Here is a 57,296-nt window from a genome sequence, read left to right on the forward strand (position 1 = left end):
TATGGCCCTGCGATGACAGCCCGTTGCTGCCGTGCAAGGCCGACCCGTTCGTGACGGGGCGTTGAGGCATCGCGCACATAGAAGTCGGCAATGCGCGGAATGAACTGCTGCGGATTGGCACCGACAAGATTGGTCAGCAACACGACCGCCACGCCGCGCTCGGGATAGACCACGAAGGCCGAGCGCGCACCGCCGATACCGGCCACCTGAAGGTCGGGCGATGCGCGCAGTACCGCCCAGCCACCCGCCCACGGGCCGGCGCGGCCATCAGCGAGGCGCTCTGCGCTCCACATCCGCCGCAGTGCCGTCTCCGGCAGCAAACGGCCTTCGGTCAGTGCGACGAGCCAGCGCGCGGTGTCGTCGGCGGTGGTGAGGATGCCGCCACCGGCCCAGAGCGAAGGCGGTATGTCGTAGAACCAGTGCGACAGGCGGGACGGTGCATCCACAGCATCGGTGGCACGCGGGGCCAGGCTGTACATCGTCGCCACATCCGGAATCAGGTCATAGCTGTCGCCGAAGGTGGTGCGCGCCATGCGTGCACTGCTGAACTGGCCGGTGGCCAGGAAGCGCTCGTAGGGTATGCCGGATAGCTGCGCGATGATCCTGGCCAGCAGCACGTAGTTGGTCTGGTTGTAGGCAAAACGCTGCCCGGGGGCCGCTTCGACAGGGCGCGCGGTGACTGCCGCCCATGCCTGTGCCTCGGAACCACCGCCAAGCAGTCCGTTCGCATCAAGGATGTCCGGAAGGCCTGAGGTATGCGCGAGCAACTGGCGCACGCGTACGTCTTTCCACGCAGGTGGAAGATCATCCAGGTAACGCGAGGCCGGCGCGTCCAGATCCAGTCGTCCCTCCTGCGCCAGCTGCGCAGCCGCCACGCCGGTGAATGCCTTGGTGGCCGAGTTGAGCGGGAAGCGGGTGTCGCGCGAGGCACGCACACCGTTCTCGACATTGGCCAGACCGTAGGCCTCGGACAGCACGATCTGCCCGTCCTTGACCACCGCGACCTGCAATCCGGGGATGCGCTGCTCCAGCATGATCTGGCGGATCAGGCGGCGGGTCTGGTCGTTGGCGTGGTCCTGGCTGGCAGCAACGGCGGCGAAGGGCAGTGCACTGATGAGCATGAGCAGGGCACGGAGCATTGGGCGGGACATGTGGAATTCCAGCGGGGCGTTGCAGATCGGATGCAGCGGGCGGGTCAAAGGTTTAGGCGCTCGGTGGTGCCTACCGTTCGTCGGCCCATGACTTCCGGGGGGTTGACTACAGTTGTCGTCACGCAGACAGTGGCGACACGTGTAGTCAAGGGAGTGGTGTCATGCGTGGCAAGACGATCGGGGACCAGGAGCTGGCCCTGCTGCAGTACATCGATGAACATGCGCCGGCCACCGTCGGCGAGGTCGCCAGTGGCTACGGGGAGGCCCGTGGGCTGGCCCGCTCCACCGTGCTGACGATGATGGAGCGACTGCGGGCGAAGGGGTATCTTCAGCGCCAGCAGCAGGACGGTGTCTACCGCTACCAGGCCACGCGTGGCCCGCAGAGCGTGCTGCAGGGCGCGGTGGCGCAGTTCGTCGACAACACCCTGCAGGGCTCGGTGTCGCCGTTCGTGGCCTACCTGTCGCAGCGCCAGGAGGTCAGCGACAACGAGCTGGCCGAACTGGAAGCGCTGGTTGCCCAACTCCAATCGCGCCGCCACGAGGGCTGAGCCATGGACACCACGATGCTGATCCCGATGTTGGAACGGCTGGGCTGGACCAGCCTGCAGACCGTACTGCTGGTGGCCCTGGTGTATGGCGTATGCCGCGCGCTGCCGTCGCTGTCGGCGGCAACCCGCTGCCGCCTGTGGTGGCTGGTCTCGCTGCAGGCTGTGCTCGGCCTGTTCTGGAGCCAGCCGTTGCAGCTGGCCTGGTTGCCGGCGCCGCAGGCGGTGGCGATGAGCGCGACCGATGTGGCCGCCGACATGGTCTACCCGCTGGCCCCGGAGGCCTCGGCACAGCTGTTGGCCGCAATGCCGATGCCCGCCGCGGACGTGCCGGCGGTGGCATGGTGGGCCGTCGCACTGGCCACGCTGTGGATGTCCGGCGTGCTGCTGATGGCCCTGCGTACCTTCGGTGAGTGGCGTCGCTGCCGCGCGCTGCTGGCAGCGGCCTATCCCTGCAAGGACGAGGCGCTGGTGCAGGCCCTGCAGCTGGCCTCCGATGCGCACGGCGTGCGTCCTGCGCCGCGGTTGTGGATGAGCACGCAGGTGGACGCACCGCAGCTGGTCGGGCCGTTCCGCCCGGTGCTGCTGCTGCCGGCGGGCGACAACGCCCTGCAGGGCGACGCGCTGGACCTGGCCCTGACCCACGAACTGCAGCACCTGCAGCGGCGTGACCTGCAATGGGGCCTGCTGCCTGCACTGGCCCAGCACCTGTTCTTCTTCCACCCGCTGCTGCGCCTGTCGGTGCGTGAATATGCACAGGCGCGCGAGGAAGCGGTGGATGCAGCGGTGGTTGGCCAGCACGGTGCCAGCCGCCAGGCCTATGGCCGTCTGCTGCTGCAGCTGGGCGTGGCACCGCAGCCGCATCTGGGCGTGGCCAGTGCCGCACCGGATACCACCAGCCTCAAGCGCCGCCTGCTCTCGCTGCAGTCGCGCCGGTCCTGCCCGCGCATCCTGGCGATGGCGTTGACTGCGGTGGTGCTGGTGGTGGGCGTGGCGCCGATGCGGCTGGTCGCAGCGCCGGTGCCGCCGGCACCGCCCGCGCCTCCTGCGGCGCCGAAGGTCGTGCCGCCGCCGCCGCCGAAGGCTCCGAAAGCGCCGCCCGCACCGCCTTCGTCCGCGCGCGTTCCGGCCGTGCCGGTGGCGCCCGCGCCGCCCGCCGAGCCGGCTGATGTCGAGGCGTTGTCAGGTCCGGACGATGCGGATGTGGCGGTCGACGTGGATGCGGATGTCGATGTCGATACCGGCATGCACAGTGAACACACGACCTCCCGCACCACTTCCATCACCACCTACGGCCGCCTGGACCTGGGCAAATCGCCGCCGGAGGCCTTCGTGCTGGTAGATGGCGATTCGACCTTCGCCAACGGCGGCATGGACGACGTGACGGTGGCCCGCAGACAGCTCGGCAAGGGCCCGGCGCTGTGGTTCCGCAAGGGCGACAAGCGCTACGTGGTGCGAGACCCGATGATGATCCAGAGCCTGCAGCGTGCCTACAGCGGCGCGGCGGATCTGGGCCGCCAGCAGAGCGAACTGGGCCGCCAACAGAGTGCGCTGGGTCGCCAGCAGGGCGAACTCGGCAGGCAGATGGGCGAGATGGGCCGCCTGCAGGGCGAGGAGGCGCGCCGCATGGCACTGGCCGCTGCCGAGGCTGCGCGCAGCGCGATGGCCGCGCATGACATCAACCGCGAAGCGGCGGCAGAAGCGGCGAAGGCGGCGCGGGGCGCGACCAACGATGCGGCCATTGCACGTGAGGCTGCACGTGAGGCTGCTGCAGAGGCACGTCGTGCGATGCAGGAAGTGGACAACGAAACCGCGCGGGCCACCCACACCCGCGGCATGCAGCGCCTGGCCAGCCAGCAGTCTGAACTGGCCAGCCGCCAGGCGGCGCTAGGCAGCCGGCAGGCTGCGTTGGGTGAGCGTCAGGCACGCGTGCATGAGCAGGCGTCGCGGCAGGCGCAGCAGGTGATCGCACGCGCACTGGCCAGCGGCAAGGCCGAGCGACTCTGACTGGTAGTGCCGGCCGCTGGCCGGCAATGTGGGGTGCCGGCCAGTGGCCGGCACCCACTGGGTTGATCAACCGCAGCTGGCGCGCTCGATCCGGTTCTGACCGTCCACCTGCACCGTCACGCGGTCCTGGCGGAAGTCCATGGTTACCTCCATGCCCGGCTTGACCACGCGCGCGTTGCGGGCACCGCTATCGGCGACCAGTTTCTTGATGGTGGCCTCGTCGGCGGTCTTGCCGGTGAAGGCTTCCAGCGCTTCCGGCCTGCATTCGTGGGCGGCATCGGCCACCGGTGCCGGTGCGGCATCGTGGGTGGTGCTGCTGCCGGCGTGGCTGCAGGCGGCCAGCGGCAGGATGGCGAGCAGGGCAAGCGGATTGAGGCGCATCGTCGGACTCCAGGCGTGGATGGTGGCGGCAGTGTCACCGCTGCCACCGTCAGGGCATGTCAACGCGGCCCTTGGCCATTACTGCCCGACCAGCGCCAGTGTTTCGCGCTCGCGCTGCTCCTCGCGCACCAGTCGCTGCAGCAGCAGGGCCAGGGTGACCACGTCCTGATGGTTGTGGTCGGCCACCCGACGCAGGTTCACCGCATCGCCGCCGCGCAGGAAACGCAGCCATGCGCCCGGGGCTTCGGAGCCAGGCAGGTCATCCTCGCGCACCACGCGCAGCAGCTGGCGCTCAATGGTGGACAGCTTGCAGTTCTCCCACGTGCCGCGATAGCGGCGGCGGGTCGGGTAGAGCAGGTCGACGTGATCCAGCGCGCTGATCGGGCAACGCTGGCGGGCCAGCCGGTAGCGCGTCTTCAGCAGCGGCGCATCGTAGCTGCGCCCGTTGTAGCTGCAGAACACGGTGGACGGCTGCAGCCAGCGGGCGAAGGTGGCCAGCATCGCGTCCTCGGCGGCCATCGTCGACATCAGCAACTGGCGGATGCGCAGGCCTTCGCCACGCTGCGGGCACACGTGCCAGTCGGCGGCGCCGATCATGAAGGCGCGGGTGCCAGTGCCGCCGGCCAGGCCGGTGGTCTCGGTATCGAAGAACAGCAGGTCGCGCGCGGCGACGTGCTCGTGCTCGCGCCTGGCGAAAGCCAGGGAAAGCGGTTCTGCGGGAATCGGTTGCGGCTGCAGCGACTCGATCAGGAACAGTCCCGGCGCGATTTCCTCGCCGGGGAGCTGGCGATCCTGGGCACTGGCGCGTGCCGGTGCGGCTCCACCACGCGAGCGCAGGCCGAGCAGGCGGTGCAGGCTGCCCACTTCCGGTCGACGCAACGGTGCGGCGGCCGTCACAGGCGCGGCAGCGCCGGTCGGCTTGTGGCGGATTTCCTGTTCGACCCAGGCGAACACCGAGCGCTCTGCCGGTGGCTGCTGTGCATCGTTGGCGGCTACCGGGGCCGGCGCCGGGGGGGGCGGCTCGGGTGCCACCGGCGTGACTGCTTTCGGGTCGCCGGCCTGCTTCCGCAGCAGGCGCAGCTTTTCCAGGCTCAGGCTCACGGTGCCAGCAGCTCCATCGGCTCGCGCGTGGTCACCACCACGTCGCGCACGTGCTGGCAGGCTTCCGCGTCGAACAGGTCGAGCACGCGCAGCGCCAGCGCGCGCGGCGAGGTTTCATCTTCCTCCTGTGCAGCCAGCACCGGGCCGACACAGGCCGGGCAACCGGCCTTGCAGTCGCAACGCTGCACCAGTTCGCGCGCGCGCTGCACCAGCTCGGCCTGGCGCTGCCACAGCGGCTCGCTCAGGCCAACGCCGCCAGGAAAGTTGTCGTACAGATAAACGGTCGGCACGAACTCCTGCAGCAGCTCCACCGCGCCAGGGTCGCCTTCGCTGCCGCGCAGCTGGCCACGGCCGCTCTGGTCGGCGATCGCGAACCAGGCACCATCGCCGTTGCCGACTGACTTCTGCAGATCGCGCGCATCGGCCATCACCGCCACGGTGGCGACGATGTGCAGGGCATACGCGGCGCCAAGGAAGCCATCCAGCGCATCCTGCTTGCTGGCGAACGCGCGCAGCAGCAGCGCCTGCGGCAGCTGCCACCACACCGCAGTGGTGTGCAGTTCCTGGTCGGGCAGGTTCACCGGCCCATAGCCGATGTTCTCGTGGGTGTAATAGCGGATCTTCTTGTAGCCGGCCACGCGACGCACCACGTGCACTTCGCCATGGTGCGAATCGCCACGGCCGGCCACGCCACCGTCGAAACGGTCCAGCACCTTGAGCTTGGTGAAGTCGATGCTGTCGGTGTAGTAATCCACATGCGTGCGGGTGACATAGGCCTTGCGGCCGTCCCAGTCCAGCGTCTCCACCTGGTAGGGCGTGGACTGCACCATGTGGATGGCGCCTTCGTACAGGGTGAGTGCGGCGGCGGAATAATCGACCTCGGCGATGATCTGCTGGCGGCCGTCGCTGCGGTCGACCACCACGAAGTTGCCGTCGGCCACCGCGCGCAGGCTCACCGCGTTGGCCGGATAGCTGTCGGCGATCCATTCCCAGCGCTCGCCTTCGCGGTGGATGACTTCGGTTTCGGCCAGCGCTTCCAGGAACACTTCCGGATCGATCGGGCCGAAGCCATCGCCAACCCGGAACGGCAGTTCGAAGGCTGCGCAGCGGATGTGGTCGAACAGGATCAGCGGCTGGTCAGGTGCAATGCGTGCATGTTCGGGCGAGGCCTCGGCGAAGAAGTCCGGATGCCGCACCACGTACTGGTCCAGCGGCTGCGAGCTGGCCACCATCACCCCCAGCGCCGGCTGCTGGCGGCGACCGGCGCGGCCGAAGCGCTGCCAGGTGGCGGCCACGCTGCCGGGATAGCCGTTGAGAATGACCACGTCCAGGCTGCCGATATCCACGCCCAGTTCCAGCGCCGACGTGCTGACGATGCCGTCGATGTTGCCGGCGCGCATCGCACGCTCGGTCTCGCGGCGCTCGGTGGGCAGGTAGCCGCCACGGTAGGCGCGGATGCGCGGCGGCTTGCGCGGGTCGTGGTCGAAGATGTCCTTCAGGTACTTGGTCAGCACTTCGACCATCAACCGGGTCTGCGCGAACACCAAGGTCTTCAGCCCGGACTTGATCGCGATGCGCGCGATGCGGTTGCTCTGCGAGCGTGCCGAGGCGCGCAGGCCCAGGTCCGGATTGATCACCGGCGGGTTCCACAGCAGTACCTGTTTCGGTCCGCTGGGCGCACCGGATTCGGTGATCGCGGTGACCGGTGCCTCGATCAACGCCTCGGCATGCGCCTGCGGATTGCCGATGGTGGCCGAGCACAGGATGAACTGCGGTTGCACGCCGTAGAACGCGCAGATGCGCTTGAGCCGGCGCAGCACGTTGGTGACGTGGCTGCCGAACACGCCGCGGTAGGTGTGTACTTCGTCGATGACGATGTAGCGCAGGTTCTCGAAGAACTGCGCCCACTTGGTGTGATGCGGCAGGATCGCCTGGTGCAGCATGTCCGGGTTGGACACCACGATGTCGCCATGCAGGCGGATCGCCTGGCGCGCATCACCCGGGGTATCGCCATCGAAGGTGAAGGCCTTGACGCCCAGATCGCCGGCACGGTTGAGTTCCAGCAGCTCGGCCACCTGGTCCTGTGCCAGCGCCTTGGTCGGGAACAGGTACAGCGCCTTGGCCTTGTCCTGCATCGCCGCGCTGACCACGGGCAGGGTGTAGCACAGCGACTTGCCGCTGGCGGTGGGGGTGACGATGGCCACGTGCTCACCACGCTGGCTGGCCTCCCAGGCCTCGGCCTGGTGGCTGTAGAGCTGCTCGATGCCGCGTGCCTTCAGGGCCGCGGCCAGGGCCGACGGTACCGCATCGGGAATGGGGGCATAGCGGCCCTCGCGGCCGGGAATGGCAAAGCTGCCGGTGATGCGGTCCTGGTAGCGGCGCTGCAGGCGCGCGCTGAGCAGGGCGCCGTCACGGGCGGGCAGGCCATCGCGGGTGGCGAGCTTCTGCTCGGCATCGGCGGTGCGCTTGGCGAGTTCGTAAGCCATGGAAAGTGGAGCCGGGACGGATTGCGAGGGGTCACATGGCACCACATCCACGTCTCAGGATGTGAGACATCGCACACGGAGGGCGTGAACCGTTCAGTGCTCGCGTCCCGTGGCGCCGCCGCATCTCCCCTGGCTGAACAGCTGCCAGTGCAGCAACGAAATCTGAAGCCGGCATCCGTATCCTTGGGCGCAGGACGCAACCAACAGGGCGGATGGCTGTGGCACGACGTGGAACGCAGGGAGCACTCCTGGCCGGCATGCTGCTGGCCGGCATCGCGCAGGCGCAGCAGGCCGCGCCGGTATCGGTGCCCGATCCTGCACCCGTTCCCCCTGCTAATGCCCCGGCAGCAGCCACCGCGCCGATCTCCACCGCCCTGCCGCAGGACAACGTCACCACCCTCGGCGAGGTGCGTGCACTCAAGCCCGACGACGAGCCGCTGGACCTGTACCGCTTCAAGAACCCGGTGAAGTTCGGCGACAACCGCTTCAGCCGCGACTGGAGCGAGCCACCGTCACCGGAGCAGGTCAGCATGGGCGGCGGCTACATCATGATGGGCGTGGTCAAGGGCGTGCTGGCGGCGGGCCGGGGCCTGAACAAGCTCACCGGTGGCCCCGACCAGATCCAGTCCGCCATCGCCCGGCCACCGCCTGAGCTCAGTGCCGAACAGCGGCAGCGTGCGCTGCGGTTCTCCCAGCAGCAGGATGCCGGTGATGCACCGCCGGTGAAGTAGGCCGGTATATCCTGCCGGTTCCTCAACCGATAGCGCTGCCATGTTCCTGCGTTCGTTCTGCCTGCTGGCTGCATTGCTGCCAGCGTCCGCCTTTGCTGCCGGCATCGCCGGTGATGGCGCGTGCCGCAATGGCGCGTTCCCCTCCGAACAGAGCCGGTTCGCGCTGGCGCGGGTGGTCGACGCACCGCGCCTGTATCTGCTCGGCGACATGGACGGGTGCCCTGCCAAGGGCGAACCGGCCTGCCGCCAGCGCAGCTATGTGGTCAACGGCGATACGGTGGTGACCGGTCGCGACCTTGGCCGCTACCGCTGTGCGTTCTTCCCGAACAAGGTGGGTGGCAGCGCCGGCTGGGTGGACCGCAGCAAGCTGCAGCCGTTGCCGGTGGCCGTGCCAACGCTGCAGGACTGGGTGGGCCACTGGAAAGACGGCGACAACGGCCTGCGCATCACCGTGCAGGGTGGACAACTGCATGTGGATGGCGACGCCTACTGGCCTTCTGCCAACCCCACGCCGGAACAGCGCCCGTATGGCCCGAACATGGGCCAGGTGGAAGCGCGCGCGACGCCGCGTGGTGCTGATGTCGAGTTCGTCGAGGACACGTGCCGGGTGCGCGTGCACTCGCTGGGCGAGGTGCTGATCGTGGCCGACAACAGCGAATGCGGTGGCATGAACGTGCGCTTCAACGGCGTGTACCGGCGCGCGGGGAAACGCTGAAGGACGCATGACGGAGGGGGTCAGAGCCCTGTCGTGGGCGAAAGGGATCCGACCCAGGGTCAGCGCCGCCGCTCCAGCCACCACAGCAGCGAAGCGCACACCGTGAACGCCAGCCACCAGGGCCAGCGCGAGCCCGGCACGGGCTGCATCATCGCCGTGTTCGTCGGCCCGCTGACGGCCAACGCCCGCGTGGTTGCATCGATCATCGCCTGCTGGTGCAGTGCAGGTGCGGCCTTCGGGTCGAACACATAGCGCCAGACCGTGGTGTCGCCGTGCTGCAGGCGCTGCCAACCCGCCTCGCGCGGCCACCAGCCGGCGCAGCGCAGGGTCGACGTTGCGCCGTCAACGATCAGGGGCACGCTGTCTCCGCGCGCGTTGAAGACCTGCAGTGGCGCCTGCACGCCGCACAGCGCCTGCCGTTCGCCCGCCCAGCCGAGCGTCTGCGGCGACCACAGCGCATCACCGCTGCCCTGCGCGCGCGCCAGCGTGGCGACTACGCTGCTCCAGAGTTCACCGTGGCGATCATCGCGTCCGGCCAGCACCCAGCGCCAGCTGTCGGTGATCGGCAGCAGGCCGATGCGACCCTTGCCGGCAGCGCGCCAGCCGCCGACGGCCTTGCCCGACCCATCCCGCAGCAGGGCGTTGCTGCCTGGCGCCTGCAGTGCGAGTGCTTCCAGCGCGGGCAGGGGCGCATTGTGCGAGCTGCGGTCAGCGTCCTCGCCGTAGCCGGTCGGCAGCGTTCCGGCGGCGAGCGGGCCGCGTCGTGCGGCGAGGACCGCGCTGTCGCCATCGCCGGGAAGTTCGAGGGCGTGGCTGCTGCCATCGCCCTGCACTGGCAGGCCCAGATCGCGGAGGCGCTGGCGCGCGCCGGCTGCAGGTGCGCCTGCACTGCGCAACAGAACGCCAAGGCCGTCACGCAACGCCTGCCGCACGGCAGCCAGCTGGCCGGCACTCAATGCGGTCAGGCTGCGCTCGTCCAGCAGCAACAGATCGCTGCGCGCGAGTGACGCTGCATCCAGCGCGACCGCGCCATCCCCCACGCTGACACCTGCCCCGGTATCGGCCTGTACCTGCACGCGGATGCCGGTATCGGCGGCCCAGCGGCGCAGGTACTTCAGCTCCGGGCCCGGCGCACTGGCACGCACCAGCATGCGCAGCGGTGCCGCCGGCAGGGTCTGCTGCGGTACCGGCGCGCTGTCCACCACATGACCGCCGGCATCGAGCAGGCGCAGCTGGAACACGCTGCGGCCCTCGGCGCGGGCGATGCCGCTGAGCTGCACGTGACCGTCCTCGGCAACGTCCACGCGATCGACCACGCTGTCGGCGGGGTCAAGCAGTTCCGCCTTGGCCTTGGCGACGCCGCGCGCCTGTGCATGCACGTCGAAGCGTGCGCCGGGCGCGGTGTCGGCGGGTGGCTGCAGCGCGATCCACCCGCGCGTCGGAGCTACCGGCTGCCAGCGCACGTCGCGTGGCAGTACCGCGTCGCGGTCACGCGCGACCAGGCCGGCACCGACCAGCGTCAGCGTGGAAGCCGGATGCTGGCGCAGCGCCGTGGCCAGGTCCGGCACGCGCTGGCCCCCAGGCACATCGGCAGCCTCAGGCAACAGCAGCCGCGGGCCTGCGCTGGCCGGCAGCGCGCCGGCCTTGTCGGCATCGATTCCCAGCACGACCAGGCCGACCGCGGGTTGCTGGCCGGTGGGCGGGACCAGGCAGAAGTACAGCAGCGTGGCAGCGATCAGCTGCAGCGCAATCACGATCCACTGGCGGCCACGACGCGCGGCATTGCCACGCAGCTGGCGCACGCTGGCGATGACCACGATCAGGGCGAGTGCCAGCGCAATCCACAGGTTCACAGCGGAGGCGTTCATGGCTGTGCCTCCAGCGCATCAAGGTACCGCTGCCCCATCGCATCGGCGGCGTTGCGCCGCATTGCCTGCGGCAGGGGTCGCTGCAGCGCGCGCCATACCTGTGCGCGCAGGCGCTGGCGGCAGTCGCGGCAGCCGGGTTCGATGCGCAGCTGCTCGATGGCGGCAGCCAGATCGAGTGCGTCGGGCAGGTAGGCGGCATTGCGCTGCTGCCAGCTGGCGAGTGCGTCGAGGTCGGGCACGCTGGTGTCATCGCCGAGGCGCTGCCACGCTTCGACGATGGCCGGATCGGGCGGGGTGCGGGCGGCCAACGGCAGTTCACGGCTGGCCAGCCCAGCGCGATCGCCACCCAGCCGGCGGCCTTCATCGATCGGCGGCAGCTCCGGCCCCACCCGTGCCAGGTAGATGCGCTCGGCCTGCTGCACCTGCTTGATGAACCCCAGTGCCTTGTAGGCGAACGGCAGTGCCTGCTCCGGACGGCCCTGGCGCAGCTCGCCTTCGGCCGACCACATCTGGTCCAGCGCGGCCTTCAGCGTGGCGCGGGTCTGTGGGTCGAGCAGGGTCGCGGCCTCGGCATGGTCGTGGGTGTGGCCGTACTCCGACAGCACATCGGTGGCGCTGCCGAACACCGGTGGCGCATCGGCATTGGACGCCTTGCCGCCGTGGTCGTGGCCATGCGCGTCGTGCGCACCGGCCTCGGCGCCATCGTCGTGATCGTGTTCGTCGTCGTGGCTGTCTGCGGTCGGCGCATCGCTGGTGGGCAGGTCGCTGGTCGGCGGTGGCTTCGGTGCACCTTCGCTTTCTTCGCCCAGGAACTGGCCATAGCGCAGGCGCAGGATGCGCTGGTCGACACCGATCGCATCGCTGCGTTTCACGAAGTCCTCGGCGGCGAGGCTGCGTCGCTGCCGGATCAGCGCTTCGGCATCGATGATGATCTGCCGCTGGCTGCGGAAATAGGCCGGCAGGGTCTTCTTGATGCGGCCTTCCAGTTCGGCACCGAGTGCAACCTCGGCGCTGGGCAGGCGCAGGATCACGCTGCTGCTGCGCCCGGTCTGCGGTGTTGGCGCGTGGTTGTCGCGCACTTCCAGCTGGGCGATGACATCGTTGCCCGGTTGCGCGCCCAGCGCAGCCAGATCAAGCGTGTGGGCGAAACGCCGCGCGGTGGCTTCGCCGCTGCCGGCAAGCGTCACGCTGCGTTTCACGAAGGTGATGTTCTCACCGCTGCCCTGGGTGGTGGTGATCGACAGCGTTGCCTGCGCGGCTACGCCATAGTCGTCGGTGGCCTCGAAGCGCAACGACCACTGGCGTTGCCCGGGCGTGCCCAGCACCAGGCTGGCGGCCGGCTCCAGCACGCGTACGCCGGGCGCGCGGTCGGCGACCACGTCCAGACGATGCAGGTCGGTTCCGGCCAACGCCGGCTCGCTCACCACGCGGTACAGCACCGGCGTGCGCGCCACATCCTGTGCCTGCCACTGGCCATCGTGTTCGTTCAGCGGCAACCGGCGACCATCGTGGAACTGCAGCCATGCCTTGTCCGGTGCGCGATCGAAGCGCAACGACCACGACAGCCGGCTGTCGGCGGCGACCTTGGCATCCAGTGCGTTCTGGGTGAGCGTGGCTTGGCCGGTATAGGCCGGCGCGTCGATGCGCATGCGGGTGGACTGCAGGTGCAGTGGGCCCGCGGCAGCCGTGCTGCCAGGCGCCGACGCACGGGCCGGCGCGGAGCCGGGGCTGGAACGTGGCCAGCCGAATGCCAGCGCAACGATGGCCAGGCCTGCGATCCAGCACAGCGCCAATGCTCCACGCGGCCAGCGCGGACGCAGTTCCGGCATCGCGCGTTCCAGCGTGGCCAGCACATGCGCGCGCTGGCGCTGCTGCAGCGGATTGAGGGTAAGCGCATCGGCAAACAGCAGGTCGGCACTGTCCTCACTGGTGCCGCTGCCATCGAGCTGGCGCTGCAACCACTGCGGGTCCAGCTGGCGGGAGCGTGCCGTGGCGAGCGCTGCGCAGGCAAGCAGGCCGATGGTGCCGATCACGCAGGCGATATCGAAGCCCGCCAGGCGCAGCGCCAGCACCGTTGCGGCCAGCGCCCACGGCAGGCCCAGCAGCAGGGTGACGAGCGCACGGCGGCGGCGCGCGTGCTGCCAGGCGAGCTGCAGGGTGTTCATGCGGGCCCCCTGCGTCGATGACTGCTGGCCATCCAGCGTTCCAGCGCGAACAGCAGCACGATGGCCAGCAGCAACCACGGGGTGAGCTTGCGCAGCGGCGGCGTTGCCGCAGGCAGTGCTGCCTGGCGGGGGGCCTGGTCCCGGGCATCGCCAAGGCGTGGCAGTGGAGGCGGCTGCAGAGCCAGCAGCAGCGCGCGTGGCAACTGCGGATCGCGCAGCGCAGCGTTGCCTGAGGCATCCCAGTCGCCGGGCAGAGACAGCAGGACACCGTGGCCGATGCGTTGCTGCCACAGCAGCGGGGAGCCCTCGGTGTTGCGCAGCAGGATGCTGGCCTCGGCGGCAGGCTTGCCGGCAGTCACTACACGTCCGCCGTCCTGCAGCCACGCCTGCCAGTTCGCCGGCAGTGCGCCAGTGCGGCTCCACACGCCGATCTCGCCGCGTTCGGGCAGCGCATCCGCCACCAGAGGCGCGAGCGGCGCCTGCCTGCCCCACGCGCGCTGCAGTGCATTCAACCAGTGCTGGACGACGGCCGATGCATCGCTGTGCACGCGCAGGCGCGGCAACGTTGCGGCACTCGGTTGCTCACTCACCGGTATCGGCTGCGGGCGCCACTGCACCTCGCGCGACAGCTGCAGGCGTGCGCCGTCCAGGCCGGGCAGGGGATCGGGAACGTGCACGGTCAATGCGGTGCCCGCAGGCAGCTGTGCGTCCAGTTCGCGCAGCAGGCTGGGCAGGGAAGCCGTGGACGCGGGTGGCACTTCATCAATGGCCGGGAAGCCGGGCGCCAGCCAATGCCAGTTGCCCGCTTCGGCGGTGCCGCGTAGTGCGGTCGCGTCCAGCCCTGGGGCTACGACCGTCCACGCAGTGGGGGCTGGCGCAGGCCCGGTCAATGCAGGTCGTGCCAGCAGCAAGGCCAACGCGGCCAGCAACAGCAGGCGCACCAGCAGCAACGGCCAGTCATCGAAGCGGATGCGCTGGCGCGGCCGGATCTGTGCACGCAGCCAGCGCAGCGCGGCGAAATCCAGCGGTGTGTACGGATGGCGGCGGGCGAGGTGGATCAGCAGCGGCAGCAACCCTGCAGCGAGCGCGGCCAGGCCCAACGGGAACAGCAGGGTCATGCGCCGCCCCTGCGGCCAAACAGTGCCTGCAGTGGTTGGTCCAGCGGCTGGTCGAGCCAGCCAGTGGCACTGGCGATGCCGCTGGCCTGCAGGCGCGACTGCAATGCGTTGCGTGCGTCAGCGAAGCGTTGCAGGTAGTCGGTGCGGATCGCCGCGCCATCGCCCAGCAGTTCCTCGCCGGTCTCCGGATCGCGGAAGCGATGGCCTGCGCCGAACGGGAAGTCACGCTCGTCGGCGGTGAGGATCTGCAGCAGTGCCACTTCGCGGCGTGCGCTGGCCAGTTGTTCCAGCAGCACAATGCCGGCCTCGTCAAAACCGTCGCCGATCGCCAGCAGCAGGTCGCCCGGGCGCACGCGCTCCCACAGCGGGCGCAGGCGATCGGCCACAGGCCAGCCGCCACGCGCCTGCAGCGCATGCAGTTGCAGGTGCACGCGATCACGCTGGCGTGCGCCGTTCGCTGCGGGCACCAACTGCAGTCCATCGCCATTGATCGCCAGCAGGCCGAAACGGTCGCCCTGCTGCAGGGCCAGTTCCACCACGCAGGCGGCCACACCGCGCATGTGGTCCAGGCGGGTGCGCTGCGGTGCCGCGCGATCGGCCTGGCCGGCCGAGGCGGTGGCATCAAGCAGCAGCCAGACCGTGATCGGGCTTTCGCGTTCGGATTCGCGCACGAAGAAGCGGTCCGAGCGTGCATACAGCTTCCAGTCGATCTGGCGCAGCTCATCGCCTGGTTCGTAGGCACGGTACTGGGCGAATTCGAGGCCGGCACCGCGGCTGCGGCTGGCGTGCTGGCCGATGCCACTGGCGCCGCTGGGCAGGCGTGGCCGCACGCGGAGCGTGCGCAGGCGCGCACGCAGTTCCGGTGGCAAGGTCAGCGGGGTACCGGCGTTCACGCGTGGCTCAACCCGGGAACGGCACAGCCTGCAGCAGGGCGGCGACCACGTCGTCGGCACGCTTCTGCTCGGCCTCGGCGGCGAACGACAGCAGCAGGCGATGGCGCATCACCGGCGCGGCCAGCGCCTGCACATCCTCGCGGGTGGCGGCAAAGCGGCCCTGCAGCAATGCGCGCGCTTTTGCCGCCAGCACCAGCGACTGCCCGGCGCGCGGACCCGCGCCCCACTTCACCCACTGGTTGATCGCGGCGGGTGCGCCTTCGCCTGGGCGGCTGGCGCGCACCAGGCGGGTGATCCAGGCCAGCACATCCGGGCTGACATGCACCTGGCGTACGGCGGCCTGCAGCGCGATCACCGCCTCTGCATCCATCACCTTCGGCACCGCGTCGTTGGCGCCGCCGGTGGTCTGTTCCAGGATCTGCCGCTCCTCGTCCTCGCTGGGGTAATCCACCAGCACGTGCAGCAGGAAGCGGTCCAGCTGCGCTTCCGGCAGCGGGTAAGTACCCGCCTGCTCGATCGGGTTCTGTGTGGCCAGCACGAAGAACGGCGCCGGCAGTGCGTAGGTGGTGCCGGCGTAGCTGACCGTGCGTTCCTGCATCGCTTCCAGCAGTGCGGCCTGGGTCTTGGGCGGGGTGCGGTTGAGTTCGTCTGCCAACAGCAGGTGGGTGAAGATCGGGCCCTGCTGGAAACGGAAATGGCGATGGCCGGTGCCGTGGTCTTCCTCCAGCAGTTCGGTGCCGAGGATGTCGCTGGGCATCAGGTCGGGGGTGAACTGCACGCGCCGGAACTGCAGTTCCAGCGCCTGCCCGAGCGAGCGCACCAGCAGGGTCTTGCCGAGCCCGGGCGCGCCTTCCAGCAGGCAGTGGCCGCCGGCCAGCAGGCCGATCAGCAGCTGCTCGACCACGGCGTGCTGGCCCACCACGGCGCGTGCAAGCGCGGCGCGCAGCGCATCCAGGCGTGGCAACAGGGAATCGAGGTCGGGGGAAGTCATGGGCGTGCAGGTCCTATCAATTGTTCAACGCGTACATCACGATGTTGACGCCGAAGCGGGTGTTGTCTTCGGCCAGGAAACGCTTGTTGCGCCAGTCGTAGTCCCACTCGCAGCCGTAGTCCTTGTTGCTGTAGAGCAGCCCCAGGCGGCCATCGACCTCGATGCCCTTCAGGTAGTCGTGCACCAGGTCGTCGCCCCAGCCATTGAGTTCGAAGCTGGTGGCCGGCGGGCCATCGGGGAAACGGAAGAAGCTGCGGTACAGCGGGTGGCTGTTGGGCAGCTTCTGCAGTGCCCTGGGACCAAACAGGCGGCCCATCTGTGCCTCGAACGAGGTGGCGAACAGCCCATCGATATCGTGGTTGCAGTCGTCGACGAAGACGAAGCCGCCATTGCGCACATAGCGCACGAAGTTCTGCCGCTCGGCGGCATTGAACTCCACCAGCGTGTGGCCGGCCAGGTAGCAGAACGGCGCTTCCAGCATGCGCGGGTCGGCCAGTGCCACCACGTGCTCCTGCGGGTCCACGCGCAGCGAGGTGTAGTCGATCAGCGAGGTGATCAGGTTGGACGGCATGCGCGCGTCCACGTCCCAGTCACCGGAGTCGTACTGCAGGCGGGTGAACCAGAAGTCGTAGCGCGAACTGCGCGGGCCTGCCTGTGCCCAGGCCGGCAGCGCCGCCGCCGAAGCGGCAGCGGCCAACCAGCGCAGGCAGGCCCGGCGATCCATCAGACGGCGTCGGACAGCGAGGTGAAGGTGAAATCGCGCAGCTTCATCGGCGGGATCATCATCACGTAGCTGGACTCATCACCGGCCACACGCACCGGCTTGCCCAGCTCTTCGATGTTGTTGAGCATGATCACCGGCGACTCGTTGAAGCGGAAGTTCTTCACCGGGTGCTTGATCTGGCCGTTCTCGATGTAGAAGGTGCCGTCGCGGGTGAGGCCGGTCAGCAGCACCGTCTGCGGATCGACCATGCGGATGTACCAGGTACGCGTGACCAGGATGCCCTTCTGGGTGCCACGCACCAGCTCGGCGGTGCTTTTGTCGCCACCGCTCATCAGCAGGTTGCCCGGCGAGGCCTTGGCGGTCTTGCCCTGCTTCTGCGCCCAGAAGCGCGAGTAGTCCAGGTTGGCGATCTTGCCGTTCTCGATGATGGCCATGCGCTCGCGCGGCAGGCCTTCGTTGTCCCACGGCAGCACCGGCGCGTCCGGATGCCACGGATCGGCGATCATGGTCACGCGCGGGTCGTAGACCTGCTCGCCCAGCTTGTTGCCACCACCCTTCTTCGACAGGAAGCTGCGGCCTTCATCGGCCGAGCGCGCACTGAAGAAGTTCATCATGAAGCTGATCAGGCCTGCCGCTGCGGCCGGCTCCAGGATCACCGTGTACTTGCCCGGTTCCAGCGCCTTGGCTTCGGCCGACTCGGTGGCCTTGCGCATGGCGATGCGGATGTCCTGGTCGGCCTTGAAGTCGGCCGCATCCTTCAGGTTGCGGCCGACCCAGCCCGAGCCGCGGCCATCTTCAGTGCGCACGGTGCAGGTGTAATCGAAGTTGGTGGTGCGCTGGTAGGCGAAGTTGCCGTTGCTGTTGGCGGTGGCCTGGAAGCCCTGGCCGTCCTCGAGGAAGCCGGCGGCGATCAGGCCGTGACCACGGCACGGGGCGATCGAATCGGCGGCGACCTTGGCACGGAACGCCGGATCGATGGCAGCAGTGGATTCGCTGAAGGTGGGGCTGGCGCGGTAGCTCTGCTTGCCGATGGCCGGCATGAACTCCGGGTTCTCCGGGGCCAGGCGGGCCAGGTCTTCGGCACGGCGCACCACGCGTTCCAGCGCGGCATCGTCGAACTCGTTGATCGAGGCGGTGCCGACGCGCTTGCCGAAGGCGACGGTGACTGCCAGTTCGGTGTTGTCGACGATGCCACTGGTGGAGACATTGTTCAGCGCGAAGCGGATGTTGCCGCTGATCGCGCCGGCCAGCACGGCGGTGCACTCGTCGGCCTTGGACAGGGCGATGACCTTGTCGAGGATGGCCTTGGCCTGGGCTTCGGTGAAGATACTCATGGTGTAAGGGCTCCTGACCGGTCAGCCGAGGCTGCGTGCGGTGTTGATGACGTTGATGCCGTTGAAGCGCGCGGTGGACGAGCCGTGCGAGACTGCCGAGACCTGTCCCGGCTGGCCCTTGCCGTCGAAGAACGAACCGCCCAGGCGGTAGTCGCGTTCGTCGGCCACGGCGGTGCAGGCGTTCCAGAACTCCGGCGTGCGGATCTGGTAAGCCACGTCTTCCAGCATGCGGGTGATCTGGCCGTTCTTGATCTCGTAGAACAGCTGGCCGCCGAACTGCGCGTTGTAGCGCTGCTGGTCGATCGAGAACGAGCCATCACCGATGATGTAGATGCCGTTCTCCACGTCCTTGATCAGGTCCGGCACGCTCAGCGGCGTCTTGCCCGGTGCCATCGACACGTTGGCCATGCGCTGGAACTGCACGCTGGACCACGAGTCGGCATAGCAGCAGCCGTCGGACTCGGTCTTGCCGAGGATGTGGGCCTGGTCGCGGATGGTCTGGTAGTCCACCAGCTTGCCGTTGCTGATCAGGTCCCAGCGCTTGCACTTCACGCCTTCATCGTCGTATGCCACCGCGCCGAGGCTGCCGGGCTGGGTCTTGTCGGCGAAGATGTTGACCAGCTCGCTGCCGTACTGGAAATGCTGTTCGCGCTTGTCCAGGGTGGCGAAGCTGGTGCCGGCGTAGTTGGCTTCGTAGCCGAGCACGCGGTCCAGTTCCAGCGGGTGGCCGATCGACTCGTGGATGGTCAGCCAGGTATGCGACGGATCGAGCACCAGATCGTACTTGCCCGGCTTCACCGACGGGGCCTTCAGCTTTTCCTGCGCCTGCCGGGCGGCGGCGATGGCGTCTTCCTTCATGTCGTAGGAAGAACTGTAGTTGACCACGCCATTCGGGCTGACCACCTTGCCGGCGGCGGCGCCGTCCAGGTACTCGTAGCCCAGGCCCATCGGCGAGGACAGGCCCGAACGGGTGCGGAACTTGCCGCTGCTCTTGTCGATGGCGGTGACCGTCATCGGCGCCCAGATGCGGTGCACGTCCTGGTCGATATAGGAACCATCGGTGGAAGCAAAGTACTTCTGCTCGTTGACCAGGAACAGCATCGAGTTGACGAAGCTGGCACCAGCGCCCATTGCGGCAGCGTTGACGTCCAGCAGCAGGCCGACCTTGTCCTTGATCGGCACCTCCATCGCATTCTTGCGGATCGGCGTGCGCCAGCTCACTTCACCCACGCCCGGCGCCTTGGCCAGCTGCACCGGTGCGGTCTGCACGCCGGCATTGGCCTTGGCGATGGCCGCCGCCTGCTGCGCGGCCCTGGCCACGTCGGCGGTACCCAGTGCGTTGGTGGCGGCGAAGCCCCAGGCGCCGTTGACGATCACGCGGATGCCCACGCCGGTGGACTCGGTGTTCACCACGTTCTGCACCTTGTCCTCGCGGGTGATCACGAACTGCCGCAGGTAGCGGCCGATGCGCACGTCGCAGTAGGTGGCACCGGCGCTGCGCGCCGCCTGCAGCGCCGCGTCGGCCAGGCGCTTCTTCAATGCCGGGTCGAGGCTGGACTGCAGCTGCTCGGCGGCGATCACCTTGCCGAAGAAGGAGGGCACGATCAGCCCGCCCGCGGTAAGCCCGGTCAGGGCCAGGAAGTCACGTCTTTGCAAGGCTGCTCTCCATGTCGAAGGATGGGTGGCTCAAGCGCCGAGACTGCGCGCGGTGTTGATGATGTTGATGCCGTTGAAGCGGGTGGTGGACGAACCGTGCGAGACCGCCGAGACCTGGCCGGGCTGGCCCTTGCCGTCGAAGAACGAACCGCCCAGGCGGAAATCGCGTTCATCGCAGATGGCCGTGCAGGCATTCCAGAATTCCGGCGTGCGGATCTGGTAGGCCGCATCCTCGACCATGCCGGCGATCTTTCCGTCCTTGATCTGGTAGTACAGCTGGCCACCGAACTGCGCGTTGTAGCGCTGCTGGTCGATCGAGTACGACCCCCGGCCGTGGATGTAGATACCGTTCTCCACGTCCTTGATCATGTCCTCGACGCTGAGCGGCTGCTTGCCCGGCGCCAGCGAGACATTGGCCATGCGCTGGAACTGCACGCTGGACCAGGAATCGGCGTAGCTGCAGCCATGCGATGCATCGCGGCCGAGGATATGGGCTTCATCGCGGGTGGCCTGGTAATCGACCAGGATGCCGTCGCGCACCAGGTCCCAGCGCTGGGTCTTGACGCCCTCGTCGTCGTAGCCGACCGCACCGAGGCTGCCCGGCTGGGTCTTGTCGGCGAAGAAGGTGACGATGTCGCTGCCCCAGCGGAAACCCGCATCGCGCTTGTCCAGCGTGGCGAAGCTGGTGCCGGCGTAGTTGGCTTCGTAGCCGAGCACGCGGTCCAGCTCCAGCGGGTGGCCGACGTTCTCGTGGATGGTCAGGAACAGGTTGGACGGGTCCAGCACCAGGTCGTACTTGCCGGGCTTCACCGACGGCGCCTTCAGTTTCTCGCGCGCGTGGCGGGCGGCCGCAATGGCGTCCTCGACCGGGTCGTAGGAATCGCGGTAAGCGGTGATGCCACCGGGCAGGTGCACCTTGCCGCGCGCATCGCCATCGAGGAACTCATAGCCCATGCCCATCGGCGAGGACAGGCCGGCGCGGGTGCGGAACCTGCCGCTGGCCTTGTCGATGGCGGTGGCGGTGAACGGCAGCCAGATGCGATGGATGTCCTGGTCGATGAACGAGCCATCGCTGGAGGCGAAGTACTTCTGTTCGTTGACCAGGAACAGGGTGGAATTGATGTAGTCGGCGCCCGCATCCAGCGCGGCGGCATTGAGGGCCAGCAGCAGTTCGACCTTGTCCTGGATCGGCACCGCCATCGCGTTCCTGCGGACGGGGGTCTGCCAGCGCACCTCCCCGACCGGCGGCGTCGGCGCCAGCTGCACCGGCCGGGTCTGGATGCTGGCGTTGGCGCGGGCGATCGCGGCCGCCTGCTCGACCGCAGCGCGTACGGCGGCCTCGGTCTGCTGGTGGGTGGCAGCGAAGCCCCAGGCCCCGTTGACGATCACCCGCACGCCCACGCCGGACGATTCGCGGTTGGTCACGTTGCCGACCTGATGCTCGCGGGTGATGACCGACTGGTTGAGGTAGCGGCCGATGCGCACATCGCAGTAGCTGGCCTTGGCCGTGCGTGCGGTGGCCAGCGCCACGTCCGCCAGGCGCCTGCGCTGGAGGGTGTCGACCGGGGCGAGCAGTTGCTCGGCGGCGATGGCACGGGAATGCGGCAGCAGCAGGCCCGCCAGGCCCAGACCGGAAAAAGCCAGGAACTCACGTCGTTGCACAGCGTTTCTCTCTCTCGCTTGCGTGCGGCCGGCAACGGGCCGAGCCGATCACGTCAACCACTCGACTTTCGCCAGCGCGGGGCATCCGGGCAAGTGACTGCAGTCATGGTTGGGGGTGTTTCGGCAGGGCTTGCAGCCCTGCACCTGCTCAGAGCCGGAGCAACAGCCACAGCAACAGCGGGCTTGCTGAGGGATGGCGGCGCGGTGTGGGTGGGCAGGACACGCCGTTAACCCCCCTCCGGGGTCCGGCCCAGCCGCTGGCGGCTGTGCGTTCGGGCGCTTGCGAAGCAGTGCTTCGCAAGCAAAGCGCCCTCACCCATGGGGGCTCGATGGCGCCATCCATGGCGCCAACGGTCCTGCCCACCCACACCGCCCCGCCTCTGACAGATTCCGTGCGCTGCTGGTAGGTGTCGACCTTGGTCGACACATCTGTCAGATATCGAATGAAATTCGGGGTCAGATCCGTTTTCCTGCGGAAAACGGATCTGACCCCAAGATGTTTCCGACAGATCGCGGCCAACTGTCGAAGGCGGGGTGGGTCCGGTGGCAGGGGCGTGAGCGCCATGGATGGCGCGACCGAGCCTCCATGGACGGATTTACGGCGTCGCCTGCCACTCCACCCCGCCATCCCTCAGGAAGCCCGCTGTTGCTGTTGCTTTGGCTGTTGCCGTTGCTGTGGCTTGAAGCAGGTGCAGGGCGCAGCCCTGCTCGGAACACCCCCCTCGTGCACAATGGGGCCGACCCCGCCCGGACACCGTCCTGATGTCGAGCAAGCCGCATTCAGAAGCCTGCGAGCGCAACCGCGAACCGATCGCCGCCGCACTCGACCCGTGGATGGGCGACCGCCATCGGGTGCTGGAAATCGGCAGCGGCACCGGCCAGCACGCGGCCTTCTTCGCCGAGCGTTGGCCCTGGCTGCGCTGGCAGCCCAGCGACCATCCGGACCATCTGCCCGGCATCGAGGCCTGGCGCGCGGAAGCGGCGCTGCTGAACCTGCTGCCGGCGGTGGCGCTGCAGGTGGAACTGCCACCGGCGCCTGGGCTCAGCCTGCCACAGAGCAGCACGTTCGACGCCGCGTTCAGCGCCAACACGCTGCACATCATGAGTTGGGCGCACGTGCAGGCGTTGTTCGCCGCGCTGCCATCGGTGCTGCGTCGCGGCGCGCTGCTGGCCGCGTACGGCCCGTTCAACTACGGCGGCCGCTACAGCAGCGACAGCAACGCGCAGTTCGATGCCTGGCTGAAGGCGCGCGACCCGCGCAGCGGCATCCGCGATAGCGAAGCGGTGCAGGCGCTGGCCGCCGACCACGGATTCACCCGCCTGGGGGATGTAGCGATGCCGGCCAACAACCGCCTGCTGCTGTGGCGGTTGGGGTAAACCATCGGTAGTGCCGGCCGCTGGCCGGCAACCGATTGCCGGGATGAATGCTGGCCAGCGGCCGGCACTCCCTTCAGGCCACCTGCACGATATGCAGCGCCTTCGGATTGCGCCACTGCGCCAGCAGGGCCGCTTCGCGCGCCTTGGCCTGCTCGAAATGCGCTTCCTTGACGTGGCCGAAGCCGCGGATGTGCTCGGGGATGCTGGCAATCTCCACCGCCAGGGCCAGGCGGTCGTCATCCAGGCCGTCCAGCAGTACCTGCACGGTGGCCTCGTAATCGCCGATCAGCTTGCGCTCCATGCGGCGTTCCGCGGTGCGCCCGAATACGTCGAAGCGGCCGCCACGCAGGAACTTCAGCCTGGCCAGCAGGCCGAAGGCCTTGAACATCCACGGGCCGTATTCCTTCTTCAGCAACCGGCCCTGCTCATCCTTCCTGGCGAACAGCGGCGGCGCCAGGTGGAAGCGCAGCTGGTAATCGCCCTCGAACTGCTGCTGCAGGCGGCGCTGGAAGTCGCCGCTGGTGTACAGGCGGGCCACTTCGTACTCGTCCTTGTAGGCCATCAGCTTGAACAGGTAGCGGGCCACGGTCTCGGTCAGCGCCGTGGAGCCGCCGATGCGCTCGGCTTCGGCGGTGCGCACGCGCTCGACCAGGCGGCGGTAGCGGTTGGCGTAGGCAGTGTCCTGGTACTCGACCAGGAACGCGGCGCGGCGCTCGATCATTTCATCCAGCGAGCGCGACAGGCGGGCGTCATCCAGCGGCAGGAACGCCACGTCGCCACCGTGCGAGGGCAGGCCGCGCAGTTCGCGTTCGTCGCCGGTGTTGCGCGGTGCCGCAGTGGCACCCCATTCATTGCCCTCCCACTCGCCTGGCGGCAGCGGATGCAGCGGGCCCGGGGTGGATTCGGCATCGGTGTGGCGGTTGCGCACCAGGCCGGCGGCCTGCTGCACGGCCTGCGGATCGACCACGGCCAGGCGGCCCCACGCAAAGGCCTGCTGGTTCATCGCCACGGCGGCGCCATTGAGCTCGATGGCGCGCATCAGTGAGTCGAACGACAGCGGCACCAGGCCCTGCTGCCAGGCGTAGCCGAGGATGAACAGGTTGGCGGCGATGGCATCGCCCAGCAGCGCGGTGGCCAGCTGGGTGGCATCGAGCAGCAGTGGTTCCTGGCCGCCCAGTGCCACGCGCACGCCGGCGATGATGTCGGCGGCGGGGAACTGCATGTCCGGGCGGGTGGTGAACGTGCCCGGCATCGCTTCGTAGGTGTTCAGCACCACCTGCGAACGGCCGGCGCGCACCTTCGACAGCGCCCAGTAATCGTTGACCACCACCATGTCGCAGCCCAGCACCAGGTCGGCTTCACCGGCGGCGATACGCACGGCGTGGATGTCTTCAGGGCGACGGGCAATGCGGATATGCGTGGTCACCGCGCCGCCCTTCTGCGCCAGGCCGGTCTGGTCGAGCACGGTCGCACCCTTGCCTTCCAGGTGGCCTGCCATGCCCAGCAGCGCGCCAATGGTCACCACGCCGGTACCGCCGACGCCGGTGATCAGGATGTTCCAGGGCTGTTCCAGGCTGTCGCGAAGGGTCGGTGCCGGCAGGTTGTCCAGCAGCGTGGACGCATCGCGCTTGCTGCCCTTGCGCGGCTGGCCACCGTGCACGGTGACGAAGCTCGGGCAGAAGCCGTTCACGCAGGAATAGTCCTTGTTGCAGTTGGACTGGTCGATCTCGCGCTTGCGCCCGAACTCGGTTTCCTTCGGCAGCACCGACACGCAGAAGCTCTTCTTGCCGCAGTCGCCGCAGCCTTCGCAGACCAGCGAATTGATCAGCACCCGCTTCTGCGGGTCTTCCAGCTTGCCGCGCTTGCGGCGGCGGCGCTTCTCGGTGGCGCAGGTCTGTTCGTAGATCAGGATCGAAACACCCTTCACTTCGCGCAGGCGCTTCTGCACTTCGTCCAGCTCGCTGCGGTCATGGAATTCGACGTCGCTGGGGAAGTGCTCGCGCTGGCCGGTCCACTTGCCGATGTTGTCCGACAGCACCACGATGGTGTGGATGCCTTCGGCGCGCATCTGCTTTGCGATGTCCGGCACGCTCAGCGGACCGTCCACCGGCTGGCCGCCGGTCATCGCCACCGCATCGTTGTAGAGGATCTTGTAGGTGATGTTGACGCCGGCAGCGACCGCCTGGCGGATCGCCAGCGAACCGCTGTGGAAGTAGGTGCCGTCGCCGAGGTTCTGGAACACGTGCGGGGTATCGGTGAACGGCGCCTGCCCGGCCCAGGTCACGCCTTCGCCGCCCATGTGGGTGAAGGTATCGGTGCTGCGGTCCATCCAGGTCACCATGTAATGGCAACCGATGCCGGCCAGCGCACGCGAGCCTTCCGGCACGTTGGTGGACGTGTTGTGCGGGCAGCCGGAGCAGTAGTGCGGCACGCGCGGAAAACTGGCGCGCGGCAACGCAAGTTCGGCTTCCTTCTCCTGCATCCACTGCAGGCGCTGCTCGATCGATGCGTTGTTGAAGAACTTCTGGATGCGGCGACCGATCACGCCGGCGATGGTGGCCGGGGTCAGTTCACCGGTGGACGGCAGGATCCACTCACCGCTCTCGTCGTACTTGCCGACGATGGACGGGCGCTGGCCCCAGCTGGCCGGCCAGTTGAAGAACTGTTCCTTCATCTGGCGCTCGATGAAGGCACGCTTCTCCTCCACCACGATGATGTCTTCCAGGCCCTGCGCGAAGCGCGCGATGCCCTGCGGCTCCAGCGGCCAGGTCATGCCGACCTTGTACACGCGGATGCCGATGTCGGCGCAGGCGGCTTCGTCCAGGCCCAGGTATTCCAGCGCCTGCAGCACGTCCAGGTAGCTCTTGCCGGTGGTGACGATGCCCAGCCGCGCGCGCGGCGCATCCATCACCACCTTGTCGATGCCATTGGCGCGGGCGAACGCCTGTGCAGCCTTCACCGCATAGCGGTGCAGGCGCATTTCCTGGTCCAGCGGCGGGTCCGGCCAGCGGATGTTGAGGCCGCCCGTAGGCATTTCGAAGTCTTCCGGCAGCACGATGCGGCGCGCCATCGGATCGACCTCGACCGAGGCCGACGATTCCACCGTCTCGGCGATCGTCTTGAAGCCGACCCAGCGGCCGGTGTAGCGGCTCATCGCCCAGCCCAGCAGGCCCATGTCCAGGATGTCCTGCACGCCGGCCGGGTTCAGCACCGGCATCATGGCGCTGACGAACTCGTCCTCGCTGCCATGCGGCAGGGTTGAACTGCGGCAGGCGTGGTCATCGGCGGCCAGCGCCAGCACGCCGCCATGGCGCGAGGTGCCGGCGGCATTGGCGTGCTTGAACACGTCGCCGCAGCGGTCCACGCCCGGGCCCTTGCCGTACCACATGCCGAACACGCCCTGCACGTTGGCGCCGGGGAACAGGTTGGTCTGCTGGGTGCCCCACACCATGGTGGCGCCCAGGTCCTCGTTCAGGCCGGGGGTGAACTTCACCTTGGCCGCGTCGAGGTGTTTGCGCGCGCGCCACAGCTCCAGGTCAAAGCCGCCCAGCGGGCTGCCACGGTAGCCACTGACGAAACCGGCGCTGTCGATGCCTTCGTGCGCGTCGCGCAGCCGCTGCATCAACGGCAGTTTCACCAGCGCCTGCACGCCACTCAGGTAGATCCGCCCCTCGTTGCGGGTGTACTTGTGGTCGAGCGTGTAGTCACGGTCGATCAGGTCGGCGGAAGAGGGCGAAGTGAGTTGCGCGGTACTGGTCATGGCTGGCCCGGTCAGGATCGGCTGGCACCGGCCGCGTGCAGGCACGCGGCGGGAAAGGCGCGAATTGTAGCAGCGAGGCCCGACCGCCCCGGCACTCGCGCCGGCGGCCATGCTGGGGTTAGGATCGGGGAGAGAGAGGGAGGCTGCGGTTGCGGCCTGGGGAGAAGGGATGTCAGTTGCAGCAAAGATCCTGGGCAGCATGTTGCTGGTCTCGGGAACGGCCCCCGTGTGGGCCGCGCCGGCGGTGCCGGCACCACAGGAGTTCTACTTCGACAGCGATGCGGCCGCCGTGCCGATGATCGTGGTCCAGTCCGACGGGGATGCGCTGGTGGCGCAGCTGCTCAAACAGCGCGAGCGCGGCCGGCGTACCGTGGAGGCCACCGTGCAGCTGGCGTCGGTGGCCATTGCGCAGGGCCGCACCGAGCTGGGTGAACAGCTGTATCGCGAAGCACTGAAGGATGCGCCGGTGCAGGGCAGCCTGGGCCGTAGCGTGCGCTGGAATTACGGCTGGGACCTGCTGCGTCAGGGCCAGCCCGAAGCCGCCCTGGAGCAATGGCAGGCCGCTGCCGGTGGTTCGCTGAGCAAGCCGGGCTGGCTGCCACCCACCTATGCGCTGGCGCTGTGGCGGGCCGGGCAGAAGCAGGAGGCGGTGCAGTGGTATGCCGCAGCGGTGCGTACCGAGCCGACGCAATGGAGCGACAGCAGCCGCTTTGCGCAGTTGTTGCCGTTGTGGCGTGACGACGAGCGCGCCTCGCTGGCGGAAGTGCAGCAGGCCTGGGCGGCCGCGCCGCCGGCCTGGCCCTGAGGGAAGGGGGGGGGCCGGGTTGCACCCGGCACCCGCAGAGGCAACGGCTGGAGCAACTGCAGCAGCCGAAGCAACAGCGGGCTTCCTGCGGGATGGCGGGGCACTGTGGGTTTGCGGGGCCGCCGTAAACCCATCCATGGGGGCTTGGTCGCCGCATCCATGCGGCTCACACCCCGCAAACCAACAGTGCCCCGCCTTCGACAGGTTCCGGCGGCTGTTGGTAGGTGTCGACCTTGGTCGACACGGTAGGTCCATGCCATGCGTGGATGAGATCTGCCAGGGATAGAAATCGAACTGGGGTCAGATCCGTTTTCCTCTGGAAAACGGATCTGACCCCCATGCCCTCAAGAGCAGCCAGCCAAGCGCTTTTGCTTTTGCGCTTCCACTTCAATCATCCGCGGAAACCGTCCGCCCCGACGCCCATGCCCGCAATGCCTCTACCTGCTCGGCCATCAGCACCGACAGCGGCCGCGTCGCACGGATCTCGTTCATCAGCAGCTCGGTATCCAACGGCCGGCCTTCGGCGTGCGCCGCATACAGCCCGGCCACGATCGCCTGCTCGATCTCGGCGCCGGAGAAACCATTGGCCGCGGCCGCCAGCGCCGGCAGCGCGAAGTCGTCGCCGTTGAGCTGGCGTCGCCCCAGGTGCAGCCGCAGCAGCTCCACACGCACCTCAGGCGTGGGCAGGTCGACGAAGAAGATCTCGTCAAAGCGGCCCTTGCGCAGCAGTTCGGCCGGCAACTCGTGTACCTGGTTGGCGGTGGCGACGATGAAGACCGGCGCCTTGCGTTCGGCCATCCAGGTCAGCAGGTAGCCGAGCACGCGGCGCGATACGCCACCGTCCTCGCCACCGCTGGCCAGGCCCTTCTCGATCTCGTCCATCCACAACACGCAGGGCGCCAGCTGCTCGGCCGAGGCCAGCGCCTGGCGCAGGTTGGCCTCGGTCTCGCCGTGGTACTTGTTGTACAGCGCGCCCACGTCCAGGCGCAGCAGCGGTACGCCGAAGCCGGCGGCGGTGGCCTTGGCCAGCATCGATTTGCCGCAGCCCTGCACGCCCAGCAGCAACATGCCGCGCGGCGGATCCAGGCCGGCCGGTGCCGAGCCGGCGATGAAGGCCACCCGGCGCTGGCTGATCCAGCGCTTGAGCCGGTTGGCACCGGCCACGTCGCCGAAGCGCGCGCTGTCATGCTCGAAGAACAGGTGGCCGCTGCGGTTGAGCAGCTCGAACTTCAGCCGTGCCAGCTGCGGCAGGTCGTCGTCGCGCAGCGCGCCATCGGCGTAGATCAGCTGGCGGGCGATGCGGCGGGCATCGACCAGGCTCAGGCCCTGCAGGTTCTTCAGGATCTTCTTCACCGCCTCGCTGTCGACCTCGACACGGCGGCCGCCGTGTTCGCGCGCATAGGCGTCGGCCTCCTCGCGCAGCATCTTCAGCAGGGCGTTGGCATCGGGCAGGCGCGGGTTGAAGCGCACCGCCAGGGCCTCCAGCTCGGCCGGCAGCTCGACCTTGGCGCCGATCAGCACCAGCACATGCGGCTCGCTATGGCGGCGCTGGATCAGGTCGCGCAGCGCGCGCTGGTGGCTGGCATACCCCAGGTAGGGGTGGAAATCGAGCAGCAGGTAGACACCCCGCTGATCGGCCTGGCGGATCATCTGCAGGGCGGCGCTGGCATCGGGCGGGCCGACCGGCGGGTCCTCGCGGTCCAGGTCGATGCGACGCAGGCCCTCGGTGATGGACCAGCGGTGCAGGGCCCGCCACACGTGCATCAGCGTCTGCCGGAACAGCTCGACGATGCGGGCCTCATCCTGGGTCTCGATCACGATCAGGGGGGTATTGGCGCGGATCAGTGCGCTCAGGTCCTGCAGTTCGCTCATGCCGGTTCGATCCTTCGGGGGCGCCACGATAGCAAAGGCGATGGCCACTGGTTCAGCACGGTGCTACCTCCCGTCACCACCGCCGGTGTACGCTCGGGGCACGTACCCGGAAGCGAGGCTGGCATGAAGACGATCCTGGTGGCCGGTTCCAAGGGCGGGGTGGGCAAGACCACCGTCGCCACCCACCTGGCCGCGTACGCGGCATTGCAGGGCAAGGCCACGGTGATCGCCGATGCCGACCCGCAGGGCTCCAGCACCCGTTGGGCACAACGGCGTGCAGGGCTGGAAAGCGCGGTGCTCCCCATCGATGTGTATCGGAAGAAGCAGTGGGCGCAGAAGCTGCCCGACGGTACCGATACCGTCATCATCGATGCACCGGCCGGTGCGCTGGCCGACGATATCCCCCATTTCCTGGACGCGGCCGACGCCGTGGTGGTGCCGGTGCTGCCCTCGGCGCTGGATATCGAAGCCATCGTTGGCTTCCTCAACAGCTTGGCCCAGAACCCGCGCGTGCACAGCCGCAAGCTGCCGGTGGGGCTGGTCCTCAACCGCACCAAACCCTGGACCCAGACTTCGCAGCAGGCGCTGCAGATGCTGGCCGAATGGCCATACCCGGTGGTCGCGCAGCTGCGTGACAGCCAGAGCTACGTGGTCATGACCGGCCTGGGCCGCAGCCTGTTCGACTATCGCTCCGCCCAGGTGCGCGAACACCAGGCCGACTGGGAGCCGCTGCTGTCCTGGCTCAAGCTTTGATGCCTGCCTCACTTCTCCTGCTGCATCCTCTTCTCCATGGAAACCCGCGATGCGTGAACTGATCCTGCTGCGCCATGCCCATGCCGAACCCGCCGTTTCCGGCCAGGCCGACCTCGACCGGCCGCTGTCGCCGGTGGGGCTCGCCGAGGCCGAAGCCGCCGGCAAGTGGTTGAAGGAAAACAACCTGCTGCCCGACTGCGTGCTGTGCTCGCCGTCGCGACGTACCCGCGAGACCCTGGAAGCGGTGATGACGGCCATCGGCTATGTCGAAAAGCGCCTGGAAGACCGGATCTACGAAGCCACCCCGGGCACCCTGGCGGCGCTGGTGGACGAGCGTCGTGACCTGGACCGGGTGCTGATCGTCGGCCACAACCCGGGCCTGGAGCAGCTGGTGGCCCTGATGACCGACGGCACCAGCAGTGACTATCGCGGCATGCCGCCGGGCGGCGTGGCCGTGCTTGGCTTCCCGCGCGAGGCCTCGATCGAACCCGGCGTGGCCAGCCTGAACGCGTTCTGGTGGCCGTGATCCGATGAGCCTGGCGCGGCGCAGCCGCTTCCTGCTGCCCGCGTTGCTGGCGCTCGGCCCGGCCTGGGCCGCGGCGCCCCCACCGACCCCGTTGCCGCCCGTGTCCGCCGAGGCGCCACGGGTATTGCGCCTGGATACCCAGCGCTCGCGGATCGGCTTCGAGGTGCGCACCCGCTTCGGCCAGCGCATCGAAGGCGTGTTCCCGCACTTCGAGGGGCGTATCGAGATCCTGTCCGACGGCCGTCACCAGGTGCACCTGAAGATGTTCACCCGCTCGGTGGAGATCCCCGGCAAGGCGCGCTATACCGGCTGGATGCGCGGCGAGGAGTTCTTCGATGCCGGGCGCCATCCGGTGGTCGAGTTCGACTCGCTGCCCTACTGGCCGGAGACCGTGGAGCAGGGCGGCGCCATCAACGGCCGGCTGACCCTGCGCGGCATCAGCCACCCCGAGTCATTGCAGGTCGAGAAGGCGGAGTGCGCCCGACCCGGCTATGATTGCGACGTCGTCAGCCGCGGTACCGTGCAGCGAGGCCGGTACGGAATGGACAGCTGGCAGCTAGCCTTGAGTGACCGAGTGACCTTCGTATTGCGTGCGCGCCTGAGCGAGGCGCCGAAACCGTGAACCTCCTGCTGCGCGTACTGGCGCTGGCAACCGTGTTGCTGGGCAGCGGCTGTGCATCGCTCTCGCATGCCGAGCGTGACCGTGCCGAAGCGATTGCCGTGCAGGCGCGCTCGACCGACGTCGACTGCCAGCGCGCCGACCGCTGCGCGCAGGACTCGCCGTTGCGTGCGCTGGCGGGCCGGGCGTTCACCGAATCCACCCCGGAACAGCCACGCCACTACGCCACCCTGCTCGACGAGGGCGAGGGCGCCCTGGTCGCGCGCCTGAACCTGCTGCGCAGCGCCACCCGCAGCATCGACCTGCAGACCTACATCTTCGACAAGGACGACAGTGCCCGGCTGGTCATCGACGAGCTGCTGGCCGCGTCGCGGCGCGGGGTGAAGGTGCGGGTGCTGATCGACCAGCTCTCGGCGATCTCCGACCTGCAGATCCTCGGCGCCCTGTCCGGCGCGCACCAGAACTTCCAGCTGCGGGTCTACAACCCGACCTTCGGCAAGGCCCGGCTGAACTACTTCGACTATGCCGGCAGCGTGCTGTGCTGCTTCCGCCGCTTCAACCAGCGCATGCACAACAAGCTGCTGGTGATCGACGATGCGATCGGCGTGGTCGGCGGCCGCAACTACCAGGACGACTATTACGACTGGGACCGCGAGTACAACTTCCGCGACCGCGACGTGCTGATCGCCGGCCCGGAGGCGCGGGCGATGGCGGCCAACTTCGATGCCTTCTGGCGCGCCAGGCGCAGCGTGCCGGCCGAGCGCCTGAACGATGTCGGCCGCACCCTGCTGCGCGAGGGCGTGCCGACCCTGCCGCCGGCCAGCTTCCGCCGCCCCGAGCGGGTGGAGCGGGTCAGTGCCGAAGCCAATGACATGGACTTCGTCAGCCGTTCCTTCGTCGATACCGCGTTGCCGGTGGCCTCGGTGCGCTATGTCGCCGACCTGCCGCGCAAGCACCGGCGCGAGAAGGCTGATGCGCCGCTGGCCGGACAGCACGTGACCGAGCCGCAGCTGGATGCGCTGATCGCCGGCGCGCAGAAGGAAGTGATCCTGCAGACGCCGTACCTGGTGCTGTCCAAACCGGCGCAGAAGCTGTTCCGCGAGCTGCGCAAGCGACCGCAGCCGCCGCGCGTGGTGGTGTCCAGCAACAGCCTGGCGGCGACCGACAACCCGATCGTCTATGCGCTGTCGTACAAGTACAAGCGGCGCAACATGCGCGAACTGGGCTTCAACATCTTCGAATACAAGCCGTTCCCGCTGGATGCACCGGTCGATTACCGCAACCTGCTGCCCGACCCGATCGCCGCGCCGGAAGGCGACGACGACGGCGGGCGCAACCCGCTGATCGGCGGCAGTGCTGCCGGCAGCAATGCCGGCGACCGTCGCGATCGCGATGAGCACCCGGCACCCACCGGCAAGCAGGGGCCGGTGAACCATCCGCGCACCGGCAGTGCCTACCAGAACGCGCGCGAGCGCCGCCGTGCGGCCGGCAGCGAGGTCGAGACCCGCCTGCTGCGCACCGAGACCCGGCCCTCGTTCCTGGGCAGCAAGGCGGTCAACAAGCCGTTGCCGGTCACCCGCAAGGGCGCGCGCATGGGCCTGCATGCCAAGTCGCTGGTGGTCGATCGCCGCATCGGCGTGGTCGGTACCCACAACTTCGACCCGCGCAGCGAGAACTACAACACCGAAGGCGCGGTGATCATCGATGACCCGGCCTTCGCCGAGCAGCTGGCCGAGAGCATCCTGCGCGACACCCACCCGCAGAACTCGTGGACGGTGGCGCCGCGGGCCAAGCCGCCGGTGCTGTCCGGGCTCAACTACAGCGTCGGCAAGGCCTCCGAAGCACTGCCGATCCTCGACTTCTGGCCGTGGCGCTATGCCACCGACTACGAGTTCAAGCCCGGCCCGGACTGCCCGCAGCCGTTGCCCCGGCAGGACCCGGGCTTCCACCGCTGCTATGTCGCCGTGGGTGATTTCCCCGAGGTCAATGTCGGTCCGAAGTGGCTGCTGGTACGCATGCTGACCGCATTCGGCGCCGGCCTCGTTCCCATCCTCTGAAGGTGCCCGCATGACCCAGGTGTTCCGCGAAGCCGTTTCCCTCGAGCAGCTCAACACGCTCAGCCGCAACACCGCGATCGCGTCGCTGGGCATCGTCTTCAGCGCGGCCGGTGACGACTGGCTGCAGGCCACCATGCCGGTGGACGAGCGCACCCGCCAGCCCTACGGCATCCTGCATGGCGGCGCGTCGGTGGTGCTGGCCGAGACTCTGGGCAGCAGCGCGGGCAACCTGTGCGTGGATACGGCCAAGCAGATCTGCGTGGGGCTGGAAATCAACGCCAACCACGTGCGTGCGGTGCGTTCGGGCACGGTCACCGGCACCGCCCGCGCGCTGCACGTGGGCCGCAGCACCCAGCTGTGGGAGATCCGCATCGAGGACGAGCAGGGCCGGCTGGTGTGCATCTCGCGGCTGACCCTGGCGGTGGTGGCGGCCGGCCACGGCTGAGCCCCGGACGGGCGGTGACGGCAGCGGAACCCAGCGTTCCCTGCCGATTGCCCCGGTCGATGGGTGTTATGGCCTAAATCGGCTGGCAGCGATGACGGCCCTCCGGTATCGTGCGCGGATGACTTCCCCCACTCCGGCCCCCCGCGGCGGCGTGGCGCGTGTGTGCCGTTACCTGTACCGCGTACCGCTGCTGTTGGTCCACATCGTCGTGTTCCTGCCGCTCATCCTGATCGGCATGCTTCGGCCGTGGGGCGAACTGCGCGTGGGCGAGGCGACCCTGGGGGCCAAAGTGGTCAACTGGTGGCAGGGCGGGCTGATGTGGATCTTCGGCTTCCGCCTGGTGCAGATCGGCAGGCCGCTGCCCGGCGCCGTGCTGTTCGTCGCCAACCACGTCAGCTGGGTCGACATCTGCATCCTGCACAGCCAGCGCATGATGGGCTTCGTCGCCAAGCGCGAGATCGCCAGCTGGCCGCTGGTCGGGTGGCTGGCCGCGCGCGGGCAGACCATCTTCCACCAGCGCGGCAACACCGAATCGCTCGGTGGCGTGATGCAGGTGATGGCCGATCGCCTGCGCGAAGGCAAGGCAGTGGGCGTGTTCCCGGAAGGGCGTACCCGCGGTGGCCACGAAGTGGGCCCGTTCCATGCCCGCATCTTCCAGGCGGCGGTTGAGACCGGCGTGCCGGTGCAGCCGGTGGCTCTGGTGTATGGGCTCAAGGGCGACGCGCAGACCATTGTCGCGTTCGGCCCCGGCGAGAGTTTCTTCGCCAATTTCCTGCGCCTGCTCGGTGAGCCGGCGCGGCGTGCGGAAGTGCATTTCCTGGCACCGATCGGTGCGCAGGACCTGGAAGGCCGTCGGCGCATCGCGGAGACGTCGCGCGCGCGCATCGTGGCGGCCATGAGCACGCAGTGAGGGTGCGGTGGCCCTGATCCCGCCACCCGTCCTGGACGCCGGCACGCCGACGCTGCACGCGGCTGACTACCAGCCACCGCGCTGGCTGCGCAATCCGCACCTGCAGTCGATGCTCAGCTCCAGCCGCATGCGCCTGCAGCGCGGCCTGCTGCTGCTGGCCGCGACCGGCGCGATCAGCGAAGAACTGATCCTCGACGGCGGCGACGGCGTGCGCCTGCAGGGCTGGCACAGCCATGTCGAAGGCCGCGAACCCAAGGGCATGGCCCTGCTGCTGCATGGCTGGGAAGGCAGTGCCGAATCCAGCTACATGCGCATGGCGGCCGCGCGCATGCTCGAACAGGGCTTCGACGTGGTGCGGCTGAATTTCCGCGACCACGGCAATACCCATCACCTCAACCCCGGCATCTTCCACTCCAACCTGATCGACGAAGTGGTGCATGCCGCAGGCGATATCGCCCAGCGCTGGCCGCAGCTGCCGCTGGTGGCCGCCGGCTACTCGCTGGGCGGCAACTTCGTGCTGCGCCTGGCCCTGCGTGCGCCGGCGGCCGGCGTGCCGCTGCTGCGCGTCGCCTCGGTATGCCCGGTGCTGGACCCGGCGCTGACCATGGAGAGCATCGAGAACGGCCCGGCAATGTACGACTGGTACTTCCGGCGCAAGTGGGCCGGTTCGTTGCGGCGCAAGCGCGACCTGTTCCCCGAACTGAGCGACTGCGACGACCGCGTGCTGAAGCTGGACATCCGCGCGTTGACCGCCTGGCTGGTCGAGCGCCACACCAGTTTCGGCTCGTTGCAGGCCTATTTCGACGGCTACTCGATTGCCGGCGATCGCCTGTCCTCGCTGCAGGTGCCGGCCGACATCCTGATGGCACAGGACGACCCGGTGATCCCGTACGCGACCTTCAGCGACTGGCAGCTGCCGCGCAACGCGCACCTGGAAACCGCCTGCTGGGGCGGCCACTGTGGCTTCCTGGAAAACTGGCGCGGTGACGGCTTCTCCGAGCGCTGGGTGGCGCAGCGCCTGCAGCGCGTGCTGCAAGGCTGAACCGGCACGGGCGCGCAGGCCGCTACAATGCGGGTTTGCCCTTGAACCGGACCGCCATGCAAGACCAGATCATCCAAGCGTTGCGCCAGAACGAGGCCGACCAGGCCGTGCAGCTGGCCCAGGCGTGGACCCGTGATGAACCCGGCCAGGCCGAGGCCCACCGCTGGCTGGCGCTTGCGCTGCAGCAGCAGGGCAAGGCCGAGGACGCGATGGAGGCCCTGCAGCAGGCGCTGCAGCTGGCCCCGGACAATGCCCAGCTGCACCTGCAGCACGCCGGCCTGCTGCTGGCCCTGCGCCAGTTCGACGGCGCTGGCGAAGCACTGACGCGCACCACCGGGCTGGACCCGAACGCCTTCGCTGCCTACCTGATGCAGGCCCACCTGGCGATCGGCCGCAACGATTTCGATGAAGCGCAGCGCCTGTCCACCCTGGCCTCGCGTGTCGAACCGGACCACCCGGAACTGCTGACCATCGACGGCATGATCGCGCTGCGCCGCGATGATGCCGATCGCGCGCTGACGCTGCTGTCGGCCGCCAACCAGGCCCAGCCCAACGACATTCGCGTGCTCTACGCACTGGGCTTCGCCTACCTGGGCAAGAACATGCTGGCCTTCGCCGAGCAGGCGTTCCGCCGCGTGCTGGAACTGAACCCGACCATCGCCTCGCTGCATGGCCTGGTGGTGCAGCTGGCCATGCGCCAGGGCAACCTGGACGCTGCCGCCGAAGCGATGCAGATTGCGCTGCAGCAGCAGGGCCTGGATACGCCATCGATGCGCCGCCTGGCCGGCGAACTGGCACTGCGCAGCGGCCAGCCGCTGCAGGCGCTGGAGCACCTGCTGCCGTTGCTGGAATCGCTGCCTGACGACCGCGACGTACTGCAGTTGCTGCTGATGTCCTGGCAGCGCCTGGGCCGCGAAGACGAGGCCCGCGCACGCCTGGATGCCGCCCTGGAGCAGCACCCGCAGCTGCACGACCTGTGGCTGGCACGCCTGGCGGTGGAAGAGGTCGGCAGTGCCACCGCCGCCGCCACGGTCGAGCGCTGGATGGACGCGATGCCGGGCCACCTGCCGGCGCTGGAAGCGCGCCTGCGCCTGCACGACATGGTGGGCGAACACGCCCAGGCCGAAGCGATCGCCGAGCGCATCGTCAACCTCGAACCGGGCCGCGTCAGCGGCGAAACCCGCCTGGTCGAAGGCCTGCTGCAGCGCGATCCGGCCGCCGCGGTCGCCCGCGTGCAGGCGCTGATCGACATGGCACCGGAAGGCCACCGCGCCGACCTGCGCACCTGGCTGGGTGAGATCCAGGATCGCGCCGGGCAGCACGAAGACGCGCTGCAGACCTGGCTGGCACTGCAGGCCGACCAGGCACCGCAGCGCCTGCCGCTGCCGCCGCAGGCCAAGGCGCCGCCGAGCTGGCCGGACAAGGGCGAGATCGACGGTGATGCCACTTCCGCGCCGATCTTCCTGTGGGGCGCGCCGGGTTCGGGCGTGGAGCGCGTGGCGACCGGCCTGGCCGCCGCCAGCCCGGTGCTGCGCAGCGACCGCTATACCTCCAACGCACCCGACGACGCGTTCCAGAACTACCACACGCTGCAGGACCTCGCCTCCGGCGTGCTGACCCCGGAGCGGCTGGTGCAGCGCTGGCGCGAACAGCTGCCGTCGCGCGGCGTGCAGGACGACGCGATCATCGACTGGCTGCTGTGGTGGGACAACGCGCTGCTGTGGGCGCTGCGCCCGCAGCTGCCGCAGGGCCGCCTGCTGGTGGTGCTGCGCGATCCGCGCGACATGCTGCTGGACTGGGTGGCCTACGGTGCCGCCGCACCGCTGGCAATGACCTCGCTGGCCGAAGCCAGCGAATGGCTGGCGCGCGCGCTGGCCCAGGTCGCCGCCCTGCACGAGGACGATCTGTACCCGCAGGTGCTGCTGCGCATCGACCAGATCGGCAACGATCCGCAGGCGATGGCCGAACTGCTGGGCCGCCTGTTCGAGCGGCCGATGCCGCCAGCCGCGCAACTGGGTGCGCCGCGCTTCCCGCCGGGCCACTGGCGCAACTACCGCGACGTGATGAGCGCCGCCTTCGCCAAGCTCACCCCGATCGCGGTGCGCCTGGGTTACCCGGAAGAGTGAGGACACGCCGATGCAACTGAGCAGCCACAGCCTGACCAACGGTGCACCGATCGACCGCGAATTCGCCGCCGGCGATGCCGCGGGCTTCGCACCGGACCGCAATCCGCACCTGGCCTGGAGCGATGTGCCGGAGGGCACCCGTTCGTTCCTGCTGGTGTGTGTCGATCCGGACGTGCCGACCGTGCCGGAGACGGTCGGCCGCACCGACATGAGCGTGCCGCGCGACCAGCCGCGCTGTGATTTCGTGCATTGGGTAATGGCCGACATTCCGGCCTCGGTGCGCGAGATCGCCGCAGGCAGCTGCAGCGACGGCTTCGTGGTGAAGGGCAAGTCCAAACCGGCCGGCCCGGCCGGCAGCCGCCAGGGCCTGAACGACTTCACCGGCTGGTTCGCAGGCAATCCGGACATGGCCGGTGACTACCTGGGCTATGACGGCCCGTACCCGCCGTTCAACGACGAACGCCTGCACCACTACTTCTTCCGCGTGTTCGCGCTGGACGTGGCATCGCTGCAGCTGCCGGCACGCTTCACCGCCGCCGACGCCTACCGCGCCATGCACGGCCACGTGCTCGCCGAAGCGGCACTGCACGGCACCTACACGTTGAACCCGGCGCTGGGCTGAGAGCCCTTGTAGGGCCGGGGCATGCCCGGCTTTGCTTTCTGCAGAGTCGAGCCATGCTCGACTTTGCCTTGTAGAGCCGAGCCCATGCTCGGCTGCTTCTGCTACGCAATGGACCTGCAGTAAACAGCAAACCCTGCCAGGAACGCATCCGCTTCGGCGCGATGCACTTCCGACTGAAGCACCTCGAAGATCTCCTCCGGTTCCAGGCCCAGCACCGGTACACGCAGGAACAGCGTTGTACTGAACGCGGCACTGACCGTGGACAGCACCGCGCGAAGTGCCTGCAGCATGTCCTCGCCACGATGGGACGCATGCACTAACGCAATGGGCCGACCGACGATCTGGTCGCCGGATACGAGCCAGTCGATCGCATTCTTCAATCCGCCGGGAATGCCACGCACGTATTCAGGGCTGCACACCAGCACACCGTCGCTGCGGGCGATGGCCGCCTTGAAGCGCGTCACGCTGCAGGGTTCATCGGTGCCTTCCAGATCGGGGGAGAACACCGGAAGTTCGCCGACCCCGGCGTAGACCTCGATCTCCATGCCGGGCGGCGCGATGGCTTTCAGGGCCACCAGCAGAGCGGTGTTGGTCGACTGCCGGCGCGCGCTGCCGGATATGGCGAGAATCTTCATCGTGGCAAGGCTGGCACGTGGGGCTGCGTCGACGCTACAGAACGTAGAAGGGCGACCTCGTGGCCGCCCTTCTGTTTATTTACTTCTTCTCGATGGCCGACTCGACCACCATGTCCAGCACGTACGCCTGCGACGGCGCATCGGCCGGCGGGTTCTTCACTTCGTAGCGCTTCACGCGCACCACGTTGCGCACGCCGTCTTCGTGGGTGTAGCCCTCGATGGTGCCGTAGAAGTTCTCGAACTTGCCCGGCTCACCCTGCTTCAGGCCCTTGTCGTCGAACTTCACTTCGCGCACCTGCAGGCACTGGTAGTCCGGGATCAGCGGGTGCGAGCACTTCTGCGTCTTGGCGGCCACTTCCAGGAACACGGTTTCGCCGGCGCCGCCGTAGCGGGTTTCAGCGGTCGGCTCCGGGTTGAACACCAGCACGTCGCCCTTGGCGTTGGTCAGCGTCAGCTTGCCATCGGCATCCTGCTCGGCCTTCAGCTCGCCCTGCAGGCGGCTCGACACGGCTTCGTCCAGCGCCATCAGCGCCTTGTCGGTGCAGGCCATCATGGTCGAGGCCATCGCGCTGACCGTCAGCTTGCCGTCGGCCAGGGTGTAGCCGCCGCCCATGCGGTTGCAGGTGTTGCTGACCGACAGGCGGCCATCTGCGAAGTCCAGGGTGACCGGCTTGTCTTCGCGGGCGAACAGCGCGTCGATGCGCTTGCCGTCGGCGCCGGTGGCCTGCTGCAGCAGCCAGTGCTGGCTCTGCAGGCGCTGCGCATCCAGGTGCGCCAGCGTCTGCTGGTCTGCTGCCTTGGCCGCGGCCGGGGCCACGTCGTCGCCGCCGGTGCCGGCCGGGGCCGGGGTCTGGCTGCAGGCGGCCATCAGGGCCAGCGGGAGGAGCAGGGTGAGCTTGCGGTTCATGGTGATTCTCCTTGGGGAACCGTGGGGGAAACGGGGTGGGGCCGGCAACGGGGTTACCGTACCCCGGCGCTGTTCAGCTGCCGGAGGGCAACCACAGCAGCAGCGCCGCGCCCAGTGCGATGCGGTAGATCGCGAAGGCGGTGAACCTGTGCGACTTGATGTAGCCCATCAGCCACTTCACTACGACGAAGCCGGTGATGGCCGCGGCAAGGAAGGCCACGCCCACGTCGGCCCAGTCCTCGCTGCCCAGCTGCCCGGCCTTGGCCATTTCCAGGAAGGTGTAGGCGCTGGCGGCGAACATGGTGGGAATGCCGACCAGGAACACGAACTCGGCGGCGGCGGCGCGGCGGCTCAGGCCCAGCAGCATGGCCAGGAAGATCGCCGAGGCCGAGCGCGAGGTGCCGGGGAACACGCCGGCCACGACCTGTGCCAGGCCCACGCCGATCGCCACCGTCCAGGTCACCTGGTCGCGGTCGGGCAGGCGCGCGGTGTAGGCCTCCACCAGCAGCATCCAGACACCACCGATGATCAATGCCCAGGCCACCGGGCTGACCGTCTCCGGCAGCGACCAGCCGGCCTTGCGCACCACCAGGCCGACCACGGCGGTGACCAGGAAGGCGGCGCCCAGCTTGAACACGTACTCACGGTTCTCGCGCTGGTTGAAGCCGGTGGCCAGCTGCAGCAGGCGCTGGCGGAACACCAGCACCACGGCCACGATCGCGCCGGCCTGGATGACGATGTTGAAGAAGTCCGAGCGGGCACCCAGCCAGTGCTGGGCGATGAGCAGGTGGCCGGTGCTGGAGATCGGCAGGAATTCGGTCAAGCCTTCGAGGATGCCCAGCAGCAGGGCGGAGAGCAGGTCGGACATGGACGGTGCGTGACGCGCGGCGGAAGGAAGAAGGTCGAGAGGATAGACGATCCCTGCCGCACCAAACGGGTGCGTCTGGTGGCGGGTGCACCCGTTTGGTGCGCACCGTTCTGCACCGCCACGGAGCGCCCTTTTTGAAATCAATGACTTGCGGCCAGCGAAAAGTTGGCACGGTCGTTGCTGTACCTCAGCAGGCATTCATCCCCATCCGAGGTCGTACCGATGTCCGTGGAAAACGTTGAGAAGCTGATCAAGGACAACCAGATCGAGTTCGTCGATCTGCGTTTCGTGGATATGCGTGGCGTCGAGCAGCACGTCACCTTCCCGGTCAGCATTGTCGAACCGTCGCTGTTCGAAGAAGGCAAGATGTTCGACGGCAGCTCGATCGCCGGCTGGAAGGGCATCAACGAATCGGACATGGTCCTGCTGCCCGACACCACCAGCGCCTACGTCGACCCGTTCTACGCAGATCCGACCATCGTGATCAGCTGCGACATCCTCGATCCGGCCACCATGCAGCCGTACGGCCGCTGCCCGCGCGGCATCGCCAAGCGCGCCGAGGCCTACCTGAAGTCCTCCGGCATCGCCGAAACCGCGTTCTTCGGCCCGGAGCCGGAGTTCTTCATCTTCGACTCGGTCCGTTTCGCCAATGAAATGGGCAACACCTTCTTCAAGGTCGATTCCGAAGAAGCCGCCTGGAACAGCGGCGCCAAGTACGACGGCGCCAACAGCGGCTACCGTCCGGGCGTGAAGGGCGGCTACTTCCCCGTGCCGCCGACCGACACCCTGCACGACCTGCGCGCCGAGATGTGCAAGACCCTGGAACAGGTCGGCATCGAAGTGGAAGTGCAGCACCACGAAGTGGCCACCGCCGGCCAGTGCGAGATCGGCACCAAGTTCAGCACCCTGGTGCAGAAGGCCGATGAACTGCTGCGCATGAAGTACGTGATCAAGAACGTCGCGCACCGCAACGGCAAAACCGTCACCTTCATGCCCAAGCCGATCGTGGGCGACAACGGCAGCGGCATGCACGTGCATCAGTCGCTGTCCAAGGGCGGCACCAACCTGTTCTCCGGTGACGGCTACGGTGGCCTGAGCCAGCTGGCGCTGTGGTACATCGGCGGCATCTTCAAGCACGCCAAGGCCATCAATGCCTTCGCCAACTCGGGCACCAACAGCTACAAGCGCCTGGTGCCGGGCTTCGAGGCGCCGGTGATGCTGGCCTACTCGGCCCGCAACCGTTCGGCGTCGTGCCGCATTCCGTGGGTGTCCAACCCGAAGGCGCGCCGCATCGAAATGCGCTTCCCGGACCCGATCCAGTCCGGCTACCTGACCTTCACCGCACTGATGATGGCCGGCCTGGACGGCATCAAGAACCAGATCGACCCGGGTGCACCGAGCGACAAGGACCTGTACGACCTGCCGCCGGAGGAAGAGAAGCTGATCCCGCAGGTCTGCTCCTCGCTGGACCAGGCGCTGGAAGCGCTGGACAAGGACCGCGAGTTCCTGAAGGCCGGCGGCGTGATGAGCGATGACTTCATCGACGGCTACATCGCGCTGAAGATGCAGGAAGTGACCAAGTTCCGCGCGGCCACCCACCCGCTGGAATACCAGCTGTACTACGCCAGCTGACCGGATGCGATGGCGGTGGGTTCCCCCTCCCACCCGCCGCCATCGCTTCCGTTTTCGCGGCTGGGGAGCCGCGGTCAGATCGGGGTCGGATCCCGTTCGTTTACGAATGGGCGCTGATCCCTATCCAGGGGCAAGAGAGAGACCGGATACGCGACCAGGGCCGCCCTCCCTCCCGCGTCGGTCGTGCAAGGAGAGAGGCACGGCCGTCCCGGCCCTGTACGTGTCCGGTGCAACAGCCACGGTCATCATCCTGATGACCCGTGGTTGCCTGATGCCAACGCGCGCTGGCGCGCTGGCCCCATCCACCCTCGGGACATGCGCATGAAACTGATCTCCGCCATCATCCGACCGTTCAAGCTCGACGAGGTCCGCGAGGCCCTGTCCGATGCAGGCGTGTCGGGCATCACCGTGACCGAAGTGAAAGGTTTCGGTCGCCAGAAGGGCCACACCGAGCTGTATCGCGGCGCCGAGTACGTCGTCGATTTCCTGCCCAAGATCAAGATCGAAACGGTGGTCACCGACGAGCGTGCCGACGCGGTGATCGAAGCGATCCAGTCGTCGGCAGGCACCGGCAAGATCGGTGACGGCAAGATTTTCGTCACCGCCGTCGAACAGGTCATCCGCATCCGCACCGGCGAAATCGGTGCCGACGCGCTGTAACCCCCTTCCGGAGATTCCCCCCATGAAGATGCGCCTTCTCACCGGGTGGCAAGCCCGGTTCCACCTGGTGTGCCTGTTGATGCTGCTCAGCGCACTGGCCGCCGGTGCCTGGCCGGGCAGCGCCCATGCCCAGGCCCAGGTATCGCCGTTGCCGAGCGAAAGCGTGGCGGTCGAGCCGCTGCACGATGCGGCCGCCACCGCCGCGGCGCCGGCCGTGGCCGAAGCGGCCGCCGCCTATGATCGTGGCGACGTCGCCTGGATGCTCACCTCGACCCTGCTGGTGCTGTTGATGGTGGTACCGGGCCTGGCCCTGTTCTACGGCGGCCTGGTGCGTTCGAAGAATGTGCTGTCGGTGCTCAGCCAGATCCTGGTGGTGTTCTCGCTGGTGCTGCTGCTGTGGGTGGCCTATGGCTACAGCGCGGTGTTCAGCGCCGGCAATCCGTTCTTCGGCTCGTTCACCGAATTCGCCTTCCTCAAGGGCTTCACCCCGGAGTCGGTGGGCAACACGCCGATCAAGGGCCTGCCGGACTATCTGTTCGTCGCGTTCCAGTCGACCTTTGCCGGCATCACCACCGCGCTGATCGTCGGTGCCTTCGCCGAGCGCATCAAGTTCCGCGCGGTGCTGCTGTTCTCGGCGCTGTGGTTCACCCTCAGCTACATCCCGATGGCACATATCGTCTGGGGTGGCGGCTACCTGGGTGAGCTGGGTGCCATCGACTTCGCCGGCGGTACCGTGGTGCACATCAACGCGGGCGTGGCCGGCCTGGTCGGCGCGTGGTTCGTCGGCAAGCGCCTGGGCTATGGCCAGACCGCGCTGAAGCCGCACAATGTGCCGTTTACCTACATCGGCGCGATGCTGCTGTGGGTGGGCTGGTTCGGCTTCAACGCTGGCTCGGCAGCAGCGGCCGACACCGTGGCCTCGCTTGCCTTCCTCAACACCGTGCTGGCCACCGCTGCCGCCGTGCTTGGCTGGACGCTGGTGGAAGCGATCGGCAAGGGCAAGCCGTCGGCACTGGGCGCTGCGTCGGGTGCGGTGGCCGGGCTGGTCGGCATCACCCCGGCCTGTGGCACCGTCGGCCCGCTCGGCGCGATCGTGATCGGCTTCGTCGCTGGCGTGGTCTGCGTGTGGGGCGTGACCGGCCTGAAGCGCCTGCTGAAGGTGGACGACACCGCCGACGTGTTCGGTGTGCATGGTGTCGGCGGCATCGTCGGCGCGATCCTCACCGGCGTGTTCAGTGCGCAGTCGCTGGGCGGCACCAAGGCCGATCTGGATATCGCCCATCAGGTCTGGGTGCAGGTGGTCAGCGTCGGCCTGACCGTGGTGTGGTCGGCGGTGATGACCGCGGTCATCCTGCTGGTGGTCAAGGTCGTGGTCGGCCTGCGCGTGACCGAAGAAGCAGAGCGCACCGGCCTGGATGTGACTTCGCACGGCGAGTCCGCCTACGAGGCCTGACGTGGCGGCGCACTGACGTGGTGGGTGCCGACCGTTGGTCGGCACTTCCACTGTCCTTGTTCTGGTAGGTGCCAAGCTTGCTTGGCACGGGGTCTGGGTCTGCTCTGGTGGGTGCCGACCGTTGGTCGGCACAGCGGGTAGCCCATCCACGCATGGCGTGGCTCTACCGTTCCTGCTCCAATGGCTGTCTGCAGGTGGGCGTGTACACGCCTCCAACGACCTCGATGGACTACAGAACGGAGTAGGCGTGATCCAGGCGACTTCCGCAGCAGTGATGGAAGACATCGAATGGTATGTCTACCTGCTGACCCTGGACGACTACAGTCCGCATGCGCTGGTGCGTAGTGTGGCCGGCGCAGGAGATCGAGAACACTGGAGCTTCGCTGTGGAGCTCACCTATCGCTGCCTTTCCTCCGGTCTGTGGCGACTCTCCTACGGCCTGCCTCCGGAGCTGGGGCTTTCCAGCATCGATCGTCGATCCGAGCACCAGCAGTCTGATCAACATCACGGTGCCTGGAGCACATGCATTGGATCCGGGCTTTGTGATCCGACAGGTGCTTCCGGATGGATTCGGTGGATTCTCAGTCTCAACCAGAGGCTGGGGTACGGGTTCGCGTCCAATGTTCAACTCGAATTGGTGGGCCAAGTGTGGAGTTCCAATACGCGCGATACTGGTGGCGAAGTTGGCAAGTTGCGGTGGCCTTGGAGTACTTTTCCCTCAAGGCAGAAATGCATGAGCTACCGGGGCTCTGATGGAAAGATGGTGGAGATCTGCCAGTGAGTGAGCGTGAGTTGGGGGCAAAGATTGTGTCTGTGATTGCCAGCTCCGTGCTTGGAGCGGCTCTATTCATAGGCATTCCGCTGAGTTCTCGGATAGGCAGCTTTTCGCAGGCTGCAATTTTCACATCGCTGGTTTGCGCCATAGCCGCTGTGTTGGGCCTCATCTTCGGTGTGCCCGGGGTTATGCTTGTGGACAAGTTTCTTCCGCGGTTCAAAGCTCGTTATGTTGTAGCTGCACCAATCTGTGCCTTGTTGGCGTGGCTCGCGTTCGAGGGTGCCTTCTCTCCTGGCGGTTGGATAAAGGTCTGGACCAGTCCTTCCTTTTGGTTTGGGTGGGCTCCCAGGCGCGCTGGCATCATGCTTTTCATCGGGTTGGCCGTGGGTGCCTTCTACATGTTGATCTGGCCGCGGATTGGACGAATGATGAAGGTCAACACGGCCTTGTGACTGAGGGCGATGGAATCGGGTGCCTGTGCGCAGCAAGGTGGCGGCGGCAAATAGCCAGGCATACAGCGGCGCGGGGAAGTAGGGGGCATCGATGAGTACAACCGTGCACTGAACGCAGTGACGACGGCGCTGGTGGGCGGTGTGGCGGGACAGGGCGCTGGCCAGGCCGCGTCCAATGCACTGGCGCCCTATGCCGCTCACTTCATCGGCAGCACGCTTGACCCGAACCACGGCAGCGACCCCAATGCGACTCTGCAACTGCTGTCGCATGCGGTGTTGGGTGCGCTGCTGGCGGAAGCCGATGGTGGCAGTGCGGGAACCGGAGCCGTGTCCGCGGCCGGCGGCGAGTTGGCCGCGAAGGTACTGACTAATACATTGACCGGCGGAGACCCCTCCAAGCTGAGCCCGGAGCAGAAAGAGATGGTGCTGGCGTTGTCGCAGGCAGTTGGCGCACTGGCGGGCGGGCTGTCGGAGCAAAAGAAGGTCACGAAATGAGTGCTAGTGATGTGAAAGATGCTGGAAGAGTTTCCGTTCAGGCTGCATATGTATTGATGTGCGTGTTCCTTCAGAAGTATATGGAGAGGGGGGAGGGGCAGGACACTCTTGTTGATCTGTTATCTTCGGGAGGGTCATTTCTATGGGCGAATGGCTTGCCCAACGATCCGGCAATGTGGGATGACTGGTGTGATGCATTTGCAGAGGTTGTCATCGTGGGGAGTGCTCTTAATTCTGAATTTTGTAGCGCACAAATTAATTCGTCGGGCGAGTACTTGGCGTTGCTGGATGCGTTCTCGGTAATGATGGTATTCCTTGAGTCGATTTTTGATCGATCTGGTGAGGATCTTCCGCTGTTCGAAGTTGTTGTTCGCCTTATGTCGCCTCCAGGTGATTCCGGTTGTCTTGATGATTCCTCTGTCTGGGCTGAGTGGGTGGAGTCGGTTAGGAAGGTGAGGGCATAGGGTTCTGGGCGGTTGCTTGTTCAATGGAAGTTGGGGTTAAACGGCCGCCTCGATGAAGTTGCTCGGCTTGACGGTGTTGCCAGTCTGTATGTCACCGGTCGAAGCAGTGGTGACGCGCCAAGGTAGATTTCTTCGCAATGCGGGCGCGGAGGGATTGACCAGATCGGCCACTGGCGGGATCTGAGGGCCGTTGATGAATCGTTTTGTTTAAGTTGTTATGAGGGTTGTTCCCTGGGTTCACGTGTCCACGGTGTTGGAATCGATTCGGCGGCATGGCTGGGTCCGTTTCAGGATTGAAGGTAGGTGATGAGGAACTTGGGCGTTTGGCTATTCGAATTGGAGTTTGAGATTTGGGCATGAGGTGGGGGCGTTATTGAGTTTTTTGCATGACAGCTCCCCAGTTCTCCAGCGATCCGGACGACGCGAAGAACCACGGCTGCAGTCATGGTTACAATTCGTCCATGATCAGCCCCCGCCTTCTGGCTTCCACACTGCTGGCCCTGGCCCTTTCGGCCTGCACCGCCACCGCGCCTGTGCAGCACAACCCGCTCGCCACCTGGGTCCCATCACCCAACCAGAACGCGCGCACCCCGGTCATCATCGTCATCCACCACACCGAGCAGAAATCGGTGCAGCAGAGCCTGCATACGTTGCGCACGGCCAACAGCGGTGGGCCGGTCAGTGCGCACTACCTGATCGGCGCCGATGGCCATCGTTACCAGCTGGTGGCTGATGAGCGCCGTGCCTGGCACGCCGGCGCCGGGCGCTGGGGCACCATCACCGATCTCAATTCGGCTTCGATCGGTATCGAGCTCGACAACGATGGCCGCAGCCCGTTCAGTGCGGCACAGATCGAATCGCTGATCGTGCTGCTGCGCGATCTCACCACGCGCCTGAACATCCCGCCGCGCCAGGTGATCGGCCATGCCGACCTGGCGCCGACGCGCAAGCAGGATCCGAGCCGCTTCTTCCCATGGCAGCAGTTGGCCGAGGCCGGCTTCGGCGTGTGGCCGCGCGCGGCCGACGGCGCGGCACCGGAAGGATTCGACGCGTGGAATGCGCTGGCCCGCTTCGGCTATCCGCTCGACAACCGCGACGCCACCGTCGCTGCGTTCCACCGCCGCTTCCGTGGCCGCGACGACCTGCCGAAGACGCTGGATGCCGAGGACGCCCGCATCCTGCACTCGCTGCTGCTGCAGACGCCGTGACTCCGCGCATGAACGCTTGGCCCCGCGCTGGGTTGCCGCCCAGCGGCCGGCCCGCCACCATGGCGGCATGATCGATTCCGCCACCTTCTTCAAGCGCAAGCACTGGACCCTGCTGGCAGCGGCCGTGCTCGCCGGTTGCGCCACCACCGCTCCCCGCACGGGCTCCGAAGCGCCCACGCCGACCTCGCCGCCGGCGGCCACCTACGCCAAGGTCGGCTGGAAAGCCCTGCCAGCGGTCTCGGACAGCGATCTGCAGGCCGGCTTCGTGGCTTGGCGCAGCAGCTGCGCCCGCCTGAAAAACGATGCTGTCTGGGCCAAGCCCTGCGCCACCGCCGCAGCGGTGTCAGACAAGAACCCGGCCGCGATCCGCCAGTTCCTGCAGCGCGACCTCGATGCCTATGCGCTGCGTGCCGGTGGCCATCAGGCCGACGGATTGATCACCGGCTACTACGAGCCGATCTACCCCGGCAGCCTGACCCGCACCGACAAGGCGACGGTGCCGGTCTACGGCACGCCGGATGATCTGGTGGTGGTGCAGCTGGACAGCCTCTACCCGGAACTGAAGGGCAAGCGCCTGCGCGGGCGCGTCGAAGGCAAGGTGCTCAAGCCCTATGACGACGCCGGCACCATCGCGGCCAAGGGCGCCAAGGCGCCGGTGCTGGCCTGGCTGACCGATCCGATGGACCTGCAGTTGCTGCAGATCCAGGGGTCCGGCCGCGTGCGCCTGGCCGATGGCAAGCAGGTACGGCTGGCCTATGCGGAACAGAACGGCCACCCCTACCGTGCCATCGGTCGTTGGCTGGTGGACCAGGGCCAGCTGAAGAAGGAAGACGTCACCATGGACGCGATCCGCGCCTGGGCCCGGGCCAATCCCGCGCGCGTGCCGGAACTGCTGCGCAGCAACCCCAGCTATGTGTTCTTCGTGCGCAATCCGGACAGCCCGGAAGGCCCGCGTGGTTCACTGAACGTGCCGCTCACCGCGGGCTACAGCGTGGCGGTAGACCGTACCGTGGTGCCGCTGGGCAGCCTGCTGTGGCTGTCGACCACGCGCCCCGATGGCACGCCCGTGGTACGCCCGGTGGCTGCGCAGGACACCGGCGGCGCCATCGCCGGCGAAGTGCGCGCGGACCTGTACTGGGGCAGTGGCGATGCCGCCGGCAAGCTGGCCGGCGACATGAAGCAGAAGGGCAACATCTGGATGCTGTGGCCGAAGGGCGTGCCCCTGCCGAACTGAACCAGCAGGGGGCGGATCCCTTTCCAAAGGAAAGGCTCTGGCCCCGGATGCCTGATAATGGCGCCATTCCGAACTTTCCGGCCGCGCCTGCGGCCAGGACCCCTGCAATGACCTACGCAAAGCACAACGCAAAACCCGGCGCGAAATCCGCCGCAAAGAAGTACTACAAGCACTGGGCCGAATCGGGCCTGGGCAAGGGCAACGTGCTGATGGAAGCGCGCGGCGACAAGATCGTGCGGCAGGTGGAAATCTACGGCACCAAGATGGTCTGGGCCGACGAGCACGCCCACAGCGATGACCGTTTCCTGCTGGCCGACCAGCCGGTGTCGTTCCTGGATTTCGACGAGGACGACGAAATCTCCGCGCGTGAATTCGAAGCCGCCTGGAAGAAGGCACGGGAAGCCACCGGCTACCCGGTGTAATCCGCCCGGCTCCCGCCCTTGTAGCGCCGAGCCTTGCTCGACGCTGCAAAAGCGGGCACGTGAAATGTTATATAATTACATTTCACCGTAACCGCCCCTTCCCATGAAGACTCCCACCCTTGTGGCCGCCCTGGCGGCCGCGCCGTTCGCCCCTGAAGCTTTCGCACAGGCCGCCGATGCCGCGCTCACCCTCGGCAAGGTGCAGGTGCACCAGAACGGCGAAGGCCAGCTCAGTGCGCACCAGGTGCTGACCTCGGTGGACGTGCTGGGTGCAGACCAGATCGAAAACCGCAACGTTTCGCACAGCTGGGAACTGCTCGGGCAGATGCCCGGCATCCAGCTCACCGAAACCCGGCAGGGTGCCGAATCGGGCAAGGTCAGCTTCCGCGCCTTCAACGGCGAGGGCTACCTCAATGCCATCAAGACCCTCATCGACGGCATCCCCAGCAACGTCAACAGCGGCAACCAGCGCTTCATCGACATGCTGTTCCCGCTGGACATCAGCTACATCGAAGTGGTGCGTGGTACCAACGATCCGCGCTATGGCCTGCACAACATCGGCGGCAACGTGAACTTCGGTACGCGCCAGGGCGGCAGCTACACCGATGCGCGCCTGGCCTACGGCAGCTACAACACCCGTGATGCGCAGCTGGCGATTGGCCGCGAAGCCAATGGCTTCGCGCAGAACTACTTTGTCGGCACCCAGGCCAGCGATGGTTATCGCGACCACGACACCTCCAGGAAGTACTCGCTGGGCGGCAAGTGGTTCTTCGGCACGCTGGACGAAGGGCTGCGCGTGGGCCTGACCGCGCGCGCCTACCACCATGAGGCCGACGAACCGGGCTTCATGACCGCCGAGGAACTGCGCACGCACCGCCGTGGCAGCGAGCTGCGCAACGGCAACGACGGCGATGACCGCGACATGCGCCAGATCGCCGCGCACGTCGACCTGAAGCTGTCCGACGCACTCACCTTCGGCACGCGGCTCTACTACAACCGCTATGAAGACGACCGCCGCGTGACCTTCAGCGACCTGCCCACCGGCAACCTGCCGCGCCAGCGCCGCGTGTGGGATGAACGCCAGACTGGCCTGCTCAGCACGCTGACCTGGCAGGCCAGCTCCACGCTTACCGTCGAAGGCGGCCTGAACTACGAGCAGCAGGACAACGGCTATATCCGCGAGCGCTATGCCTACGCCGAACCGACCGATTACAGCCAGCCGCCGGCGCGCGTGCAGAACGACGACCGCCACAGCTTCGACAACTGGGGCGCCTACGTGCAGGCGATCTACCAGCCCGCCGAGGCGTGGAAGATCGTGCCGGCCTATCGTATCGATCGCTTCAGTGGCCGCACGCACCTGATGAACGGCATCACCGCCCGGCTGCAGGATTACGGCAGCATCGGCCAGCCCAAGCTGAGCATCATCCACAGCCTGGGCCAGACCACCCACGTCTACGCCAACTGGGGCCGCACCTTCCAGGTGCTGACCGGGTCCACCGCACCGGCCTACCTCACCCCGGGGCAGGCGCCGATGCAGCCGTCCACCAATACGGGCATGGAGCTGGGCCTGAAGTTCCAGCCGTTCCAGGGCGCCCAGGCGCGCCTGGCGGTGTGGCAGCAGGACGCGGAAAACGAGGTATCCAACATGCCTGCCACCGGCACCACGGTCACCCTGGGCAAGACCCGCCGGCGCGGCGTGGATGCGCAGTTGAGCCTGCAGCTGGGCGATGACTGGACGGTATGGGCGTCGCACGCCTACCAGGAAGCGAAGATCACCCGCGACGACCGCGATGCCGGCATCTCCCTGCACGGCCGCGAAGTGGCCGCCACCCCGCGCCACATCAGCAATCTGGGTGTGGACTACCGCGCCAGCGACGCGCTGCGCCTCGGCCTGCAGGCACGCGCGCAGGGCGACTACTACCTTGAGGAGCGCAACGTGGCCGGCAAGTTCGGTGGCTTCGCCGTGCTCGACCTCAGTGCTGCCTATCAGCTCACCCCGCGTTTCAGCGTGGACCTGCAACTGAAGAACGTCACCGCCCGCCAGTACGCCTACGCCTGGTACGACAGCTTCTTCTGGGACAGCGCCCGCCCGATGTTCTCGCCAGCCCCGGGCCGCAGCGTGTTCGTTGGCCTCAACATGAAGCTGTAACCGGCCCTGCATCTGGTAGTGGTCGAGCTTGCTCGACCTGCAGCAGGGGTCAGATCCCTTTCCGCCAGGAAAGGGCTCTGACCCCGAACCCCGCGTTTTGCACTACATTGGTGCAATGTCCGACCCCGCACCCCCGCCGTCCCTTGATGCCCTGGGCACGCCGCTGGCCTGGGCCGGGGCCGATGGCTGCATTGCCGGCTGCAATCCGGCCTTCGCCCGCTGGCTGGGCGTCAGCGTCCGGCGCCTGCTGGGTCGGCCATTGGCCGCACTGGAAGTGCAGGGCGAGGCACTTGCCCATTTCCTGGCCCGCGATGAGCGCGACAGCCTGCGCCTGAACCGGCTGGCGCTGGCGGTGCCCGGCGAGGCGCCGCGCTTCGCCGAGGGCTGGATGAGCCGCCGCGACGATGGTGGCTGGCTGCTGGAGGCGCATCCGGTCGATGAATTCCCCGGGCTGGACCCAACCCAGGCGCTGCCCAGTGCGCTCAGCGCGGCGCTGAAGGGCCTGGCCCACGAGCTGCGCAACCCGCTGGCCGGGCTGAAGGGCGCGGCCCAGCTGCTGGCCCGCCGCGCGGCGCAGCGCGACGCCAGCGAACGTGAGCTGATCGAACTGATCGGCTCGGAGATCGAGCGCCTCAACGGCCTTCTCGACCAGCTGCTGTCGCCGGCCCCGGCCGCGCCGCATGCGGAACTGAACATCCATGCCGCGCTGGAACGTGTGCTGCGCCTGGCCGAGAACGAGGCCGGCTGGGCGGTACGCCTGCAGCGCGACTACGACCCCAGCATTCCCGAATTCCACGGCGACGCCGACCGCCTCACCCAGGCGGTGTGGAACCTGGTGCGCAACGCGATCCAGGCCGGTGCCGGCAGCATCACCCTGCGCACCCGCGTGGAGCATGGGGTGCGCATCGCCGAGCAGTTGCACACGTTGGCCTTGCGCCTGGAAATCGCCGACGACGGCCGTGGCGTGCCCGAGGAGCTGGCCGAACACCTGTTCCTGCCGCTGGTCAGTGGCCGTGCCGAAGGCACCGGGCTGGGCCTGGCACTGGCCCAGCAGGTCACGCGCGAGCATCGCGGCACGCTCACCTACCGCTCGCGTCCGGGCCATACCGTGTTCACCCTGCTGTTGCCGATCGGCAACGGCGCCGCTCCTGCCGAGGAGGCCCCGCGCGATGTCTGAGTCCCCCACCACCGCACAGCGCATCTGGGTGGTCGACGATGATCGTGCGGTGCGCTTCGTACTGTGCACCGCGCTGCGCGAGGCGGGGTACCAGGTCGTTGATTTCGACAGTGCCGCTCCCGCCCTGCAGGCGTTGAGCGCGGGCCCGCCACCGGCGCTGCTGTTCACCGATGTGCGCATGCCCGGCGACGATGGCCTGGTACTGCTGGACAAGCTCAAGGCCGCGTTGCCGCAGCTGCCGGTGGTGGTGATGTCGGCCTATACCGATGTCGCCAGCACCGCCGGTGCGTTCCGCGGGGGCGCGCATGAATTCCTGTCCAAGCCGTTCGACCTGGACGATGCCGTGGCGCTGGCGCAGCGTGTGCTGCCGGCCGTGGCGCCCGCGCTGGCCGCCCCCAGCCCCGCCGCCGAAACGCCCGGCGACCAGCCGCCGCAACTGGTGGGCGATACCCCCCCGATGCGTGCGCTGTTCCGCGCCATCGGTCGCCTGGCGCAGGCACCGCTGGCGGTGCTGATCACCGGCGAGACCGGCACCGGCAAGGAGCTGGTGGCCAATGCGCTGCACCGCGAATCGCCGCGTGCGCAGGGCCCGTTCGTCGCGCTCAATACCGCCGCGATCCCGGCCGAACTGCTGGAGAGCGAGCTGTTCGGCCACGAAGCTGGCGCCTTCACCGGTGCGCAGCGCCGTCATGTCGGCCGCTTCGAGCAGGCCAACGGCGGCACGCTGTTCCTGGATGAGATCGGCGACATGCCGTTGCCGCTGCAGACCCGCCTGCTGCGTGTGCTGGCGCAGGGTGAGTTCTTCCGCGTCGGTGGCCGCGAGCTGATCCGCGTCGATGTGCGCGTGGTGGCCGCCACCCACCAGGATCTGGAAGGCCTGGTCGCGCAGGGCAAGTTCCGCGCCGATCTGCTGCATCGCCTGGACGTGGTGCGCCTGCAGTTGCCGCCGCTGCGCGAGCGCCGCGAGGACATCGCGCAACTGGCCAGCACGTTCCTGGCCGCCGCCGCACGCAGGCTGGATACGCCGCCGAAGCGCCTCACCGCCGCGGCTCTGCAGGCGCTGCGCGAACACGACTGGCCGGGCAACGTGCGCGAACTGGAGAACGTGTGCTGGCGGATGGCCGCGCTGGCCGCCGCCGACACCATCGGCGTGGCCGATGTCGATACCGCGCTGAACCGCGCGCGCGGCCGCCGCAACAGCGGCAGCGCAGCCGATCCGGGCCAATGGGAAGCGCTGCTGGCCGAATGGGCGCGCCGTCAGCTGGCCGAAGGCGTGGAAGGGCTGCACGCGCAGGTGCGCGAGCGGGTCGACCATGCCCTGCTGGAGGCAGCGCTGCAGATCACCCACGGTCGCCGCGCCGAAGCCGCTGCCCGCCTCGGCCTCGGCCGCAATACCCTTACCCGCAAGCTGGGCGCCGGGCGCCGTCGCGGGGGCCATTGAACGGTCCCTGCACGCGATCCTCGCGCCCGCTTGCCGAACCGTTGATCGTTCATGGACGATGCAATGCTTAGTGTCACCTGCAAGGAGTCTTCGATGCGTCTGTCCTTTGCCATCCTGCCGTTGTCCGCCGCCGTGCTGCTGTCTGCCTGTGGCAGCGCGCCGAAGAAGGCCGAGCCCACCCCGCCGCCGCCCACCGTGGTCAGCGCAGCGAAGCAGGGTGAAGCCAATCTGTCGCCGGCCTCGGCCAGCATCGTCAGTGGCCGCATCGCACTGATGGTGGAGCCCGGCGGTATCCACATCACCGGCCTGATCGGTGGCCTGCAGCCGATGCAGCAGGCCGGTTTCCACATCCACGAGCGCGGCGACTGCAGCGCGGTGGATGCCAGCAGCGCCGGCAACCACTTCAACCCCGGTGGCGCCGCGCATGGCCGCGCCGGCACCGGCAAGCACCACCTGGGCGACATGGACAACCTGCGTGCCGATGCCCAGGGCCGCGCCAACGTCGATATCCACCTCAAGGGCGTTACCCTTGGCGGAGGCGCCGCCACCGATATCGCCGGACGTGCACTGGTCGTGCATGCCAACGCCGACGACTATCGCAGCCAGCCCGCCGGCAATGCCGGCGTCCGCATCGCCTGTGGCGTGATCCGGGTCGTCCGCTGATCACTGCAGGCAACATCCAGGGAGAGATTCCAATGCGTCTGATCCACACTTCGCTGTTTGCGGCCATCGCCGCGCTGGGCCTGGCGGCCTGTAACCAGCAGCCCGCCGCGCCGCAGACTGAGACTCCGCCGGCCGCGCCGGCTGACGGCGCCACCACCGAGCCGGCTGCAACGCCAGCCCCGGCGGCTGCACCGGCTGCCGATGCCTCGGCCACCGCCGAACTGGCACCGACCCAGGGCAACGAGACCAAGGGCAGCGTCACCTTCAAGGTGGTTGATGGCAAGGTCCACGTGACCGGCCAGATCACTGGCCTGAAGCCGGGCAGCGAGCACGGCTTCCACATCCACGAGAAGGGCGACTGCAGCGCGCCGGACGGCATGAGCGCCGGCGGCCACTTCAACCCGGGCAAGCAGGATCACGGCAACGTCGCCACCGATCCGCACCACGGCGGCGACATGCCCAACATCAAGGCCGACGACAAGGGCGTGGCCACCATCGACGGCCCGGTGTCGAGCAATGTCAACATCGGCAAGGGTGATGACTTCGACATCATCGGCCGCGGCCTGATCGTCCACGCCGATGCGGACGACTACAAGACCCAGCCGACCGGCAACGCCGGCGCACGCCTGGCGTGTGCGGTGATCCAGAAGGCCCCGTAAGAATCAAGGAACGCCGGCGCAAGCCGGCGTTTTTCATTATCGGTAGTGCCGGCCGCTAGCCGGCAATCGCAGATCCGGACGTTGCCGGCCAGCGGCCGGCACTACCCGTCTTCAGCGCGCCAGCAGCTCGCGCGCGTCCTGGCCGGCCTCGCAGTGCACGAACAGCACTGCGGCCATTTCTGCTGGAGACGGAAAACGCCGGCGCAAGCCGGCGTTTTTCATTATCGGTAGTGCCGGCCGCTGGCCGGCAATCGCAGATCCGGACGTTGCCGGCCAGCGGCCGGCACTACCCGCCTTCAGCGCGCCAGCAGCTCGCGCGCGTCCTGCCCGGCCTCGCAGTGCACGAACAGCACCGGCACGCCGTGCGCTTCCAGCACCGCGGCCATCTGCCGCTGGCGCATCAGGAACTGCTCGTAGATGCCCTGCAGGCGGTCGCAATCGTTCTTGCTGTGGTTGTAGTACGCGCACCAACCGGCCGGATCGAACAGCGCCATGCGTGCCTCGCCATGGGTATAGCGCAGCAGCGGCTCGGGCGCGGCATTGAGCCACTCGTCTTCGCCCGGCGCCATGATCGCGGTCTCGATCAGCGGCCACAGCGCCGCCAAGCCCTGGTTGTCGTACTGCATCGACATCATCGCGGCCAGGTCGTTCACGGTGAAATAGCGCGCGTGTTCGATGCGGGCGCCGAAGCTGTTCTGTGCCATCAACGCGGTGTCGGCATGCGCCATGCCGTTGGCCAGCAGTGTTTCTTCCAGCGCATTGGCCACCGCGTTGGTGGTGGCCACGTCGCTGCCGGTCAGCAGGAACGGCACCACGCGCAGGCCGCCCCCCACCAGGGTCGCATCGGCCTGGAACGGCAGCGGCACATCGCCTGCGGCATCGGTGCCGAAGGCCAGCAGGCGCGGGCCCTGGTTGCGGCCCGGGGCACGCATCTGCAGTTCTTCCAGGCGGCGATGGATCGGCCAGCCCGGGCGCAGTACTTCGGCCGGGTCGAAATGGGCGGCCGCGAACACCAGGTCCAGCTCGGCCACCTGCGGCACCAGCTTGGAAAGGTCACGGCCGACGCGTTCGGCCAGTTCACCGGCCTGTTCAGCGCTGAGCACCGCCTGGCGGGGGATTTCGCCGCCGGCCAGTTCCAGGGCCAGCACGCCAAGGGCATTCATCGCGGGGTCGGGTTTGCTCATGGTTCCACGGTTGGCCCATCACAGGGCGGCAGCTACACTTGGCTCCATTATGCCTGCTCCGCCGTGCAGGCCATGTTGCAGACACCCTCATCCATGCCAGGTATCTCCATGCCCAACGCTCGTCCCGTCGCCATCCTCGGTGGCGTCCGCATTCCGTTCTGCCGCCAGAACACCGCGTATTCGGATGTCGGCAACCTCGGCATGTCGGTCCGTACGCTGGGCGCGCTGGTCGAACGGTTCGGCCTGCACGGCCAGCAACTGGGTGAAGTGGCGATGGGTGCGGTGATCAAGCACTCCAGCGACTGGAACCTGGGCCGTGAAGCCACGCTGTCCTCCGGCCTGTCGCCGCTGACCCCGGGCATCACCCTGCAGCGCG

At 67.8% G+C, this 57,296-nt stretch carries 50 protein-coding genes (3 of these 50 only partly in view); 31 read left to right on the forward strand and 19 right to left on the reverse strand.

The annotated features are described in order from the left end of the window. Window positions 1-65, forward strand: the 3' end of a protein-coding gene (locus tag AC5P5W_RS13240) for a hypothetical protein (protein ID WP_053495446.1). The gene continues 748 nt to the left of window position 1, outside the view; the window shows 65 of its 813 coding nt (coding positions 749-813); the start codon falls outside the window, past its left edge; it ends in the stop codon at window positions 63-65. On the opposite strand, the gene AC5P5W_RS13245 is transcribed toward AC5P5W_RS13240, so the two are convergent. Continuing rightward, window positions 1-1,121: the 5' portion of a serine hydrolase gene (locus AC5P5W_RS13245; protein ID WP_197574342.1), read on the reverse strand. It extends 1 nt beyond the left edge of the window; the window shows 1,121 of its 1,122 coding nt (coding positions 1-1,121); its start codon is at window positions 1,119-1,121; the stop codon is cut by the window's left edge — 2 of its three bases fall inside, at window positions 1-2. The genes AC5P5W_RS13240 and AC5P5W_RS13245 overlap by 66 nt on opposite strands. Before the next feature lie 191 nt (window positions 1,122-1,312). Between AC5P5W_RS13245 and AC5P5W_RS13250 the strand changes: the two genes are divergently transcribed. Then, window positions 1,313-1,699: a BlaI/MecI/CopY family transcriptional regulator gene (locus AC5P5W_RS13250; protein WP_142235502.1), complete on the forward strand. Its 387-nt coding sequence runs from the start codon at window positions 1,313-1,315 to the stop codon at window positions 1,697-1,699. A 3-nt stretch (window positions 1,700-1,702) separates the two neighbouring features. Then, a complete protein-coding gene (locus AC5P5W_RS13255; protein WP_197574333.1) occupies window positions 1,703-3,703 on the forward strand; it encodes a M56 family metallopeptidase in 2,001 nt (666 codons plus the stop codon). Window positions 3,704-3,769: 66 nt separating this feature from the next. Here the strand turns inward: AC5P5W_RS13255 and AC5P5W_RS13260 are convergent, their stop codons facing one another. The 3 genes from AC5P5W_RS13260 to AC5P5W_RS13270 form a co-directional block, all read right to left on the reverse strand. After that, entirely contained in the window at window positions 3,770-4,084 is a 315-nt protein-coding gene (locus AC5P5W_RS13260) for an I78 family peptidase inhibitor (protein ID WP_049404229.1), read from the reverse strand. A 78-nt stretch (window positions 4,085-4,162) separates the two neighbouring features. After that, window positions 4,163-5,185: a ribonuclease H-like domain-containing protein gene (locus tag AC5P5W_RS13265; protein WP_197574819.1), complete on the reverse strand. Its 1,023-nt coding sequence runs from the start codon at window positions 5,183-5,185 to the stop codon at window positions 4,163-4,165. Then, complete coding sequence (locus tag AC5P5W_RS13270) at window positions 5,182-7,671, reverse strand: DEAD/DEAH box helicase (RefSeq protein WP_197574821.1); 2,490 nt, start codon at window positions 7,669-7,671, stop codon at window positions 5,182-5,184. The genes AC5P5W_RS13265 and AC5P5W_RS13270 overlap by 4 nt, the downstream gene beginning before the upstream one ends. Window positions 7,672-7,883: 212 nt before the next feature. Between AC5P5W_RS13270 and AC5P5W_RS13275 the strand changes: the two genes are divergently transcribed. After that, complete coding sequence (locus AC5P5W_RS13275) at window positions 7,884-8,402, forward strand: hypothetical protein (RefSeq protein ID WP_126411571.1); 519 nt, start codon at window positions 7,884-7,886, stop codon at window positions 8,400-8,402. Between the two features lie 40 nt (window positions 8,403-8,442). Next, entirely contained in the window at window positions 8,443-9,117 is a 675-nt protein-coding gene (locus tag AC5P5W_RS13280) for a hypothetical protein (RefSeq protein WP_014645470.1), read from the forward strand. Window positions 9,118-9,176: 59 nt separating this feature from the next. Here the strand turns inward: AC5P5W_RS13280 and AC5P5W_RS13285 are convergent, their stop codons facing one another. The 9 genes from AC5P5W_RS13285 to AC5P5W_RS13325 are packed head-to-tail and all read right to left on the reverse strand — an operon-like array spanning window position 9,177 to window position 21,528. Further along, window positions 9,177-10,985 carry a hypothetical protein gene (locus AC5P5W_RS13285; protein WP_197574823.1) on the reverse strand — a complete coding sequence of 603 codons (1,809 nt, stop codon included), beginning with the start codon at window positions 10,983-10,985 and terminating at the stop codon, window positions 9,177-9,179. Next, window positions 10,982-13,150, reverse strand: a complete 2,169-nt coding sequence (locus AC5P5W_RS13290) for a hypothetical protein (RefSeq protein WP_197574825.1) — start codon at window positions 13,148-13,150, stop codon at window positions 10,982-10,984. Before AC5P5W_RS13290 ends, AC5P5W_RS13285 begins: the two co-directional genes overlap by 4 nt. Then, complete coding sequence (locus AC5P5W_RS13295; RefSeq protein ID WP_197574827.1) at window positions 13,147-14,268, reverse strand: BatA domain-containing protein; 1,122 nt, start codon at window positions 14,266-14,268, stop codon at window positions 13,147-13,149. The genes AC5P5W_RS13290 and AC5P5W_RS13295 overlap by 4 nt, the downstream gene beginning before the upstream one ends. Beyond that, on the reverse strand, window positions 14,265-15,161 hold the full coding sequence (locus AC5P5W_RS13300; protein WP_197574829.1) for a DUF58 domain-containing protein: 897 nt from the start codon (window positions 15,159-15,161) through the stop codon (window positions 14,265-14,267). Before AC5P5W_RS13300 ends, AC5P5W_RS13295 begins: the two co-directional genes overlap by 4 nt. Window positions 15,162-15,168: 7 nt before the next feature. Beyond that, window positions 15,169-16,152, reverse strand: coding sequence for an AAA family ATPase (locus tag AC5P5W_RS13305; protein ID WP_495221200.1), 984 nt, complete (start codon window positions 16,150-16,152; stop codon window positions 15,169-15,171). Window positions 16,153-16,168: 16 nt separating this feature from the next. Next, window positions 16,169-16,876, reverse strand: coding sequence for a DUF4159 domain-containing protein (locus AC5P5W_RS13310; RefSeq protein WP_005411842.1), 708 nt, complete (start codon window positions 16,874-16,876; stop codon window positions 16,169-16,171). Further along, a complete protein-coding gene (locus AC5P5W_RS13315; protein ID WP_014645476.1) occupies window positions 16,876-18,210 on the reverse strand; it encodes a TldD/PmbA family protein in 1,335 nt (444 codons plus the stop codon). Before AC5P5W_RS13315 ends, AC5P5W_RS13310 begins: the two co-directional genes overlap by 1 nt. A 21-nt stretch (window positions 18,211-18,231) precedes the next feature. Next, window positions 18,232-19,866 carry a TldD/PmbA family protein gene (locus tag AC5P5W_RS13320; RefSeq protein WP_014645477.1) on the reverse strand — a complete coding sequence of 545 codons (1,635 nt, stop codon included), beginning with the start codon at window positions 19,864-19,866 and terminating at the stop codon, window positions 18,232-18,234. A 30-nt stretch (window positions 19,867-19,896) separates the two neighbouring features. Further along, on the reverse strand, window positions 19,897-21,528 hold the full coding sequence (locus AC5P5W_RS13325; protein ID WP_032957606.1) for a TldD/PmbA family protein: 1,632 nt from the start codon (window positions 21,526-21,528) through the stop codon (window positions 19,897-19,899). 762 nt (window positions 21,529-22,290) lie between these two features. Between AC5P5W_RS13325 and AC5P5W_RS13330 the strand changes: the two genes are divergently transcribed. Next, on the forward strand, window positions 22,291-22,905 hold the full coding sequence (locus tag AC5P5W_RS13330; RefSeq protein WP_111205516.1) for a DUF938 domain-containing protein: 615 nt from the start codon (window positions 22,291-22,293) through the stop codon (window positions 22,903-22,905). A 73-nt stretch (window positions 22,906-22,978) separates the two neighbouring features. Here AC5P5W_RS13330 and AC5P5W_RS13335 read toward each other — a convergent pair whose 3' ends face one another. Then, a complete protein-coding gene (locus AC5P5W_RS13335; RefSeq protein WP_046427751.1) occupies window positions 22,979-26,665 on the reverse strand; it encodes an indolepyruvate ferredoxin oxidoreductase family protein in 3,687 nt (1,228 codons plus the stop codon). A 169-nt stretch (window positions 26,666-26,834) separates the two neighbouring features. Between AC5P5W_RS13335 and AC5P5W_RS13340 the strand changes: the two genes are divergently transcribed. Beyond that, window positions 26,835-27,470, forward strand: a complete 636-nt coding sequence (locus AC5P5W_RS13340) for a tetratricopeptide repeat protein (protein ID WP_046427754.1) — start codon at window positions 26,835-26,837, stop codon at window positions 27,468-27,470. A 387-nt stretch (window positions 27,471-27,857) separates the two neighbouring features. On the opposite strand, the gene AC5P5W_RS13345 is transcribed toward AC5P5W_RS13340, so the two are convergent. After that, a complete protein-coding gene (locus AC5P5W_RS13345) occupies window positions 27,858-29,342 on the reverse strand; it encodes an AAA family ATPase (protein ID WP_014645482.1) in 1,485 nt (494 codons plus the stop codon). Window positions 29,343-29,465: 123 nt separating this feature from the next. Here AC5P5W_RS13345 and AC5P5W_RS13350 point away from each other — a divergent pair, with 123 nt between their 5' ends. The 9 genes from AC5P5W_RS13350 to AC5P5W_RS13390 all read left to right on the forward strand — a co-directional run bounded on the left by AC5P5W_RS13350 (window position 29,466) and on the right by AC5P5W_RS13390 (window position 38,442). Next, window positions 29,466-30,095, forward strand: coding sequence for a nucleotide-binding protein (locus AC5P5W_RS13350; RefSeq protein WP_005420986.1), 630 nt, complete (start codon window positions 29,466-29,468; stop codon window positions 30,093-30,095). 49 nt (window positions 30,096-30,144) lie between these two features. After that, the gene (locus tag AC5P5W_RS13355; RefSeq protein WP_014035499.1) at window positions 30,145-30,621 is read left to right on the forward strand and encodes a SixA phosphatase family protein; all 477 of its coding nucleotides are present in this window, start codon (window positions 30,145-30,147) and stop codon (window positions 30,619-30,621) included. 4 nt (window positions 30,622-30,625) lie between these two features. Further along, window positions 30,626-31,243, forward strand: a complete 618-nt coding sequence (locus AC5P5W_RS13360) for a YceI family protein (RefSeq protein WP_014645483.1) — start codon at window positions 30,626-30,628, stop codon at window positions 31,241-31,243. Beyond that, entirely contained in the window at window positions 31,240-33,297 is a 2,058-nt protein-coding gene (locus tag AC5P5W_RS13365; RefSeq protein WP_049408351.1) for a phospholipase D family protein, read from the forward strand. Before AC5P5W_RS13360 ends, AC5P5W_RS13365 begins: the two co-directional genes overlap by 4 nt. 10 nt (window positions 33,298-33,307) lie before the next feature. Further along, complete coding sequence (locus AC5P5W_RS13370) at window positions 33,308-33,742, forward strand: hotdog fold thioesterase (RefSeq protein WP_014035502.1); 435 nt, start codon at window positions 33,308-33,310, stop codon at window positions 33,740-33,742. A 118-nt stretch (window positions 33,743-33,860) separates the two neighbouring features. Further along, window positions 33,861-34,652, forward strand: coding sequence for a lysophospholipid acyltransferase family protein (locus AC5P5W_RS13375; protein ID WP_049441701.1), 792 nt, complete (start codon window positions 33,861-33,863; stop codon window positions 34,650-34,652). Between the two features lie 52 nt (window positions 34,653-34,704). Further along, a complete protein-coding gene (locus AC5P5W_RS13380) occupies window positions 34,705-35,694 on the forward strand; it encodes a YheT family hydrolase (RefSeq protein ID WP_046427777.1) in 990 nt (329 codons plus the stop codon). A 56-nt stretch (window positions 35,695-35,750) separates the two neighbouring features. Next, entirely contained in the window at window positions 35,751-37,820 is a 2,070-nt protein-coding gene (locus AC5P5W_RS13385) for a tetratricopeptide repeat protein (RefSeq protein WP_032961627.1), read from the forward strand. Window positions 37,821-37,830: 10 nt separating this feature from the next. Continuing rightward, a complete protein-coding gene (locus AC5P5W_RS13390; protein WP_032961630.1) occupies window positions 37,831-38,442 on the forward strand; it encodes a YbhB/YbcL family Raf kinase inhibitor-like protein in 612 nt (203 codons plus the stop codon). A gap of 101 nt (window positions 38,443-38,543) precedes the next feature. Here AC5P5W_RS13390 and AC5P5W_RS13395 read toward each other — a convergent pair whose 3' ends face one another. The 3 genes from AC5P5W_RS13395 to AC5P5W_RS13405 form a co-directional block, all read right to left on the reverse strand. Further along, window positions 38,544-39,077 carry an NADPH-dependent FMN reductase gene (locus tag AC5P5W_RS13395; protein ID WP_014645488.1) on the reverse strand — a complete coding sequence of 178 codons (534 nt, stop codon included), beginning with the start codon at window positions 39,075-39,077 and terminating at the stop codon, window positions 38,544-38,546. 79 nt (window positions 39,078-39,156) lie between these two features. Then, the gene (locus tag AC5P5W_RS13400; RefSeq protein WP_049420290.1) at window positions 39,157-39,984 is read right to left on the reverse strand and encodes an META and DUF4377 domain-containing protein; all 828 of its coding nucleotides are present in this window, start codon (window positions 39,982-39,984) and stop codon (window positions 39,157-39,159) included. 73 nt (window positions 39,985-40,057) lie between these two features. Continuing rightward, window positions 40,058-40,852, reverse strand: a complete 795-nt coding sequence (locus AC5P5W_RS13405; protein WP_014645490.1) for an undecaprenyl-diphosphate phosphatase — start codon at window positions 40,850-40,852, stop codon at window positions 40,058-40,060. 222 nt (window positions 40,853-41,074) lie between these two features. On the opposite strand from AC5P5W_RS13405, the gene glnA reads away from it, so the two are divergent. The 14 genes from glnA to AC5P5W_RS13475 all read left to right on the forward strand — a co-directional run bounded on the left by glnA (window position 41,075) and on the right by AC5P5W_RS13475 (window position 55,736). Further along, entirely contained in the window at window positions 41,075-42,484 is a 1,410-nt protein-coding gene (glnA, locus tag AC5P5W_RS13410; RefSeq protein WP_014645491.1) for a type I glutamate--ammonia ligase, read from the forward strand. Window positions 42,485-42,805: 321 nt separating this feature from the next. Further along, entirely contained in the window at window positions 42,806-43,144 is a 339-nt protein-coding gene (locus tag AC5P5W_RS13415) for a P-II family nitrogen regulator (RefSeq protein WP_004134334.1), read from the forward strand. Window positions 43,145-43,166: 22 nt separating this feature from the next. Then, the gene (amt, locus tag AC5P5W_RS13420; protein ID WP_014645492.1) at window positions 43,167-44,597 is read left to right on the forward strand and encodes an ammonium transporter; all 1,431 of its coding nucleotides are present in this window, start codon (window positions 43,167-43,169) and stop codon (window positions 44,595-44,597) included. 247 nt (window positions 44,598-44,844) lie between these two features. Continuing rightward, window positions 44,845-45,378 (forward strand): hypothetical protein, encoded by a 534-nt coding sequence (locus AC5P5W_RS13425; protein ID WP_164165909.1) that lies wholly within the window; start codon window positions 44,845-44,847, stop codon window positions 45,376-45,378. Window positions 45,379-45,941: 563 nt separating this feature from the next. Further along, a complete protein-coding gene (locus AC5P5W_RS13430; RefSeq protein ID WP_032959340.1) occupies window positions 45,942-46,319 on the forward strand; it encodes a VENN motif pre-toxin domain-containing protein in 378 nt (125 codons plus the stop codon). Then, window positions 46,316-46,783, forward strand: a complete 468-nt coding sequence (locus AC5P5W_RS13435; RefSeq protein ID WP_197574854.1) for a hypothetical protein — start codon at window positions 46,316-46,318, stop codon at window positions 46,781-46,783. Before AC5P5W_RS13430 ends, AC5P5W_RS13435 begins: the two co-directional genes overlap by 4 nt. 461 nt (window positions 46,784-47,244) lie before the next feature. Then, window positions 47,245-47,991 (forward strand): N-acetylmuramoyl-L-alanine amidase, encoded by a 747-nt coding sequence (locus AC5P5W_RS13440; RefSeq protein WP_032959392.1) that lies wholly within the window; start codon window positions 47,245-47,247, stop codon window positions 47,989-47,991. Window positions 47,992-48,058: 67 nt separating this feature from the next. Next, window positions 48,059-49,225, forward strand: coding sequence for a murein transglycosylase A (gene mltA / locus AC5P5W_RS13445; RefSeq protein ID WP_032959393.1), 1,167 nt, complete (start codon window positions 48,059-48,061; stop codon window positions 49,223-49,225). A 107-nt stretch (window positions 49,226-49,332) separates the two neighbouring features. Next, complete coding sequence (locus tag AC5P5W_RS13450) at window positions 49,333-49,647, forward strand: hypothetical protein (protein ID WP_005411860.1); 315 nt, start codon at window positions 49,333-49,335, stop codon at window positions 49,645-49,647. Window positions 49,648-49,750: 103 nt separating this feature from the next. Next, complete coding sequence (locus AC5P5W_RS13455) at window positions 49,751-51,796, forward strand: TonB-dependent receptor (RefSeq protein WP_495221206.1); 2,046 nt, start codon at window positions 49,751-49,753, stop codon at window positions 51,794-51,796. Between the two features lie 115 nt (window positions 51,797-51,911). Beyond that, window positions 51,912-52,973 (forward strand): ATP-binding protein, encoded by a 1,062-nt coding sequence (locus AC5P5W_RS13460; protein WP_197574850.1) that lies wholly within the window; start codon window positions 51,912-51,914, stop codon window positions 52,971-52,973. Further along, complete coding sequence (ntrC, locus tag AC5P5W_RS13465) at window positions 52,966-54,414, forward strand: nitrogen regulation protein NR(I) (RefSeq protein ID WP_032959347.1); 1,449 nt, start codon at window positions 52,966-52,968, stop codon at window positions 54,412-54,414. Before AC5P5W_RS13460 ends, ntrC begins: the two co-directional genes overlap by 8 nt. A gap of 93 nt (window positions 54,415-54,507) precedes the next feature. Continuing rightward, the gene (locus AC5P5W_RS13470; RefSeq protein ID WP_014645498.1) at window positions 54,508-55,077 is read left to right on the forward strand and encodes a superoxide dismutase family protein; all 570 of its coding nucleotides are present in this window, start codon (window positions 54,508-54,510) and stop codon (window positions 55,075-55,077) included. Window positions 55,078-55,109: 32 nt separating this feature from the next. Beyond that, a complete protein-coding gene (locus tag AC5P5W_RS13475) occupies window positions 55,110-55,736 on the forward strand; it encodes a superoxide dismutase family protein (RefSeq protein WP_142235513.1) in 627 nt (208 codons plus the stop codon). Between the two features lie 296 nt (window positions 55,737-56,032). On the opposite strand, the gene AC5P5W_RS13480 is transcribed toward AC5P5W_RS13475, so the two are convergent. Continuing rightward, complete coding sequence (locus AC5P5W_RS13480) at window positions 56,033-56,920, reverse strand: hypothetical protein (protein WP_041862938.1); 888 nt, start codon at window positions 56,918-56,920, stop codon at window positions 56,033-56,035. A gap of 93 nt (window positions 56,921-57,013) precedes the next feature. Between AC5P5W_RS13480 and AC5P5W_RS13485 the strand changes: the two genes are divergently transcribed. Beyond that, a protein-coding gene (locus tag AC5P5W_RS13485; RefSeq protein ID WP_197574343.1) for an acetyl-CoA C-acetyltransferase crosses the window boundary here: on the forward strand, window positions 57,014-57,296 show its start. The gene runs 1,013 nt beyond the window's last position; the window shows 283 of its 1,296 coding nt (coding positions 1-283); it begins with the start codon at window positions 57,014-57,016; its stop codon lies off the right edge, out of view.

The sequence above is a fragment of the Stenotrophomonas sp. YJH_SMC_123 genome, assembly GCF_059368215.1.

Coding starts and splice junctions, on each gene's coding strand:
- AC5P5W_RS13250 (WP_142235502.1), top strand. CDS start 1,313: ATGCGTGGCAAGACGATCGGGGACCAGGAGCTGGCCCTGCTGCAGTAC.
- AC5P5W_RS13255 (WP_197574333.1), top strand. CDS start 1,703: ATGGACACCACGATGCTGATCCCGATGTTGGAACGGCTGGGCTGGACC.
- AC5P5W_RS13260 (WP_049404229.1), bottom strand. CDS start 4,084: ATGCGCCTCAATCCGCTTGCCCTGCTCGCCATCCTGCCGCTGGCCGCC.
- AC5P5W_RS13270 (WP_197574821.1), bottom strand. CDS start 7,671: ATGGCTTACGAACTCGCCAAGCGCACCGCCGATGCCGAGCAGAAGCTC.
- AC5P5W_RS13275 (WP_126411571.1), top strand. CDS start 7,884: ATGGCTGTGGCACGACGTGGAACGCAGGGAGCACTCCTGGCCGGCATG.
- AC5P5W_RS13280 (WP_014645470.1), top strand. CDS start 8,443: ATGTTCCTGCGTTCGTTCTGCCTGCTGGCTGCATTGCTGCCAGCGTCC.
- AC5P5W_RS13285 (WP_197574823.1), bottom strand. CDS start 10,985: ATGAACGCCTCCGCTGTGAACCTGTGGATTGCGCTGGCACTCGCCCTG.
- AC5P5W_RS13290 (WP_197574825.1), bottom strand. CDS start 13,150: ATGAACACCCTGCAGCTCGCCTGGCAGCACGCGCGCCGCCGCCGTGCG.
- AC5P5W_RS13295 (WP_197574827.1), bottom strand. CDS start 14,268: ATGACCCTGCTGTTCCCGTTGGGCCTGGCCGCGCTCGCTGCAGGGTTG.
- AC5P5W_RS13305 (WP_495221200.1), bottom strand. CDS start 16,152: ATGACTTCCCCCGACCTCGATTCCCTGTTGCCACGCCTGGATGCGCTG.
- AC5P5W_RS13310 (WP_005411842.1), bottom strand. CDS start 16,876: ATGGATCGCCGGGCCTGCCTGCGCTGGTTGGCCGCTGCCGCTTCGGCG.
- AC5P5W_RS13315 (WP_014645476.1), bottom strand. CDS start 18,210: ATGAGTATCTTCACCGAAGCCCAGGCCAAGGCCATCCTCGACAAGGTC.
- AC5P5W_RS13330 (WP_111205516.1), top strand. CDS start 22,291: ATGTCGAGCAAGCCGCATTCAGAAGCCTGCGAGCGCAACCGCGAACCG.
- AC5P5W_RS13335 (WP_046427751.1), bottom strand. CDS start 26,665: ATGACCAGTACCGCGCAACTCACTTCGCCCTCTTCCGCCGACCTGATC.
- AC5P5W_RS13340 (WP_046427754.1), top strand. CDS start 26,835: ATGTCAGTTGCAGCAAAGATCCTGGGCAGCATGTTGCTGGTCTCGGGA.
- AC5P5W_RS13345 (WP_014645482.1), bottom strand. CDS start 29,342: ATGAGCGAACTGCAGGACCTGAGCGCACTGATCCGCGCCAATACCCCC.
- AC5P5W_RS13350 (WP_005420986.1), top strand. CDS start 29,466: ATGAAGACGATCCTGGTGGCCGGTTCCAAGGGCGGGGTGGGCAAGACC.
- AC5P5W_RS13355 (WP_014035499.1), top strand. CDS start 30,145: ATGCGTGAACTGATCCTGCTGCGCCATGCCCATGCCGAACCCGCCGTT.
- AC5P5W_RS13360 (WP_014645483.1), top strand. CDS start 30,626: ATGAGCCTGGCGCGGCGCAGCCGCTTCCTGCTGCCCGCGTTGCTGGCG.
- AC5P5W_RS13370 (WP_014035502.1), top strand. CDS start 33,308: ATGACCCAGGTGTTCCGCGAAGCCGTTTCCCTCGAGCAGCTCAACACG.
- AC5P5W_RS13375 (WP_049441701.1), top strand. CDS start 33,861: ATGACTTCCCCCACTCCGGCCCCCCGCGGCGGCGTGGCGCGTGTGTGC.
- AC5P5W_RS13385 (WP_032961627.1), top strand. CDS start 35,751: ATGCAAGACCAGATCATCCAAGCGTTGCGCCAGAACGAGGCCGACCAG.
- AC5P5W_RS13390 (WP_032961630.1), top strand. CDS start 37,831: ATGCAACTGAGCAGCCACAGCCTGACCAACGGTGCACCGATCGACCGC.
- AC5P5W_RS13395 (WP_014645488.1), bottom strand. CDS start 39,077: ATGAAGATTCTCGCCATATCCGGCAGCGCGCGCCGGCAGTCGACCAAC.
- AC5P5W_RS13400 (WP_049420290.1), bottom strand. CDS start 39,984: ATGAACCGCAAGCTCACCCTGCTCCTCCCGCTGGCCCTGATGGCCGCC.
- AC5P5W_RS13405 (WP_014645490.1), bottom strand. CDS start 40,852: ATGTCCGACCTGCTCTCCGCCCTGCTGCTGGGCATCCTCGAAGGCTTG.
- glnA (WP_014645491.1), top strand. CDS start 41,075: ATGTCCGTGGAAAACGTTGAGAAGCTGATCAAGGACAACCAGATCGAG.
- AC5P5W_RS13415 (WP_004134334.1), top strand. CDS start 42,806: ATGAAACTGATCTCCGCCATCATCCGACCGTTCAAGCTCGACGAGGTC.
- amt (WP_014645492.1), top strand. CDS start 43,167: ATGAAGATGCGCCTTCTCACCGGGTGGCAAGCCCGGTTCCACCTGGTG.
- AC5P5W_RS13435 (WP_197574854.1), top strand. CDS start 46,316: ATGAGTGCTAGTGATGTGAAAGATGCTGGAAGAGTTTCCGTTCAGGCT.
- AC5P5W_RS13440 (WP_032959392.1), top strand. CDS start 47,245: ATGATCAGCCCCCGCCTTCTGGCTTCCACACTGCTGGCCCTGGCCCTT.
- mltA (WP_032959393.1), top strand. CDS start 48,059: ATGATCGATTCCGCCACCTTCTTCAAGCGCAAGCACTGGACCCTGCTG.
- AC5P5W_RS13450 (WP_005411860.1), top strand. CDS start 49,333: ATGACCTACGCAAAGCACAACGCAAAACCCGGCGCGAAATCCGCCGCA.
- AC5P5W_RS13455 (WP_495221206.1), top strand. CDS start 49,751: ATGAAGACTCCCACCCTTGTGGCCGCCCTGGCGGCCGCGCCGTTCGCC.
- AC5P5W_RS13460 (WP_197574850.1), top strand. CDS start 51,912: ATGTCCGACCCCGCACCCCCGCCGTCCCTTGATGCCCTGGGCACGCCG.
- ntrC (WP_032959347.1), top strand. CDS start 52,966: ATGTCTGAGTCCCCCACCACCGCACAGCGCATCTGGGTGGTCGACGAT.
- AC5P5W_RS13470 (WP_014645498.1), top strand. CDS start 54,508: ATGCGTCTGTCCTTTGCCATCCTGCCGTTGTCCGCCGCCGTGCTGCTG.
- AC5P5W_RS13475 (WP_142235513.1), top strand. CDS start 55,110: ATGCGTCTGATCCACACTTCGCTGTTTGCGGCCATCGCCGCGCTGGGC.
- AC5P5W_RS13480 (WP_041862938.1), bottom strand. CDS start 56,920: ATGAGCAAACCCGACCCCGCGATGAATGCCCTTGGCGTGCTGGCCCTG.